We start from the raw sequence: 57,671 nt of genomic DNA on the forward strand, positions 1-57,671 counted from the left end.
AATTTACAACCTTAGTATATTTTTTGTTCGTACATTTGTCAACACGAATACGTAGTTATACCTACAAATATTCTTACGAATTGAATGTTTCTCTATTTTTCCTTTAGTATTACTGCATGTTGGGCAATGGATTATAATAAGTTCATAATTATGCTAAAATATGTACATACAAATATTATGGGTGGGTAAATTGGTATTAGTACAACCAGGAAAGAAGGAATAAAGTGAAACCAAAGTATCAGGTCATCCTTGAGGATATAAAAAGCAACATTCTATCAGGAGCATACAGCGTAGGAGAACAAATTCCAACGGAATCGGCTTTGCAGGATATGTATAAAGTTAGTCGCCAGACGGTACGAAAGGCTATTTTAGAACTATCCAACGAGGGTTTTTTAAGAAGTGAAAAAGGATCGGGCACTTACGTCAGCAACCAATTCCGATCAAAAACCGGCGGGAATTCCAGTAATAAAACCATCGGAGTCATCACGACCTATATTTCTGATTACATCTTCCCTTCTATTATTCGCGGGATTGAAGCTAGATTGAATGAAGATAATTATTCATTGCTATTAGCTAGTACAAATAATGATGTCGCACAGGAAAAGAAAGCTTTGGAGATGATGTTGTCCTTTGGTGTGGATGGCTTGATCATTGAGCCTACGAAGAGCAATCTATATAATCCCAATATCTCTTACTATTTGACGTTCAAGGAGCAGGATGTTCCGTTCATCATGATTAATGCTTATTATGAAGAGTTGGAAGTTCCCTTCTTTTGTCTCGATGACGTACAATCCAGCTATCTGGCAACAAAAGAATTGATTGCTAACGGACACACACACATTGGTATCATTGCCAAAATGGATGATTTACAAGGAAAGCATCGAATGAAGGGCTATATCAAAGCGCTTGGAGAAGCCAAATTACGGTTTCACCCAGAGCAAGTGCTCTCATTCTATACAGAGACGAAGCAGGACCTGTCCGCCAACTTAAAAAAATTCCTTACCGAACAAAGAGACGGGTTAACCGCAATTGTCTGCTATAACGACGAGGTAGGATTAGAAGTTGTACATGTATGCAGACAACTTGGGATATCTGTTCCCGAAGACATATCCATTATTGGTCAAGATAATTCCTATATTTCCAAAAATGCAAACATCAAGCTAACGACATTAACACACCCACAGGAACAAATGGGACGTGATGCCGCCGATTGGGTTATTAAGAAACTGCAAGGAAAGAAGGATCTACGCAACCACACCTATTATCAGCCCGTGTTAATTGAAGGGGAGACGGTAAAGAAGAAACTGAAGTAGATGGTGCTCACATTACCTCCAAATTATGAACCGCCAGTTTGCCATTAACATTAGGGTATGCTGGCTTGAATTTATGGCGGGAACGTAAGTTTTAATAAATTTCATACAATTGGAGGTAAACATGAATCTAAAAAGGATAAAATATTTTATAGATCTCGTTGAATGTAGAAACTTCACAGAAACAGCAAAGAAGAATTTTGTATCGCAAACTACGATTAGCCAACAAATTGCCTCACTTGAGAATGAGTTCAACATTCAGTTAATTGATAGAAAACAAATTCCGATTGAGCCCACCAAAGCGGGATGGCTGTTTTATGCAGAGGCCGTCGTGCTCTGGAAGCAATATAATCATATGAAAACAAGCATGGAAAATTTTCAAAAATATAATACCCAGCTATTGAGTATCGAATATGCTACAATCACAGATATCCAAAGCTTGTTAAAATTTATCCCTTCATTTAAAGAAAATCATCCAAAGATTAAACTTGAATTAAATAAAGTATTGCTAAAGGATATCGCTGAGTATCTGCAAAAAGGAATACATGACATAGCCATTGCCTTTGACTCAGAGTTTAAAGGGAAAGAGGAAATCCTAACCCATACATTATATAGCGGACGATACTGCGCGGCCGTAAGTAAACAACATCCCCTCTTCAGTTTTGAGTCCATCTCAAAGGAAGAATTATATAAGTATCCGCTTGTCATGCTGAATCCAATGGTTATTGGAGACTCCTATTATTTAATGATTCAACATGCCATGGAAGATGGTTACCAGCCCAACATCCTTAGAACCGCAGACGATGTCGAAACAAAGCTGTTTTATATCATCACAGAGAATTTAATTGGCTTTTTCCCAGATAACTATGATCTTGCTGACCTGAAAGAAGAGGTCCGACTCATTCCCATACAAGGTTCACACCATACTTTTAAAATCGAAATAGGCTACTTAAAAGATAATTCAAATCCGGTATTATACTCATTCCTACAACAAATACAAAATTCGTTTTAGCAATAGCCCATAAGTTTTTTGTATTATACTTTGTTATTTTTTTCACATAATATATAAGTATAGTTCATTTCAGCAAGGAGTGACGACAAACATGGGTAAGTTATTATTAACGGGTGTGGATGGCAATCTGGGCAGACAAGCGGCTGAATTTTTATTGAAATTAGTAGAAAAAGACCAAATTATTTTTTGTGCATATGATCCAGCATCTTTACAAGGGTATGCAGAACAAGGTATTGAAACGCATGTGACCAATTTCAATACAATAGACGGTCTTGCAGAAGCTTTTGCTAATGCAGATAAAATTGCTTTAATCTCCATGCCTTTTGTGGGGGTAAAACGCCAAAATGCACACAAAAACGTGGTCGATGCGGCGAAAGAAGCTGGAGTAAAACAAATCATCTATACTTCATTGGTTAACGCGGCGGATGAATCCAATCCAAGTGTTGAAAAACTGGACCATGTCTATACGGAAGATTATATCAAAAGTGTCGGGTTAGATTATATTTTCCTGCGTAATTCGCAATATGCGGAAGCTATGGTTACCAATTACTTCACCTATGTGAAGTCTGACGGCGTGTTGAAAAATAACCAGGGTGACGGCAAGATGGCCTATATCTCACGGAAGGATTGTGCAAAAGCTGTCGCTTATGCATTAGCAGCAAGCAATTATCATGAGGCGATATTAAATATAAATGGTCCTGAATTAATAACAATGTCCGACTTTATCGAGATTGGAAATAAAGTAACGGGTCATCATATTACCTACAAGCAGATCACGGATGAAGAAAACTACGCCATATTTGATGCCATGGGTGTTCCCAGAACAACGGATGGCAAATTTGCAGAGGACTCCGAAGCCCCCTTCTCTTCTGAAGGTATGGTTACCTTTGGACAAGCTATTCGCTTAGGAAAAATGGATATATTTACGGACGACTTTAAGAAGCTGACGGGCCAAGATCCCGTAACAGTGAAATATATGTTTGTACATGCGAATGAGTACCAAGTGGGTGAACGACACTCCAAAGATAATTAATCCAAGTCATAATCATGTTACGGAGAGATCGGAAGCTGATTTACATCCGATTTCTCCAATTGCGCTTTTGCCTACTTTAGTATTCTCCTTTAATTACAAAAAACGAACCCCGAATTGTTCCAGCTAGTTTTGACTTCTGCCTAGCAAACTTAAACTTCCCTTCTAGCTCCTTTGGTACCTTCATCCCCTCAGAAAGCTTAAACCCAACGGCCCGCTTCTTAGTGTCATCAACCGTATACATGACGTTGACCTCAAGACCATCCTCATAAAAGACATAAGCAAATTTAATATTTTCCACTTGAAAACGTGACGTTTCTAAAGGTTTGGCCGCAAACTCAATATCACGCTCTTTCAGAATTCGGTTCACATAATCAAGGGTCTCCTGACTTTCACTAGCTGACACAACCGTAAATTCATGCTTGTATTTGTTCATAAAGTAACGGGCTTCATTAGCACGCAAACCAGCAAGCGCTTCTACTACAGGTGAAGACTCTAAACCAACCGTAGACACATTATTAAAATCAACGATATAGGACATTTCCACATCTCCTTTTATCTCATTATTCCCCAAAAAACTTGCTGCTATTTATGTTACGGTTCTGGCGCTCACAACTTACTGTACACATAAATCGTCACCGATCCAAAGGAATATTCTTTCCAACTTCCTTCTGTCTGAGGGAACATGGGCGTTGGGAAGCATGTCAACTTGAACTCAGTTAGGGTATGATCGGCAGCAACAAATAAGAATCAAATTCATCCCCTGTATATAGAGTAATGTCTGCATCCCAAACCCTGTCATCCCCCGTCTGAGTCAGCAGTGCGCAGCCACTTTGATTCTGGCTTCCAATTTCCAGGAGCAATCGGTTTCCTTTAGCTACAACAATTGCGCTATCCCATATCTCAATATCCAAGCAATAGACTTCTCCTGGAACCAGCTTTTGAACCTCATCGAAGGTGTAATAAGGCTTACACTCCGTGGATAATTCATCATCAGTTTTACGTAAGGAAGCGCGCAACCACCCCTGGCTAATTGGAAATTTCTCTGTTAGTGCTCCTGAGTTAACGACCTCATTGCCTAGTGAGTCAATATTTCGCAAAGATACGAAAATGTCCATATCATCTGTAGTTGACGATGCCCACAAACGGAGTTTGATAGGCCCGAGAATTTCTGTTTCGTTATCAAACGGATCGGTTTCAAACAGAACACGCTTTGAATTGTTTTCCTCTCTCGAGAATTCTTTCACCATAAAAGGCTTCGCCCAGTGCTTTGACTCGCACTCCTTATCGCCTTCATAGCAAAGCTGGGCCTTGGCTTGCGGAGGCTCTTGCGAAAGCAAATTCGAGCTTGCATCAAGGTAAAAGCGGGTCCATTGGGTGCGCTTAAGCGGATACTCGTTCTCGTAGCGCCATGTGTAGTTATTGCCTCCGCGAGGAATGGCAAGCTTTACTTTCGGTTCTCTCATTATGCCAGTATCGATTCCTTTAAGCCAATAATCCAGAAATTTTTTCTGCAGTTCCCGACCCTGAGCGGTGTAAAATGCACCAACATGGCTCCCGATATGTACTTCAAGCCACTTGTGCTCTGATACCGCATTCTGAAAACCCAAGAAATTTCCACGGGTATGCATTCCGGCGCTAAACCAGTTGCTTGCGGATAATAAAGGCACCTCTACTTTACTCAAATCAGAAAATCGATTCGTCCACGATTGATCACGTAATGGATTGTTTTTTACCATCTCCGGGAAATCAGTGCGATTGGCTTGCAATTGTTCTTCCGAGAATTTTCCATCGGGATTGTATTGATGCGCCAAAACTCCGTTCTTCCACCAGAATGAAAGAAAACCGTTCGCCTGGATTCCGCCCGGATAACAGAATTCTGCATAATAATCTACTGTACCTTCCCAAGGTATGATACAAGCTAAATGAGGAGGTTGTTCGGATGCCACGGCCCATTGACTCATAGCCAAATAGGAGATGCCCAGCAGTCCTATCTTTCCATTGCTCCATGGTTGCGTTCCAGCCCATTCGATTGCATCATAATAATCCTTCTTCAAAGAATTTGATAATATATCCAGCCTTCCTGGAGAATTACCGATACCACGTTCATCTACTCGCAAGACAGTATAGCCTTGCGGCACCCAAAATTCAGGATTTGGTGTTTCCCAACTAATTAAGGGCCCTTTATCCTGCGAGTGTGTATATTCTATTGCGATTGTTGGATTAGCAGGAGCAAATTGAGAGAAATGAAGATCCTTTCCATACGGACACATCGTCATGATTACTGGAAAACTCCCATCCACATTAGGCTGATAAAGATTTGCGGCGAGATAATTCCCGTCTCTCATAGGAATCTGTACTTCTTTCCAAGTAAGTTCATAAAAGTGATTACTTCTTTCGTTAATGTCGATAGGTAATGGATTCATAGCTTGCCTCCATTTGATAGTTTTTCTTCAAACCAGTCAATCAATAAGCAGCGTGCTTCTGTATCCTGTTCAATCGCATTGTGAACTTTAGGTCTCTTTCTGATTTCTTGCAAGTGGGTTCACTCTCTTCAATAATTATTCAGAAAAGTTTTAGTACACGTGTACTAAAATCAGTATATTCCTGCAAATACAGCAACTCAACTCTGGTCTTTATTGGGAATGGCACTCTTGGCTGAGGATTTTCGCAAATTATCTCTCGAATTCTTCCGTATTCTTAATCAAGCTACTTATTTCGGCTTGAAGGAACAATTTATGATATAATGCTTTTGATTTCAAGTGCATAGCACAAACGCTCTAAAGGAGATAGAAATGGATATTAATTTAAGGGATAAGATCCTTGAGACTGCAATTGAATTATTTAATAAAAAAGGATATGCATATGTAACATTGAGGAATATTTCCGATGCGTTAAATATAAGTCCTGGTAATTTGACATACTATTTCAAAAAAAAACATGATCTTATGATTGGTGTTATGGCAATGCAGTATGAAGAATACCAAAACTTAAATTTCTCAGCGGAGGTTTCTATCGAAGGGCTGAATCAGCAGTTTTTAATTCTTAATGCATTCCGTAAAAAATATTTCTTTTATTTCTCCAGTTTTACAGAATTGCCTAAGTTATATCCGGAGATAGCTAAAATGCAAATTAAGGTTGTTAATGATTTCTATACACTTTTTACCAACATATTTAAGGGGTTTGTTAATAAAGGAATTATGAAAGAAGAATTATATGCCGGGCAATATGAAGATTTGGCTATTTCTTTACTATCGATAAATATGTATGGCACACAGGAAATAATTCTTCTCCAAAAGTTTCTTCCAAATCCCAAAAACATCTTGTCCATCCTATGGAGCCTTATACTGCCTCATCTAACCAAAGAAGGAATGGCCATGTATTGTCGGATAACGCAGGTTGATAAAACTATCCCCCCCAAGCTATGCTACAAGCCAGATCAATCGGATGGAGGCTTGGAAGGCTCAACATGAGGCCGCCAAGGCATCTTTTTGTAGCGGCAAGTTTTTGAATAAGGACCATCCCGATAAAAGGATGGCCTTTAGGACCGCTAATCTACTATTTTAATTGCCTCGATATAAAGTTCGATTCTCACTTCATTCCCGACAACAATCCCGCCTTTTTCCAGATGCGAGTTGAATGTCAAGCCAAATTCATTGCGTTCAATACTGGCTGTTGAATGAAATCCTACACGTTCCCGGCCACGAGGGTCTTTATTTAGTCCTTCAAAAACGGTATGAAAAGTGATTGGTTTTGTTACTCCATGCAAAGTTAGATTGCCCGTAAGTTCATATTGCCTTTCGCCAGCAAGGACGCAGCTGGTGCTTTGAAACGTAATGGTTGGATACTTGGCTGCATGAAGGAAGTCGTCGCTCTTCAGGTGCTCATCTCGTTGCGATTGGCGAGTTGTGATACTATTTGCGTCTATGGAAGCCTGAATACCCATGGTTGTTAAATCATTGGGGTCAAAACTCAAGATCGCTTGGAAATGCTCGAATACTCCTTTGATTCTATTAATCATTAAATGCGTCACCGAAAACTCGACGGAGCTGTGGTCCCGATCCACTTCCCAATTGATATTGCTCATAATAAATTCCACCTCTATGGTAAGATTTGAGAAAGGTCACCCTATCTCCAAAACACTGCGCTATTCGCATGCTCCTAATATACAAAAACGCTACTGACAACGGGATGTCAGTAGCGTTTTAGCATTTTTTCGGCCTCCTCATAAATCCGATTTCGGACTGTACAAGAAGCATGGGGCTGTCTCATAAGGGGCGGCCTTTTATTTCGTTGTATTTTAGAATCCCGACTATAACGAGAGCTGATTTCTGCCTAAAAGTTTATTTTCGAGAATCAAGAATAAACATAGATGCATCTTGTCCCATGAATATTTTACTTCCATTATAAAAAGTTTTGGATTGAATATCTCTATAACCTATTTTAGTCATAATGTCAGCCAACTCTTCTTGATTAAATCCGTTATGAACTATATCTGAAACTACTTTTTCATTTTTATTAAAATCTACAATTAGTAAATGTCCTCCTTCATTTAGAACATCCAATAATCTGGATAAAACGAATTCAACATCATGAATATGGAGCAGAACCTGAGCCATAAAAATATAGTCCGCATGAAGATCCGATAGACCTTCCTTTTCAAAATCAAAGCATATTGTATCTGCATTATGAATATGAAGATCAGTAATTTTTTGCTTTATTTGATTAATCATGTTTTGTGAAGTATCCAGAAAAAGCATAGAATTAAAATCGTTTAACAAGTTCATTCCGACAAGACCCGTTCCACACCCAAAATCAATAGCATTCTTACTATTAGCATCAACTACATACTCACGAATGGCATCAGATGATGCCTTTGCAATCTGAATTCTTTCAGAAGTGTCATATACATTAGCTATCATTTCAAACTTATCCGTATTTCCCATTTTACCTCTCCAATCTGCCTTAATAAAATCCTGAATACAACCATATAGAATGATATTCTATCAAGCATTAGCATTTAGTCCACTTTCTTATTCATGCTTATGGAAAAACAAAACCTCTGTATGAATGGAGGAGACAACCTTGGGGTAGTTCATGTACACCTTCTTCACGATTCGTCTTTGTCGAAATAATCATCTGGCAAATGCAGTTCTCGCAAACAACCGATAAATTTTTCTCTGAAATTCGGATTGCTTTTGTATTCCGGCCATACCGCCTTATAGGAAGGCAGCAACTTCTCATGTGGGATAATGCCCCAGTATAAAATTAAGTTATTCAGAACCTGCGGGCCGCCCCCCATCAACATCTGTTCAATAATCTGCCAGCTTCCCAGCTTGTTTTCGCAACTGCGCGCGGCATAGATGGCAGTGGTCTGCATTTTCGGGTCGGCGTGACACAAGAAAGGCGCAAAGTTCTGGAGAGTAATCGCACCGTAATCTTCCAAGATATACCCTGCATAACGCAACGTTTCCGGGTCGTGAATCCTGTCAAGCCTTTGCAAGATCACTGGAATAAATTCTGTTAAATTCACAGTTTTACCGGAAGCATGCAGAATCTGTAAAGCTTGCAGAAAATCCTCATGCCCATCCGATTGCAACAGCTCCAGAAGATATTTCCTACCCGTGTCAAAAGAAGTTTTGCAGATCAGCCAAATGGCTGTGGTCCGATTTTTTGGGCTTTGCTCCGCAATATTTTTCAAAAAAGCAAGGGTTGGCTGAGAGACTTTCTTAAACTTGAACATTCCATCAAGCGCTTTGGCTTGGATTTCTTCGTTTGGAGCGCTCTGATAAATCTGGATCAGCGCATTCTCATCACCAGGCATTCGACTACCAAACCACCCGATATCATAATCCAGAATAATTTCATCCAGCCAGCGCTCGTACCAGTCCAGAAAGCTGTCTTCATAGACAAAGAAAAAAGGATGATCGGGATGAAAATCGGAGGTGTACACAATTCTCCCCCTGTATTTCCCTTCAAGTACAAGATACATGTCGTATTCGCAACCTTGTGTGCCTATGCACAACATGCCGCCCAACACCTTATTACAGGTGTCGTCGTATTCCTCATCGGGAATGTCCTCATCCTTGGTCAGGGGCTCAATTAGATGGTTCCATTCCTCTTTGGTCATCCCGGGATGCAGAACGGATTTGGCAAGGAGTGCCTGGCGCTCGGTGTAGGAAGTTGCCTTTTCAATTGAATAAATTCCATAGTAGGGGCCAGCGCCACCGTTGCCGATTTTCGTTAAAAATTGCGCGTAAGGCTCAGGAAGTGTGACATGATTGTGGACTTGCCAGTCCGCCAGCTCTTTTGCTGTAAGCTTCTCTTTAACCCTATATTGATGTGAGGATGCTCCAAACACCGAGAAGTCCGCATCTTTGCGCATAGCTTGACTCAATTTGTTATTTATTCGATCCAATTGCGTTTCTTTCTTCCTAAACCACATATTTGAACCCTCCTGTTGACCATAGCCAGGTTTCCTTGTTTGCTTATCCAGCAATTTTATTGTTTTTTCTATGGGTCGTACCTCTTTAAAATGATATGTATCTAGAGCACCACAGGAAAAATCCATATGATTGGAACCTATATGTGGATTAGACTATAATCACCTTGTTATTCATGTAAGCCACTCCTCATTTCTCGGAAATTAACGACATATTATTTAATTAAACTCATTAAACGCAGTTCATTTTAAACAACATAGATTGAGGGAGAAAATAATGAAAAGCCAATTAAGAAATATTACGGTCGACGGTTATGCCTTCGTTTATTGGTACTCAGGCGGGTCTCGCTTCATCCTAAACCTATCTCCCAAAGAGAATAAAAACATCAAAATCACGCTCATCTTTCAGGCCATTCCTCCTGAAGAAGAGCCTCATACTTTTTGGTCCTTTTATGACATTTCAGCCCAAAATAATGAAATAGAAACTGTCATCCATCTAGGTAAACCCAAACATATTGCTGAAATCATCTCTTACTTGATGGCAAAACGACAAGAACTTTGGGTCCTGGGGAAGCCTCACGTTCTGGATAATGCCTGGGATTTACTAAAGGAAATGGGCTATTCCGAGTTCAAACCGATTTGGATTAGACAGTGGTAGTCGTAATGGTTTGTGGACTAGCCCCCTTTGACCACTCAAAGGAGGCCTAAAGTTCACAGATATACGATTATTCGTTATCTGGCGTGGCCGGACTGGCCGAAGGCATCAAGCCTTTAACGGCGCCGAGAAACGGGCGAATAGACTTGATCATACCGTAGCCCATCTTCACGACCGGAACAAATTTCTGGATCATGCCGAACAGCCGCAAGCCGCCGCCGAGCATACCGCCAAGCCCTCCTGCGCCCGCAGTGGAGCCGCCAAGGCCGCCTAACAGCGAGCCCATCATCGGCAGGAATGCCGACACCTTGGCGTCCGGCTTGCGAGAGCGCGAACGGCCAGACGGTTTACGTGCACCGCTTTTCCGGTTGCCGAGACGGACGCCCGGGGCATGCGAACTGGCTCTGCGTTTGAGAGATCGGGAATCTTGCTTCCCGGAAGAAGCGCGTGGAGGAGCTCCAGCACTGGCAAGTATCAACCCACCGCGATTAACGTCGGTGATGTAGCCGACGTAAGTCTCTCCGCTGTGCAGGGTGACACAGACCGGACGGCCCTGAAACTTCTTAGCCCGTGCACGCATCTCTTTCGATTGTGCCATGGAAGTTCACCTCGCTCACTGATTATAATTCAGTTTACGCCAGGGGCGGGCTGCCTGCTTGTGCTAATAGGACATATGCACGCCAAAAATCGCCTGATGATCTCGCCGCCATCGGGGGTTTAGCCTGCTCAAAAACGTTGGAAGCAACACTAGCCGTTACAGGTAGTTCGACTGCTTATTGTGTTCTTCTCCCCATTCATGCAACACTTCAAATATCGAACTCAGTGTCATTCTATATTCCGTATTTTATAACAGACTTTAGGCGGTATTTCTGAATATACCGTTCGTTCAACGAGACTGTCAGTAACAAATTCTTTCAACGCTTCTGACAGCACCTTATCCAGACGTGCAATACAATACACTCCTTATCTTCATGCTTTTTAAACACAAAATGCATATCATTATTTAAATCGTTAATTTGAGTTGTAAATGATTCTACAAAAATCTATTTATTTCATCAATTTTTAGTTGTTTATTAAACAGTGGAGTTAAATGACCAACAATTTCACGAATTTGGGTTATATTTAGATAACTCTTGTTATCTCTTAAAGATACAACTAAACATCTAAGGGCAGTATCTACAATAAAAAACGAGTATACACCATCTTTAATAGTAGGAATATGTGAGGCTATATCCAACAGTATCCCATCTAATGTTGTTCCAGTTGCAAATCTCAAATTCCCTCTTATATAGTAATATTCATCTATAGGTGTATGTTTCAAGCAAATAACAATTGATTGGTATAAAGATACTAACTCTTTTGCTGTCAACCAGCCGCTTTGAGATCCCCTAGTATGATAAAAATACTGCATATTGTTTACTAATTCTAATAAACCCTTAATGGATAAAACATCTGAAAGGTTAACTTTCTTTCTAACCTTATAGTCAATGAAATAATCTTTAATTTTAAAAGTTTGTTTAAAATCCTCAAAATCGTTTCTTTTAAATGCAGTAGACAATGGGTTTCTTTTTTTTAACTTATTGTAATATATGACATACGGAATTAATTCATTAGTAAACCAACTATATGATTTCTCAGCATTCCATAGATACCGATCATTAAAATTTGTTAGTGACTTTTCGTTCCCAAAATCATTTAGAGGCTTCCATACAATTGAAACCTCGTCATCTGAAAGCTTAAATGAAGAATAAGATTCATTTGGTACTTGTTTTGGATAAAGAATTACATGATGCCCTGCATCATATCTTTCATCTGATTTTTTGCTATATAATTTAATCATCGTGGAATTTGAATCAAAAATATGCCAACTTGTGTCGCCTTTTTCATAATCATGCTCTTGTACAAACTCCATTATTTTATTATATAGTCCACGCTTAATCTTTAAAATTGGAATTCCTTCTTCGATATCTAAAGACTTTTCAAAGGAAAAAGTACCAAAACAATCTTCTATGTTTCTTAAAGCATCTAAATATACTTCTGAAAAATCATCTATTATTTCACATAATTGTGAAACTTCCATTTCATTTAAGGGGAACCGATTATTTCCTAATTGCACATAATATATATGTTTTTCTTTGTTAATGGCTACAATAAACTGTCGTAATTCATAGACTGCCTCAGTGTATAACCCTTGAAATAAATCGCGCAATATGTCTTTATAATTAAAAGTGATCATTATATCCGGAAAACGGTTAAATGTTATTAGGCAACTCCCCATAGTGTCAGGATATGTGGGTAAAAAAGCCTGCAAACTTACTTTTTCTTTTGTAAAAAGGTATGTACCCTCCGTCTCCTTTTTTTCCGTCTTAAAATTCTTTTGTTCTATATTTACCTGAGTTGAAGTTAACTGTGTAATTATGTCCTCAAAGTTATTAGCAAAACGATGATATACCGTAACTAAAACCGAGTTCTCTAACTCCTGAATTTTGGGTTCAACAAAACCAGATTTCTTCAATTCTTTATATATAGTGTTAAACCCATCACCAATATCATGGTTGTACATTTCGGGTAATTGATCAAGTAATCTTTCAATTATGGGATTTCTCGATGAACGTCCAACTAATAGGTTACCTGTTGTCATATTCCCATGCAATCTTCCTGGGCTTTCAAACTCTAACCTATCATTAAAAATTCTAATATGTATATCATCATTAATACTGTAGTCCCTGTGGATTATCGCATTTACAATAATTTCATGGAGCGCTACCCATGGATAACTATAATTCACATATTTGTTTCCTATCTCAATCATACTCTTTTGAAGATATCCTGCTATAACCTCCTTTGAATCAATAATTTGAAGTTCTATTGGTCCTCGAATACTTCTAGGTTGTTCTTCTAAAAAATCTCTATCATATTCAACTTGTGAAGTCTTTAGTCTATATACTTTAATCCCACATTTAGTGTTAAGGCCAAATTGAGGATCATCACTAAAAAAAAGTAGGCAACTAACCGTTGGGGCAAATTTTTCCCCATCTCGTTGTATAAGCTTTAATTTTTCAAGAAAACTGAGCGGTTTTTGGGAACTTTTTATTCTATTTAAGTAATCATTTAAATAAACTCCGTTTATAATCTCATCTACAGTAACATGCTTTTTTATCACAGTCTCATATGAATATACCCCTTTTGAAAAAGCAAGTTCAGTTATTTTCGCTCCTTTTATTTCTTTAGTACTAGCGTTTCTTCTTATGTAGCATCTATAATCAGAAGAATAATGAACCCGTGGGCTTTTAGGAATTGTTACATGCAGTACATATCCCTTTTCACAAAAGTCAATAAATTCAACAGAATAATCAATTAGTGGAGGGTCTGTTTTTTCTGCAAATGTATTTATTATTTCATTAGCTTCCTCTTTTGTTCGAAAACCGACTAATCTTTCCCCAATACTTCTTTCATCCTCTATTCCAATATAAATTTCACCACCATCTGTATTAGCAAATGCTACAAAGTGTATATGTAATTTATTGGGCTTTATTCTACAGCTTTTTACATCACAAAAATGGCCTTCTTCAAGGTTTAAAAGTTTGGTTTCTTCGTTTTTAATTGGTTTACGAGTGCTTATCATATATCCAATACCTCCTATATACCTAAGTTTGATTTTACAACTTTTTATTTAACAATACTCCCAATATAGGTATTTCATCTAGCTTTAACTATCCGTTGCACACTATATTCAATCTGCTTTATATAAAGATCTCAGAATATTTTGAAACTAGTTCAGCGCCAGTAAAATAGTTATAACTCTTATATCTAGCAGGTTGAAATTAGAATTAGAGTTAGATATACGATTAATATCAAAGAACTTCAATGAAGCATATTATATCACGTCTGTTGAATAACATAGGAAAAAGACCGCCTTTTCTATAGAATCGGTTGTACCACAAAGCGATTCAGAAAGAGGGCGATCTCATGAAGAGCCCTAACATTTTTTACATCTATCCCTCAATCTACCTTGACTTACGAAGAAGTATAAATGATGACTGAAGAGGTAGAGTATGAAGACAAAACTCGCAAATTAACCATGACCCGCTACTTCGATATTGGTGTGTTTCCGTTTTGGAGAACGGAACAGTTATACGCCCCGGCCTAGATTTCGCAGTTTCTAATGGCTTGCCTGTCGTTCATTATTCACGGCTTTCTACCAAAGCAGCGGAAATCCCCTTTGCTATATTTAAAGAACCTTTTCATTGCGTCATTCATAAGTGTAGCCGAGAAACATGCCGAAAATGGATACCCCGTTTAAGTGATCAAAATATTGGGCTCTAAGCATGACAGTCCTACATGTGAAGCGCTGGCTCAACCGGACTACATTTTGGTGATGGAGCGTGCTTATGGGAAACTGGAGCGTCTGGACGACTTCAAAATCCAGAAGCAATCCTTTGTCATTCGGCTTCGCGACAACATCCCAAGGGTTCCCATGCTAAATCAAGAGAATTGCCAAAAACCTGCTACTGGATGTTGTATCTCAGTCGTCCCCATTTTGGCGAAAATATATAGTGACCCAAAACCAAAAGGATAGTTGTAATCCTCTTGAAGCAACGTTTCGGGATAACCATCTTCATCTACCTGAAATAAAAAAGAGAATGACTCATCCTTCAGCTTCATAAAATAATAGTCTTCATTTTGAATAAGTCTCGGGTTTCCGCCCACTTTGATCAAAAAAGGCTGATCCATCGATTTTTCGTCATGGCTTGGTTTCCCTTCTGAAATTGCATGCTTTACAAGCCCTGGGTTAGTAAACATATCTTTGGCGCTTTCAGTTGAAGTGGGATGCTCAATCACCTTGACCGAGCAATTAGGATAAATGTTGTTTTCTAAATACTCCTCATAGTCTTCAGGGATGAAAATCGAAATAATGCTCTCCGGTTTAAAGGGATGGACGAGGCTCAAGTAAAAAACATATTTTTGGTTACCTTCGTGGATGAGATCTGATTGATCATCAAAGAAGTCGGGTGCATTCCCGCCGATCCAGCCTGCACTATGTTCGTTCGATAGGGCCGATCCCGCATAATAAAGAATACAATCTGTTCTCTCAACTAAGATATTCGTTTGATTTTCATTAGGCATTTTACAACTCTCCCTCAAGAAACGCGAATGCCCTTACTCCGCTGCTTCCACCAGCCATGCTTGCATAGCCGGAGACTCCGCCCGATTCAAACGTAGGGCGATTTCGGTATTGATCTCATCCGGCGGCATGACCTCGACAAGGACGCATACAGACTCTCGCGGTTGATTCAAGGCAAACACGCCTTCATCATCGAGCATTTGCATCGCCAGCTCCATGGCCTTCAGCCTCGAATCAAATTCACGATTCCATTCGTCAGCTTCAAGCTCCGCAATAGAAGGACGCCTCATAAACAATTGTTTAACATCATCGAAGTCCTCATCCCTGAAACAACAATAGGGTGAATCGGCATAGGACCATTTGATGAGTTCCGCAATCGTTGACCCCGGCATGTCACTTTCTTCTCCTTGCCTGGCCGCTTCCCTCTCCAAGGCCTCCCATGACCAGGCGGAGATGCTTGGCGCATGTCCCTCTCCAGTAGTAAATAGCGTGCAGTAATAGTAACGTTCGCCATTTTCAAAAAGAGTGCGAAAGGACGTCCTAGCCACATCGGCAATCTCTGCCGCCAGCGCCTCTATTCCTTGCATGGGTTTCATGACATTCGCCCCTTAGCCCTATAAAATATACATCTTATTTCCATTATAAAAATTGTTTGTCCTAAATCTACCTACTTTCTACCTGAATCCTGGAAATATGGGCGATTAAGGTTCTAATTCAAGGTGCATCTTGGCTTCCGCCTCATCCCATGGCACCGAGTAACCCGCCCCCTTGGCGCAAAAGATGGAGGAGGATGTATACAGCGGGTCCGCCCCTTTGCGGTAGCCCATCCGCTCTATGACTTCCTCCGAATTATGGCAGCGGTCGTAGCCGCTGAACACGCAGCGGATACTGCCTCGTCCATGCGTAAAGGATGCAAATTCGGCACTGTAGTTCATGAAAGTCGACACAGGCACCCTGCCCGTGACCACCGCTTGCGTTCCGGTTGTCTGCGGTGGATTAAAAATACCTGAAGCACGCTGAATATCGGACAGCACCCTGCCCATTTCATCGATAGCGACCTTGATTTTGAAATCGTAATAGGGCTCCAGCAGCACGTTGTCCGCCTTCTCCAGTCCCTGCCGTAGTGCTCGAAAGGCAGCCTCACGAAAATCGCCGCCATGGGTATGTTCTTTATGCGCGCGGCCCCTCAGCAGCGTAATGTTCACATCGGTGACTGGCATGCCGGTCAGCAGTCCGTGATGCTCCCGTTCATAGAGATGATTCCGAATCAGATTCTGATAGCTGACATTCAGATCATCGGCATGACATCTGCTATCGAACAGGATGCCGTTGCCCCTTGCTCCCGGTTCAATCAGCAAATGCACTTCCGCATAATGCCTGAGCGGTTCGAAGTGGCCGTACCCTTTCACAGCCGATTGAATCGTTTCCTTATACAAGATTTCCGGTTGTCCAAAAGAGATAGTAAAGCCAAACCGCTCTCTAACAAGCTGCTCCAGCACTTCCAGTTGAATCAATCCCATGACGCGGATAGAAATCTCCTGCAATTTCTCATCCCAAACGACGTTCAGTGACGGCTCCTCCGCCTCCAGCATGCGAAAAGCACCGAGCACCTTCTGTACATGTATCGAATTGTCGAATACTACCTTCGATTGTAACGTCGGCTCCGAATCGTAAGCTAACTTGTCTGATATCGACCCCAGGCCTTGTCCGACCCCGACGGCGGACAAGCCGGCAACCGCAAACAAATCTCCAGCTTCCACTTGTTCCACCGGCTGCGATTTAAGGCCGTTAAACAAGAAGATCCGCGTAATTTTTTCGTCATATTGAACCCCGCCACTATCGTAACTAAGCTGTTCCCTCACCTTCAGCCGACCACCCAGCGCCTTAATGAACGTGAGTCTCGCTCCGCCTGCATCGTGCCGAATTTTATAAACCCGCCCCTGGAACGAAGCATTCTCGTCATAAGTGGTTGTTGTCAGCAGATGCAGCTGATCCAGAAATTCAATGACGCCTGTATCCTGAAGCGCAGAGCCGTAAGCACAGGGGAAGAGGAGACCCGCCGCTATCATCCTCTGCAAAGCCTCCAGCCAGAAGCCGCAATCCTCTCTCCCCTCTAGGAATGCTTCCAGCAAAGCTTCGTCCCGCTCCGCCATGGCCTCCCGCAGCGGCTCGCCGACTATGCCGTCAGCGAAGCTCTGTGTAATGCAGCATACTTCCCCCGTCAACTGCTGACGGATATCCGCCTCGGTTCTGCCTACATCCGCGCCGATCCGATCCGTCTTGTTGATAAAGAAGAACGTCGGAATCCGATGCTTGCGCAGCAGCTGCCAGACCGTCTCCGTATGACCCTGGACACCTTCAACTGCGCTTACAATCAGGATGGCATAATCAATGACTTGAATCGCCCGCTCCATCTCCGGGGAGAAATCGACGTGTCCGGGCGTGTCTATTAAATAATAGCTGTCTCCTTTATATTCTATTACCGCCTGATCTGCGAACACCGTAATACCCCTTGCCCGCTCGATGTCGTGGCTGTCCAGAAACGCATCCTGATGATCCACCCGCCCCCGCGACCGGATACTGTTCGTATGGTACAGCAGCTGTTCCGCAAAAGTTGTCTTACCTGCATCCACATGGGCGAACAGGCCAATCGTTAGTCGCTTCATAGAATCCCACTTTCAACGCTTCTTGTTAATACTGCTCATTTTATTAAAGCATAGAAATCGGGAGAGTGGGTAGGAGTTGGTTTTTGAGAGGGGGTCTTTTTTCATAAATAGAAGATAAAGAAAAAACTTTCCTTCGAATCTACACCATTTTAATCTGCAAGTTTCGCCCTGCTTATGATACAGTCACCGTGCTATCTACAAAGGCAAGTTTTGGCTATCCCTTGTGGTGATGGCTTTTTAGACAGAAGCCATATAAAATCTAACGGTTGTGATGATCGCATTGAATGGAGATACGCATCAACACTTCCGAATAATTCACCATTCCCCCCCTAGAGGTGAGACGGTACGCACGCATTTCATCAACGAGAGCAGAAAAGGAGCCATCCGTAGTCAGATAGCTCCTTTTCTTATTCTTAATACTAATTATTCTTGTACAATTCGAAACCTGCTGATCATTTCGCTCACTTGTTGGCTTGATTGTTTCAATTGTTCAGCTGCACTATGCAGATGGGAATACGCTTGACTCTGATCGTTAGAAGCCGAACTTATCTCTTCTGTGGCAGAAGCTGCGTCTCGAGCTACATCGGATATCTTAATAATGGATGAGATGACCTGTTCCCTACTAACATTCATCTGCCCTATATCCCCATCCATCTCTTGAATTGAGCTGATGATTTCCTTTAGCATATCCATAATCGATTCAAATACCGTTCCCGACTCCTGAACAATAAGAGATTGTTCGGAGATAACCACCTCTGTCTGATTCATGACCTGCAACGTTTGAGAAACTTCTGCCTTGAGGCGTGCAATAGTTGTGTTAATTCTCTCTGTTGATTCATAAGTCATGGTCGACAGCTTGCGAATCTCTGTAGCGACGACTGCAAATCCTTTTCCAGAATCGCCGGCACGCGCCGCTTCTATGCTCGCATTTAATGCGAGGAGCTTCGTTTGCTCGGATACTTCATTAATCGTTTGTACGATTGTGGAAATCGTAAGCATCTGTTCTGCCAGGCCTTCAATATGTTGTACGACCAGTTGGTTTGCTTCTGTCGTTTGGAGATTGTGATCCTGTAATTTCTTTACTTTATCCATGCCGCCTCTTAAAACGATTTCCGCCTCCGAAGACAAGCTGGTCATTTTTTTGTTCCTTACATTTACCTTTTCAATCGTGTCCGATAGCGCCATCGTTTCACGGCTCGTTGCCTCTGTCAAGGACGCTTGCTCGGAAGCACCAACTGCAATTTCATTAATGCCCGACGTCATTTCCTCGCCGGTTGCCGTTGTTTGTTCCGCAATAAAGGTAAGTTCATGAGCCGAAGTATTTACATGGCCAATCGATTGGCTTACTGTCGAAATGAGTTCTTTCATACGAGATACCATTATATTAAAATCAGCGGTTAATTCCCCAAGCTCATCCTGGGAGAAGGTACGTATATCGACGGCCAGATTGCCCTCCGCAATCTCTCGGACACGTCCGCGCAAATAACGAATCGGATGATGGATGGATCGGATGATCAAATAACCAAGCAACGATGAAGCGATCAAGCCTGCCAATGTTAAGAGGATACTGATCAATCGCAGGAAGCTGTATTGTTTTTGTGTGCTGTCCAACATGATTTGATTATCATCGTAGTACAGATCGCCTATGTGATCCAAAGCGTCTTCCATCTGGTCAAACTTTTCGTTGCCCTCCTGATAAGAAAGAAGATTCGCCCTTTCACGGACAGTTGAATCCTTTGACGATAATCCGTCAATCACTTTCTTGGAGACCAATTCATACGCTGCAACCGTTGCTTCGTAGTCTTGAATCAACTTTTCCTCATTATCAAAAATAGTTCCAATTGACTTATACTTATTAAGTTTCTTCTTTGCCGACTCCTTTTGTTTTCCGTAATCTTCTAGTTGTTTCAAAAATTGTTCCGACCCTGGTTCATAACTGTACAGCGATCGTTCTGCCAACAGCATCTGATATAGGTCGACATCTGCTGTACGAATGAGATCAATGACTTCCGCCCTAATACTAAGGCTCTCCTCAAGCGAGGATTGTACCCGCTTCAAATTGTAAATCCCAACGCCTCCGATCACAAGGCTGGTGATTACAGTAACGACGATCGTTAGAATTACCTTGTTCCTAATCGTCATCATGAACTTCTTACCTCTCATTATGCCTCACTCCCATCTAGTCCCTCTTGAGGTAACACGATGTACTTATTCGTCATCGTTTGCCACTTTCTAAACATCAAAGTTATGCGGAAATCGTATAATTGCTAGAAACCAAGTTAAGAGCATAAATATCTATTACGCCCTCCATTAAAATCTCACTTACATTATTTGAAACAGCGGACATTTGATGAATTGCAGATTCAATCGCCTGACTCCCTTTGGAGGCCAGTTCCGATGCTACATCCACAGATCCCTTGACATGAATGGAACGATCAGCAATTTTGCGTAGCCTCCCCATCCATCTTCTGAACAAGCGTAACGCTGGCTTCGATGCTGTTCACCTGCGTCTGCGCTCCTTCGGCTAATTTTTCTGTAATGGACGCAACATGCTCCATAGCTTGTCCCGTTTGTTCCGCGCTGGCTGCCAGCTCTTCCGATGATGCGGCAACCTGCTCCGCATTTGTGCCCACTTCCCGGATAATCCCGATACTTTACTATTCCTCATAAAAACCACTGCCCCCAGTTTGTCTAATGATGTCGAATATACAAGGAAACTTGTTGTAATTACTTTATCGGATTACTGCACTGCTTTATTAACACATAACGAATACTGCCTATGCTAAAAGTTACAATTATTAACTATAGTGTTATTATAAGGTTAATAACGAATTACTAGAGTTAGTAAGGAAAGAAACTCTACATGAATGGGAGATGAAATAAAATGCGACGACTTTCATTAGGAAAATCGGGACCGCAGGTAAGCGCTCTATGTCTTGGATGTTTAAACTTCGGTACGAATACCGAGAAAAATTTATCGTATCGGCCACTGGCGGAAGTAAAGTAGAGCCTGAGAATCCAATACCAAGTAGTAATGCACCAATATAAAGCATAGCAATACCAAATGAATCAGAAACTACAACCCCAAGCATACCACCACCAATACCAGTAAATAGAGCCGCTTTAACACCGAAACAGCCTCTCCCACGCTTTGGCACCGGTAAGCTGCATCCGGGCAATGACTGCCTCAGCTTCTTCACTGAGCAAATACCTTGACTGCTGCTGCAGCTGACGCAAATAAAAAGCATGCTGACCCACATACTCACCCGAGCCAATAGTAGTATCAAGCTCTTCCCCACTCATGCTTGCCAGCCATTTGCTGAAACTTGCTAGAGCTTCTTCGGAACCCGCGGCCATTTCTTCCAATACATCCATCTGATTTGCTGCTTCTATATTCCCGTTGTCAATGCTGAATACCAGTTCTGCATAGCTGAATAAGCACAGATACACGCTCCTGAATGCATTATATTGCCTAAGAAAATCTTCCGTTAGAATCGCAGCCTTCTCTTGAGTGTGTAAATGAAGCTTTGCCCTCGTACCAAGTTCATCTGCAAGCTCTGCTGCATGTTTATAATCCTTTTGATATTTCTCCGACTGGAATGAGGAATACAGACTCTCCAAGTCCCATGCTAAGTTCATCGCCGTTAATCTCCTTATCGTAAACACAAGCGATGCTATACGTATCCCGGCAACCGGCCATATCGAACGTATAGCAGGCTGCGTTATATTTTATTGGGATAATTCGAATATTGTATTCTGCGGCTAAGACTTACATGTTTCCACCTCTTCCGGTACTATGTTAAGCAAAGTTAATGTCAAGTATAACACGCCCACTTATTCCCTAATATATGATAAGGCGCTGACCAATCTTCTTCTTCACTCACACCAAAAAGCCCCGCATCCGCAGGACTCGTCTCATTTTATCTTATTCATACCCCTATGCGGTGATGGTCAGACCATCAGGTACTCCGCATTCTTTTCGCATTCTCGTCGCATTCAGCGCACTTGGTCGGAGGCCCCAATCCGAGAATTCGTAAGCGTACATCCTCTTTTCTGTTCAAGCTTACTGCAACAGCTTACGCAATAGGAGTACCATTAGGTATTTCAATATCCGGCTTTAATAGAATGACATCTCCTTTTTCCGGAACGCCTCCCAAAACTAATACCTCCGATTTGAATCCTGCAATACGCCGAGGAGGAAAATTAACGATCGCTATAATTTGCTTCCCTACCAATTCTTCAGCCTTATACCGCTTAGTTATTTGTGCGCTTGAGGATTTCATCCCGATCTCCGGTCCAAAATCAATCTTAAGCTTTATCGCAGGAATCTTTGCTTCTTCAAAAAACTCCGCTTCCTTAATCGTTCCGACACGAATATCTAGTGCTGCAAAATCATCGATCGTTGCCAACGTTTTGCCTCCTCCACTAAAGTCTTTAACCGCTCACGAAAATATCTCTCACGCTTTCCGGCAGAACTTAATGAGTTCCGCTCGGTGTTGCGTTTTACTGCGCTGGGCGGAACGGCTGCAGGAGTCGAATCCCTTCCTCAATGGATCCCTCCATCAGTTCTAAGAGCTGGGGCACCAGTTCCTGCATCCGGGGGGCGCTCAGGTGCCGATCGAGGGCATCCCGGTTTTCCCAGCGCTCGTAGATGATGAATGTGCCAGGCTGGCCTTCTACCTCGTGAGCCTCGTAGTCAATGTTGCCCAGGTCGTTGCGCGACGGGGTGACAGCAGCAGTCATGAATGCCTTCATCTCGGCTTCTCTCCCTGCCTTAGCTCTCGCCTCCCAGAGTACAGTAACGTAAGGGTTCTTTGTATCGTTCATACTAATTCCTCCTAATTTATAAATACTTCGTATTTTTTGCTTTACCGTTTTCTCAAATGGGGGAATTCCCCGTTTATGCTTGAAATTCCAGTGTATCAATGGCTTAGTTTAATGCTGTTATAATCGTCCATAAGAACGATTAAAGCCTTGGCCCCCAAGAACATCTTGACGAACCACATCTAAACGACGTGTTTGGTATTCACCCAAAGCTTTTGTTATCGAATTCGGATACTGTTTAATGGAGTCCATAATGGCAACCGTATCATCAAGTGAGTCATTAAAGCCTGCGCCAGTCATTGGTGACATGGTATGAGCTGCATCGCCGATGATGGCTATTCTTCCTTTTGACAATATATTAGGGATGTATTCATTAACAGGTGCCCCGATTAAACTGCGGTCCTTAATCGCGATTTGCAAAATTGCATCATCTTCTTTATTCCAATTTGCTTGGCTGGTTTGTGATAGTTCTCCCAGTAGCGAATCCGGAATATCTCCACCGTATAAGGAATGCTGGGCAACCCCATCCTTTAACACCCCTAACTCAGACAGCAATTGATTATGCGAATGATCAAACCAGCAAAAACCTATCCATCGCTGGCCAGGATTGGTCCCCCCCTCTATACCTGGCATCACCGCAGTTGTCAGTGTACCGGCAGCACTATTGTTGAAATAAGCGCTCGAAAGTTGCCGTTTTTTCCAGTCTTTCTTTGGCAGCAGCTCTTCGCCCACCTTCCCTACCCAAACCAGATAGCCAGCATAATCTGCAAATGGTTTATCAGGGTCTAAATAGCGGCGGACAATACTGCGATATCCATCTGCGCCAATTAAAAAATCACCTTTAAACGTCTTCTCCTCTTCACTGGTAGCCCAAGCAGATGATTCATTTTGCCCAACACTAACAATTCGTGTATTGTGCTGAAGGGTAATACCACGTTCTTTAGCAACCGCATTGCGCAAACGTTCTTGAATGGCTGACCAAGCTTCAACATTGTTGTTACCATTGGATGCCAAGTGTCTTAATTCTCGTTCAATTTCACTATTACTATAAGGCTTTGTGTGTAAACGAATAAAAGCACCATTTCTTAATGAAGAATCTGCACGTTCAAGAATGGTAACTGTATAACCAGAACGAGATAACGCAAGCCCCATCATTAGACCACCTAAAGATCCACCTACAATAATGGCATGTTCAAACTTGTTTTGTGGCATATTTCATTCCCCCATTTTAGCTTTCTGTGCAAGAGGATTCGTTAAAATGCCCGTTACTGCAGTTTCATCTGGCTGCGGAGCATCCGGTCGAGGAGTTTGTCTGGGAGAATACGGACCAGTCGGGTCAGCAGTGCCGAATCGCGACCGACCGTATAGCGGGTGCGTGGCTTTCTTTCGTGGATTGCGCGTGATATCACTGCTGCCACTTTCTCAGGGCGGATACCGTCCTTTGCCCACGTTTCAGCCTGAGCCTTCACGGCGTCAAAAAGACGATCATGGCGTCGGTGCTGGTCCGGCGTCATCAACTTGGCCAGCCGCTCCGCTGTTGTAATCCCTTGCTCCGACAGGCCAGTGCTGACACCACCCGGAGTGATCATGATAACCTTGAATCCAAACGAGGACATCTCCCTGCGAAGGCTGTCATTGATCGCTTCCATCGCATACTTCGCAGCCGAGTAAATTCCGAATCCGGGCATGGAGACCTTGCCGCCAACGGAGCCGATATTGACCACGCGTCCGCCGCTGTTCAATAACGCCGGGGTGAGTGCCTGAATAACCGCGACCTGTCCGATCACGCTGACTTCGATCTGGCGGCGCAATTCATCAAGCGGAACCATCTCGAGAGGCGCATTAACGGCGATGCCGGCATTGTTAACCACTGCCCGCAAAGGGCGACCAAGCGGATCTTTCTCCACCCGTTCGGCCAGCGTCTTTAGTGTGTCGATATTGGTAACATCGACGATCACCGGCTCGATATTTTTGCATTTGATTTTGTCGGCGTCTTCCTGACGACGAACCCCCGCCAAAACGTGAAATCCTTCAGCGGCGAGCTGCTCCGCGGTAGCCCTACCGATACCGCTGGACGTACCTGTGACGACGACCAGTTCTTGAGTTTTGAATGACATAGTAACCCTCCTAGGTTTGATAAGATATGGATCACGATATAGCACCGCTATACTGGTATTATAGCACCGCTATACAAAGTTGTATATAGCGGTGCTATATATTTTCTAAAGTGTTGCCCTGCGGTCTGAACATCGTTTTAGTGGGTGTTGCGTGATGCACTCGGCGTACCACATTTCACTTATCACACAACACAAATCCAAGAGAACTAATGCTCGCATCCTCCAAACATAAAAAGATCGCCATCCTCTGGAGGTCCAGGTTGGATAGGCGATCTTTCTTATGCGTCTTCTAAATTGGGGCTTTGCCTGGAGTCTCCAGGCTCTGTCATCGAATCCCTCATTTTGAATCGGCGTTCGGCCTTTGGATCAAAATGATCTGCATTACGCTTTCCCGAATGAGGTCAACGACGTCGGGTTGGGGTGGGGGTGCCTTACGAATCTGGGCCGTCACATAGAGCCAAGAGGCCGTATTGGCGGAAGCCCAGACCAGATCTGCCGCAGCCTTGGCTGACACAGCCAGTTTGCCTTCGGCGGCGACTCCCTGAATATTTTGCACTAGTGCTTGGTACGAATGATCTGCCGCCTCGATATGGGCGCCCTCGAGCAACCGCCCCATCATCGCCGCATAAATCCGAGGACGGGCTGCCGCGAAGCGGACATAGTCATCCCATCCTTGACGAAGAGCCATCTCTGGAATGGTGGACTCCACTGCGGCAATCTTGCTTTCAAATAACTGTTTGAATGCTTCCACTATAGCTGCACTTAGAAGTCCATCGGCATTTCCAAAATGGTGGTAGAGTGTAGGAGCCGTAACCTGCGCGATCGCAGTTACGGCTCGCGTCGAAAATTGGGCTCCACCCTCCTCTTCGAGTACCTTAAGAGCAGCTGCCAATATTTTGTCATATGTGTTCATACGTCCATTATAGCAGTGCTATATTCGTATGTCCATGACGAAGGTTGTACGTCTGTGACCATTATCCCTGTAGCCAAAAAAGGTACTGAGCATTTTTCTTTCAGATTAACTTCCTCATTGTACAGAAGAGATGGAGCTACTGTTGTGGATATTTTAGGTTTGGCAGAGCCAAACCTAGTAGTGAAATCGCAATAATATAGTTCGCCCTACTTGTGATAAGGTTCACCCCGATTAATCTTCACCGCCCGGTAAATCTGCTCTACCAGAACCAATCGCATCAGTTGATGCGGCAAGGTCATCCTTCCGAAGCTCAGCTTCTGCTGGGCGCGACGAAGGACTTCGTCAGAGAGACCATGACTGCCGCCAATGACGAAGACAACATGGCTTGTGCCGTAAGTGCCGAGCTTGTCCAATTCCTCTGCGAGTTCTTCCGAGCTCCACAGTTTGCCGTCGATGGCGAGTACAATGATGTGTGCTTCGCTTTTCACATGAGCAAGGATGCGCTCTCCCTCTCGCTCCTTGACCTGTCGAACCTCCGCCTCGCTCAGTGTATCGGGAGCCTTTTCATCGGCTACTTCGATCATTTGAAACTTAATGTACGGGCCCAGCCGTTTAACGTATTCCTGAATTCCCATGACCAAATACTTCTCTTTTAACTTGCCCACACCTATAAGCTGAATAAACAAATTCCATACCCCTATCTATGTCGAATGATAATGTAAAATCGTATTTACGATCCCTAACATGAAAAGATACCTTTAACATAGTTATTTTAGCACCTGAAACGTCTCTTACCTATCTATTTCCTCTCCGTTTCGTATTCATCAAGACATTGCATTAGCAGCTGTCGATATCCGCTGATTTGCTCCGCTGTCGCTGACTCCCGTAATGATTCAAACAATGCTGTACATCTCTTAAATTGACCATCATTACCCGACTGATCGGCTAGTTGCATCGCCCGCACAGTAAGTCCCACTGCATCCTGTAATCTATTGTACTTCCGATAGTACAAAGCCAAGTGATAGCAGTAGCTATAATAGTAAGATATGTTCTCTGCGTCTTCATAACTCTCAAATTCATCAATCTGCTCTGCAAACGTATGTAAAATATCTGTCACATCCAAATGATACATAAGCGCTGTCTGTAATATGGTATTCAGCCCCGGTAATATTTCCTCTAGATTATCCTGCAAAAAGGCTACGTATTCCTCGACAAGCTCTATATTTCCAGACAAAATATCTACTGCATATAAATTAGTTTTGGCTAAAAACCTGAATTCCTCGACAACCTGAATGTCTTCTTCCTCTAAATCCTCCATCCACCCCAGCTCAGCATACTTATAGATGCACTCCCTTGCCTGCTCATATGCACCCTGGTTCTGGTGAGCCATTCCACACATCAGGTGACTGAAACCAAAATAGTATACCAACGGACGTTCTAAATTGACATGCGGGATGGATAACTTCATTGCTTTATGATATTGCCGTTCTTCATAGATACGCTGTACACATTGGTACAAAATATCTGCCGTCTCCATCACCTTTTTCCAATTTTCAAAAACCACAGCCATCTCTAACATTTCAACAATGATGTCCGGTTTGAGTGATTTCAGGATAGAAGTTCTCAAGAGTAGCCCCTCCTTATATTTCCATTCATAACCAATTGTATAGAAAGTGAAAAAGGAGGTCAATATAAATAGTACTTAAAAGTACAGTTTTATATGTATTTATTTTGTATAAGATGGTCTGTAACGATATTCTCTCCTCTTCTAACCTTAAGTGGAGGTGATTACATGAGTTTACCAGAAAGTGTCGGAAACCGAATACGAGAACTAAGAAAAGCTAAAGGATGGACACAGGAACAATTGGCAGAAGCAGCAGGACTTCATTACAGTTATATGGGTGGAGTAGAACGTGGAGATCGAAATATTTCATTGGAGACGTTGGAAAAAATAATTCTAGCATTAAACGTTCCAGCCTTTGAACTTTTTCAATTCGATGAAAATACGGATCGAAAACAGATCATAAATGAACTTATGTTACTCATAAATTCAAGAGAAACAACAGAGCTCGAAATTCTTACTACTATAACAAAAAATATTGTTGCTTTAGTTGAGTTACAACAAAAAAGAATTGAATAATTCTTTTCTACCTGACTTTTACACTTCATCTTCCATAAGCTTGTTATGAGGTGGTTAATATGACAAAATTACGGAATTCGGTTGGAGAAAGAATTAGAACGATTCGGAAGGCTAAGGGACTAACACAGCAACAACTTGCGGAACTTTCAGGATTAGATGATGCATATATTGGATCGGTAGAGCGTGGCGAAAGAAACTTTTCTATTGATACCTTGGAGAAAGTGTTAACCGCCTTAAACGTGTCTATCAGTGAATTGATGTTTTCCAAAGAACATATGACTGAAGACGAAACTATTCGGCAAGAGGCAGTAGATGAGTTTGTTGCGTTGACCAGCAGATTGAATGAGGAGCAAATCGGCATTCTCAGACGCGTTAGTAAAGAAGTTTCACGTGCGTTCGACAAAGCCATTCCACCCTAAAAAGCCTTGAATAAAACAAAAAAAGAGCACCTCACAGGTGCCCTCCAAACCTTTTATAAAAGATACTCAAGCGTACAACATAAAAAAGCTCACTTCATGTCCCAGTTGCTTTAGATAATTATAAATCTGCGAACGGTGATGGAACACATGGGTCACGGTCTCAATCTGCCATTGAACCTGCAAATGTCCATGCTCCATATAAAAGGCCTTCGTCGAACGGTTCAGATAATCTTCTTCGCTAAGCGAAAGAATGTAAGCCTTATAAGCCTCAAAATTCTGCCTGAAAGTCGTAGCCAGGCGCTCGGGATCTTCCACCCCGGACAGGCTGTTTTCAATGCTTCCCACTTCACCCTCAGACTTCTCCTGCATTATCGCAAGGTCCGAAGCCGGAATAAGCACAAAGTGATGTACTAACTCCAGCAGCGAGCGAAAATTGTCCTGCGGGCGAAAGCCCCAATCCTCTGGACGTATTTTACGGATCAATGCTTCCCCCGTCCGTACCCCGGTCTCCAGCTCATTCAGCAAATGATCTCGAACTTGCAGCGTTCCACTCATATTCACATCTCTCCTTTGCCATTCTTATTCATATTTTGAGTATAGCCGAAGCCTCTGGACGTGTATTGTAAAAATCGGACAACTTCCGTAAATCCTTAACCGCAGTAAGTGGGGAATCTCCATAAAACCTGCGAAAGTCACGGATTAGATGCGCTTGATCGAAAAAGCTATGCTTCAATGCCAACTCCGTCCAATCCAGATCCCCGCCGCTTTGAATACTGTGTAGAACGCTCTGGAAGCGGACGACCTCACTGAACTTTTTGGGGCTGATTCCGATCCATTGCCCAAACTTGCGGTTAAGCTGTCTTTCACTGATCGCCTCACGCTCCGCAAGCTCCTTAACCCCCACACTCCCAGCGCTCACAAAGATGCGATGCAGCAAGTTTTTCATCAGGTCACAATCGTTCGTGCGTTGGCGCAGCAGAAGCTGGTTAAGATACTCATCCATTATGCGCACCCGTTCATTGAAATTCTGCGCTTCCATAATGCGCTCACCTATGACGGCGATGCTTTCGGGCCAGAGATCTTCCAAGCGATAATTACCACCTGTAAACAAATGAGTCGGCATACCGTGAAAATAATGTGCCCCACCGGGAAAAAATCGCACCGCAAAAATGCGTGTCTCGGACCCTGCTTGTCTGGCAGACACAAACGGTTGCGTAAATGTCCCACAGTACGAGAGTTCCTGACGCTTACTCACCGGGTCGTATTCAAATAGAATATCCGTACAGCCGTCAGGTAATACCCGCTCCATGGTTTCTTCATGCGGCAAGCTTAACAAAGCGGTGTCTTCGCACGAAGCTGCTAGATTCTCTTCTACCACCCTATTAGCCGGACCGGACTCCCAATAACAGGCCACGTAAGCTTTCAGCGCAGCAGACGGCTTTTGTTCGATATAATACGTGGAGAGATCACTTCCATTGACTTGAAGCGGACGAAATAGTGAATGCAGCAAAGGGTCCATCCATCGTTCACTCCTGTCTCAGTACGTGGTGGGAATAAATATAGCTCTATGTATGGGGTATTTTTGCAATAAATCCTGGTATACAAAAAGGACGTTTCTGCCCGAAACGCCCGTGCTTGTTTTTTAGACGACCAAAAACTCTGCTTTCTTCTCACATTCCTTGCACTTCACTGGAGGGTCCCAATCCGAAAATTTCGTTTCCTTAAGATCGACGACATCCGGTGCATCCTCGTATTCATCGACGAACATATCAATTGCTAGTTCCACATGCTCTTTACATACCACGTACATTCCAATTGCATCCCTTTCCGTTTGAAGCTCTTCCTGTTGTAAGTGTGCCAAAACTGCCTTCTTTTGTTCTACCACACTTGACGCGGAAAGGAAAGGGCTTGCTTTTTACCCCAAACGTCTGGTTGTAAAAATAAGAAAATTAGTGACATTAAGGTCCTCGTGAAAATGGGGATATTTCTCCAACATTTCGGCAGAAGGCTTGGGTTCGATCATCCCTTCCAACAGCAAACCCGCCTCAATAATGGTCTGTACATAGCTGCTCAGCGTACGGTGAAAGTACAAAATTTTTTCTTCCTGATCATAAGGGATCGCTTGCTCCAATGGGCCTTCGTTGAAATATTGGTCCACTTTCCAATACAGTTTTTTCCCTGTCTCATCCTTCACCCAACCACTCTGCGGTGTCTGAAAGCACGGATGCAGAATAGAAAAAATAAAGCGGCCCCCTGGAACTAATAATCGTTGCATTTCGGCAATCGCCTGCTCATAATGGGCCAAGTCCTGTATGACCATATTGGACACAATCAGATCAAAGCTCTGGTCTCCAAACATCTCAAGCCTCTCCAGATTGCCATGGTGATATGTAATTCCCATTGATGGTGGTGTTCGCTCTCTTGCAAGCTTCAGCATCTCTGTCGAGTAATCGACAGCCTCTACCAACGCACCCGCTCTGGCCATTTTACGGCTTAGATAGCCTTCGCCACAGCCGGCATCCAGCACTTTTTTGCCCCCGAGAGGTCCCATACAGGCTTGCAATGCCGGGTTTAGCAGTACTTCGCGAGATCGATCTCCTTCCTCCGTGTACTTGGCAGTAAAGTTTTCTGCATGCATATCCCAGCGTCGAATGGCCTCTTCCGTGTCCCACTTATTCATATTCATCTCCTTCTTTCTTTTGTATTTACAAATCCGATGCTATACTACAATCCACGTAGGGCCATAGATTCTACACTCATTTCTGTATTTTTTCAATAATAACGCTTACAAAATTAAAATATCTAATTAACACATGATTTTTACATGAATTATACAGGTATTCCATATTCAAATAGTGTGGTAGTGTTTTATTAGAAAGCGCTTTCAAAAATAACTTTGTAAAGGGGCCTGTTATGTTAAAACGAAGACCCGTTTCATTGCTGTCGTTGACGCTTGCCATTACCCTGTTGTTATCTACGTTCGCATCCGTTGCCGCTGCTGCCGAATCTGACGGACAAGCACCACAAGCTGCGGCTGTGAGCAGCATGCAATTGTATGTAGAAGCCATGCAGCCCGGATGGAATTTAGGAAATTCTCTGGATGCTGTCGGCGCGGATGAAACAGCCTGGGGCAATCCGCGCATTACCCAGGCGTTGATCCAGCAAATTGCCGCCCAAGGGTACAAAAGCATACGCATCCCCGTCACCTGGGATAAGCACATTGGAGCAGCACCGAACTATACCGTAGAGGCTGCCTACATGAACCGTGTGGAAGAGGTTGTTCGCTGGGCACTGGATGCCAATCTGTACGTCATGATTAATGTCCATCATGATTCATGGACGTGGGTAAGCAATATGGAGCCCAAACATGATGAGGTGCTGGCTCGCTATAACGCATTATGGACACAAATTGCCCCGCGCTTTAAAGACCAGCCTAACAAGCTGATGTTCGAAAGTATTAACGAACCCCGTTTCTCCGAAGGAGGGACTACGGATGAAGCGAAAATGAATCAGATGCTCCAAGAACTGAATGTATCCTTCCACAAAATTGTCCGCGCCTCTGGCGGTAAGAATGCCACTCGTCCCCTTGTTCTGCCTGGCTTGGACACCTCACCTGCTCAGGCCAAAATCAACGAGCTGTACAACACGATAACCAAGCTGAATGATCCCAATCTGATTGCCACCGTCCACTATTATGGTTATTGGCCTTTCAGTGTAAATATTGCGGGCCATACTACTTTTGATAAAGATACTAAAAACGATATCATCCAAACCTTTGATAACGTCTATAACACCTTTGTAGCCAAAGGTATTCCGGTTATTGTAGGTGAATTCGGTCTACTCGGCTTCGATAAAAATACAGGCGTTATTGAACAAGGCGAAAAGCTGAAATTCTTCGAGTATTTAACCTATTACATGAAAGAGAAGAAAATAACAGGCATACTCTGGGATAACGGCCAGCATTTTAACCGCACAACGTACAAATGGTCTGATCCTGAGCTCTTTAATGTTATTAAAGCCAGTCTAAAAGGGCGTTCCTCCAATGCAGCCAGTGACCTCATTCACTTGAAGAAGGGCACTCCTGCTCAGGATGCCAAGGTCACCTTAAACCTGAATGGCAATCAGCTGAAAACACTCAGTGTCAACAACAGGCAACTGACACAGGGCACCGACTATACGCTGAGCGGAGATACATTAACCTTAAAAGCCAGCTTGCTCACCAGCCTGACCACTTCCGGTAAATATGGGGAGAATGCCGTCATTACCGCTAAGTTTAACAAGGGGGCAGACTGGAACTTCAAAGTAGTCGTGTATGATACCCCAAAATTAAGCGCTGTCGAAGGGACTACACAAGCCTTTACCATTCCAACAGAATTCCACGGTAGCCAGCTCGCCACGATGGAAGCCGTTTATACCAATGGTGGCAATGCCGGTCCACAGGATTGGACGCCTTATAAAGAGTTTGGCAATACTTTTGCCCCTGCCTATGATGCCAATGGCATCAAGCTGCTACCTGAATTTTTTAATAGTGTAAAAGATGGTGAAGTCACGCTGAAGTTCCATTTTTGGAGCGGCGATGTGGTGACATACAAAATCACCAAGAGCGGAACCCGTGTAACGGGAACGACATCCTAATCTAAGGCTCAGCAGAAGATCGAAAAAGGCGTTCCCGGAAATGAGCCGGTGAACGCCTTTTTTTATAGTTAAGCCTATAAGTTACCTTAGCCTTCCGGCTTATCTGTTAATTTTAACATCACCGTTTCTTCCTTGCCTGCCCGGTAAAAAGTAACTTTCAGCTCATCGCCAATCTTCTTGTTATCGTACAAGTAGCGACGTAAATCAAGGGTAGAGTTAATCGGTTCGCTATCAAACGCTGTAATGACATCGTTCAACTTCAAGCCACCCTCCTTGGCAGGACCATGGGCCTCCAGAACGACTGCCCCATTTTTCACGCTGTCCGGCAACTTGAGCTCCTTGCGCTGAGTTTCATCCAGCGGTGCATATTCATTGTTGAGGTCCACCGTGTATACCCCCAGATAAGGGCGGGTGATCTTGCCGTCCTCAACCAGTTCATTCACCGTCTTCATTACCTCATTGGCGGGAATGGCGAAACCAAGTCCCTCAACACCAGTATCAGCGATTTTCATCGTATTGATGCCAATCACACGTCCGTCCAGATCGACCAGCGCTCCGCCGCTGTTTCCCTCATTAATCGCCGCATCGGTCTGGATCACATGCTGCTCCCAGTCATATACGCCATCCTGGTTAATGGAAATCGGAATGATGCGATTCGTATAACTCACAATACCGGAGGTAAGCGTGTCTCCCAGGCCAAGCGGATTGCCAATAGCAATGACCGTCTCACCCAGACGAAGTTTACTGGAGTCGCCGATATCCGCTACCGTGCTAATGCCTTTATCGTCAACTGCGAGTACAGCGATATCACTAATGCGATCCTTTCCGATCAGCTTTGCCTCTTTTCTGACGCCGTCTACCGTTACAATATCCAGATCATCTGATCCTTCGACCACATGGTTATTTGTCATAATGAAGGCTTTGCCTGAACTCACTCGGAAAATGACACCCGATCCAAGCGCGGATTGTTCCGTGCTTTTACCATCTTCCTCTTTCAGATTCACGATGCTGACGACGGCTGGGCGCACCTTGGCTGCCGCCTGCACAATCCGATCATACGGATCACCCGCTGCTTGCCGCAAGGGATAGTGACTGGCTCCCGTTACCGCCGTAGTAGAGGGCAGGCCTGTAATAAAGCTGAACAGAAGCACAGCAACCACTGCACTGACTGCACCGCTAATGACAGCAGCTTGCACCGGACTTACTCCACGCTTCCTGTGTGGCCAACGTCCACGTCCTCCACGGCGCGCCTTAAATGCCATTTTTTTAGCCGCACGTGTGGATACCTTTGTTGAATAAAAATCGTCCTCAAACAAGCCCATGCTAATCCTCTCCCCTTCGTTGTCATGCACCGACACTCACTAAAAAATTAGGGCTATTCGGGCTTGCGCCAACCTATGCTACAGAGAACCTGCTCCGTTGAACATCTCAAATGGATTGAATATCCCTTATCATCGGAATCCAGCAACCAATCGTTCCGGCCTACTTATTAATCACCACAAATGATGCCTTCCTAAGCAACCGAATCTCATAAATTAGCATACACGCCGAATCTGACCCCGAATAGAGGAAAAAAGAGGAATGATTTCCAAACCAATGGACTACAATAGTAACAAGTCTTCTATTCTATTACAAAATGATCGTCTCATAGAGACGTTCTGGCCTATTCCCGTCCGTTTAAAGCTGCCTATACTTTCGATGAGAGCCTTCCTTCAGAAAGCTTTCCGTTGTTAGCTTTATTGTATCACAGCACCCAACAAAACCACAGGCAGAACCAAGCTCATTGCACGCCATTTCTAAAATATTTTTACAGGAGGAATATATGATGAATTCACATCGTTCGGCTATGGATGAAGTTCGCATGGCTGCCAAGCTTGCGGATTTGAAAGACGAGCATTACCGCAATACACTGGCGGCGCTAAGTACATTGATTGAACTACTGGTGGACAAAGGCGTAGTGACCCGTGAAGAGGTAGAACGCAAAGCCGCCGAGCTGGACAGCTTTATGACTCACTTACCTTATCCCAAGGTGTAGGACGATCATAGTACGTATCGCACAATCGAAATTCACTGTCCTTGTAAAAACAGCCGCGGTCTTCCATCGCCCCACGTACAGTCAACTTCGCAAGTTCCATCATATTGTGGTCGCGGCTCAAATGTGCCAAATACGTTCGCTTCGTACGTCCTGTCAATAGCTCGCTAAGAATCGCGCCCGCCATCTCATTGGATAAATGACCGATATCACTGAGAATACGGCGCTTGATGTTCCACGGATAACGACCCATACGCAGCATTTCCACATCATGATTAGACTCCAGCACCAATACATCCGCGTCTGATATCGCCTGTTTCACTTTGTCGCTGACATAGCCAAGATCGGTCGCTACACTGAGCTTCTCTGCCCCATCATAAAAGCTATATCCTACAGGCTCAGCCGCATCATGGGATATGCCAAAAGACTCCACGCGTAATGACTCAAATTCCCGCGTTGCGCCTGTCTCCAATATTCTGCGGTTATCGTCTGCAATTTGCCCAACAGCATTGCTGATGGCAAACCATGTCTTCTCGTTAGCATATATAGGTAAATTATATTTACGCGCCATGGCGCCTAGTCCTTTAACATGATCGGAATGCTCATGCGTGACCAAAATACCATCCAACTCTTCTCCGCTCAGATCGCGTTCTTTCAGCAATTCGTCAATACGCTTCGCGCTGAGACCTGCGTCGATGAGCAATGTCGTGTCTTCGTTCCGCACAACGGTAGCGTTGCCGGTCGAACCGCTCGACAGCACGGTAAATGAAATCCCCATATCTGTTCAAGACCCTTCTGTATGTTCTGTCTTTGGACTAATGACATCTCCGTTCATCTGCACATAGTACACACCTTTCCCGTTGTCCATCATAAACCGCCACACGGGGGCAGCCACCTGGCTATCGGAGTTAAAGGTCTGTCCGTAATAACCGAGCCGGATATCCTTCACAATCGAGTCGCGCGGCAAATAACCGTCAATCAGCCTTGCCAGTGCTTTGGACGCAGGCAGCATTTTCTTTGCCTCATCCGAAGGCTGGAGATCGACCTTAATTTTGCGATACCCTGTAATCTTCTGATTGCTGTAAAACAGAGCCAGCTTCACATTAAATAGCGGCCATTTGCCCTGAACAAGCGGATGAAGTACAAAAGCATCTGCTTGTCCGGATGCCAACTCCTCCTGAACATCCAGCGGATCGTACTGAAAGTTATCGATATCCTTGATTTGTGGCTCCAATGCCTCAACTAGCGCGTCATGGGTGAATACCAGTTTGCTGTCCACCGGCTTCACCAGCTGCACACGATCATCCTTTTCTCCACTATGAACATATGTGTAAGAAAGTTTAGGCAGCTGTGGGGTATCCCCGGGAATCGGAGCCAACACCTGAATGCTTTTCTCTTCCATTAAACGCTGCGTATTTTCATCCAATGAAGTAAAATCCAGATTCGGCCCTGCCGTTTCCTGCGCATCATGCCACAATTGGTAACCTAATACCACATTGAGCAGCAAAAATGTACAGATCAATACGTTTTTGGCGCGGCTCCAATCCATTCCCGTTCCCCCTTCCTGTCACCTCTTTGTCTCCTGGTCTGGCTGCGTTTGTGTTGTATTCGATGCTGTCGTTACAGGGACAGCATGAATCTCAGCAACAGAACCGTCACTGAGCGTAACGCGCCACTCAGGAGAAAGCTTCAATCCATCATTAATCAGCTCCGGCTGATATACAGGAGTCAGTTCTCTAATCGTCTTCCCTTTGCCTACAGTCTCCAGTTGCTTTTTCAAGGGCTCGCCGCCCGGCAGCATAACCTTCTTTGAGGATTGTTCTCCTCCCTTGAGATACAGCAACGAACGATCATAGACAGAAGCCGTTTCCTGCTGGATTTGCAGCGAAATCGTACCAAAGCGGAACGATGGTGTGTCCAGCACTGGATAAGCACCATAATACTGCTGAAACATCACAGTTGTACGATTTTCATCACTGCTCTTCAATTTCAGCTGATACGAAGCATCCCAACCACCATGCTGATTCACAAAGTCAACCGCGGCCAGCACATCCCTAATCGGACTGCTTCCACCCGCCCCCGGCGCACTGGGATCGGTATAGCTCATCCATCGTTGCTCCTGCTTGATTTGCAGACTACGCTTGCTGTCCGTATAAATTTGGGAGCCGTCCTTTTCCTGAATATTGCGCGTAATCCCCGGATCGAAAAACAAATTCCGCTGCATTTGCTCCGTCGTAAACAACCCGGCATATACCACAGGCTGTGTAGTTTCCAGGTCATTCACGGGAATGTAGTACTGATTATCCACCAGCTCGTACAACGGGGCATTTTTACCGAAATTCACATGCTGTCGGATGTCCTCTACCGTCATATCGAACTGGTTCGCCTCATACACCACATCGCCTCTGGCACTGAAAAAGAGCGCGTGCGGCTTGGCATTCTTTTCATCTATATAGATCCAGATGCGGTTAATCGTCTCTCCCTGAAACACCGAATCCGGCGTCAGACGCATGACCCGCTCCAGTAATGAAACCGGGACTCCGCCTGAAAAAGATAATTCGATGCCTTCATTTTCGCTGCGAATCCGCGCCCAGTCTGCCGATTGAATACTTCGACGTTGAAAGTTGTTAAAGCTTCGGCTTTCCAGCCGTGTATAAATTAAATCGTAAAAAGTAACACCCGGATAAAAAACGGTATGCTTCTTCTCACCTTGGTGAATGAGCATTTTATCAGGAAACACGAGGTTCTCAATCTTTTTCTCCTGTCCCATGCTTTCGGTTTTGACATAGTTCGTTTCTGAAGTGAGTACAGAATCACTGCCCGGAAGGCGGTAAATCAAAAAATAAGTCTGTATCAGGCTGGAAGCAACCAGCAAAATAAGCGTCCAGGACTTCAAACGTTCCTTCACTGTGCTTCCCTCCCTTCACTCGACATGGGTAGCGTAAAGGTCGTACAGGTTCCCTGACCATATTCCGACTCCAGAAAAATCTGGCCCCCATGCGCCTTTACAATTTCCCGGGCAATCGAAAGTCCCAACCCCGTACCGCCCATATTGCGCGATCTCGCCTTGTCTACACGATAAAACCGTTCAAAAATCCGGTCCAGATCTTTTTTGGGAATACCAATCCCGGTGTCCTGTACCGAAATGGATAGCATCCCCTCACTATTGCGGCGAGCTTCGATCCGAATACTCCCGCCATCTGGCGTATATTTCAGCGCATTGGACATCAGGTTGTCCAACACCTGCTCAATTTGGTCCCGGTCGATCACGACTTTACCGATTCCCTGCTCTACGAACATCCCTGAGCGAATGTGCTTTTGCTTCATTTGAAAAGAAAACCGATCTGCGACCTCGTCCAGCATCTCCATCACATCTGCAGGCTGCATCCGCAAAGGTGCCTCATTGGAATCGAGCCGTGACAGATGCAGCAAATCCGTAACCAACCGGATCATACGCTCTGTCTCGTTGCGGATCACGCCCACGAAACGCTCCGCGAGCTGCGGTTCAGCCATCGCGCCGTCATCCAGCGCCTCAGCATAGCTGCGGATGGTCGTCAACGGAGTGCGCAGCTCATGTGATACATTCGCTACGAATTCCCGCCGTGTCGTCTCCATCTCCTCCTGCTCCGTCACGTCCTGGAGCACGGCAATCGTTCCCGTAATGCCAAATTCCCGCCGATGAATCGGCGTGAATGTCACACGGATGACGATGGGTTCATCCTGACCGGCTGGCTCCAGCTGCAAGAGCGTGGAGGCCGAAGAGCCGCTATACAGGGCCTCGGTTTCCTCCGGGTCGATCCCCAGCAGTACCGCGATATGCCTGCCGGTCATTTCGTTCTCGTTTACGCCCAGCATGGCGCTGGCCCGACGGTTGACCAGAATGACCCGGCCATTGTCATCAGTAGCGACCACACCGTCGCTCATATTGGTCAAGATGGAGGAGAGCTTCTCCTTCTCCTCTTCATTTTGGGACAGCGCCTCACGCAGACGGCCTGTCATATAGTTAAAGGCCACACTGAGCCTGCCGATCTCGTCATCACCAAATACAGGCATCTGCTGGTCGAATTTGCCCTCGGCAACCTCCGTTGCATGACGTGTCATCACCTTAATCGGGTGCGTAATCGTGTGGGCCAATACCACGCCCAGCACAGCCGTCAACGCGAGCGCAATGAGCATACCTGAGAGAAACACATTGTTAATGCGTTTCATCGTATCGTAGAGCTCGCTCATCGAAGCGGCGATGTACACCGCGCCGACAATCTTGCCTTGGCTGATAACAGGCTTGGCGACGACCTTCTTGCGGACATTATCCTCGTCCACCATGTATTCCTCGTTATCACGGATACCTTGGAGTGCGCGGCTGACCACTGTCTGCGTGTTTTTGCGTCCGACATAATCGGCGTGTGAACCCTGAGAAGTAATTAACACTTTACCGCTGGCATCCAGCACCTGAATTTCCGCGCCGCTGAAATCAAACAAATTATTCACGCGTGCACGCAGGCTTTCCACGCTGTCTTCTTCCATTTTGCCGTCACTGCCACTCAGATCCTGCTCCGCCAGCACGGACAGCATCTCCGCCCGTGCTTGCAAATCCTGCGTAAAATTACTCGTGAGAGAGTTTTTCATCGAGCTGACAAAGTAGACCCCAATCAGCTGCATAGCCACCAAGATAAGCAGCACATAGATAATAATCAGCTTTGCATGAATGGTACGAAAGAAAGACAGCCATCTCATGCCCGTAGGCCACCTTTGCCCCCGCTCACAATATATCCAAGGCCACGGCGTGTCAGGATGGTCTCCGGCTTGCTCGGGTTCTCCTCAATCTTCTCGCGCAACCTCCGAATGGTCACATCCACTGTCCGCACATCCCCGTAGTATTCGAAGCCCCACACCGCCTGGAGTAAATGCTCCCGCGTCATGACTTTTCCGGCATTCTTCGCCATGTAGTGCAATAGCTCATACTCACGGTGCGTCAGGTCAAGCGGTGTTCCGTTTTTGTAAGCTGTATACATATCCGTATCAAAAAAGAGGTCGCCCACGCGCAGCCCCTGCTTATCCTCCTGCGGTCGGCTTTCCGACGCGCCTGCCCCGCCGCGTTGCTGTCTGCGCATCTGTGCCTTCACCCGTGCCAGCAATTCCCGTGTGCTGAACGGCTTTGTCACATAATCGTCCGCGCCCAGCTCCAGCCCCAGCACTTTGTCGATTTCGCCGTCCTTGGCGGTCAACATAATAATCGGCGTCTGGAGCTGATGCCCACGTACCTCGCGGCATACATCCATGCCGTCCATGCCCGGCAGCATCAGATCCAGCAGAATCAGGTCAGGCTGCTGCTTGACCGCGATATCCACCGCGCTGATTCCATCGAAGGCGCAAATCACCTGGTAGCCCTCTTTTTCCAAATTAAATTTTAAAATATCAGCGATTGGCTGTTCATCATCCACTACCAGAATCGTTCCCTGCATATAGCGTTCACCTCTCTTCACGGATCATAATTTATAATTAACTTACGTTTGTCAGTACCTATAAGATGTTTATTCTATTCTATCATACCCGTGAGCCATTCCATTACTTCTCTAGACCCTTTTCTTTAAGCAGAAAAAAACCATGCCTGCACCTAATGTTAAGCATGCAGAAAAACATGGCCTTTCCCTTTGATTCTCATAAATCATGTAACTCTCGATATAAATATCCAACCTATCTTAAATACGTCATTGGATTGCGTGGCGTATTATCTTTACGAATTTCAAAATGCAGATGCGTTCCGGTTGAGCGTCCTGTGTTCCCCATGACCCCAATCGATTCGCCTTGCTGAACCACCTGTCCTACATGAACGCCAATGCTGCTCAAATGCCCGTACACGGTTTGGTAGCCGTTGCCATGATCAATCATAATGACATTGCCGTATCCATTCTGCTGACCTGCAAATGATACCACGCCTTCATCTGATGCGTGAATATCAGCACTACCGACCAAGTCCACACCCTCATGCATACGTCCCCAACGTGCGCCAAAGCTACTCGACATCGATGCGCCGGACACCGGCCAAGCGAACTGTCCTGAGCCTTCTCCCACGACCTTCGTCCCTCTAAGAACCACCTCAGTAACAGACGGCTGCAGCACCTTTTGACCGAGCCATTCCTCTTGCACGACCTCGCCGTTCTCCTTGGTCAAACGATAGTCCATCTCTTTAAGACCTGCTTGTCCCGGTCTGACTACTTTGGTAACTCCTGCCTTCAGTTCATCGCTCTGGCGAATCTCAACCTCAGGCTCGATGGCAATCTGTTCGACGACCTTCTCTACTGTTCGCACCGTAACCGGAGCCTTCGGAGCAGTAAGCTTCAATTCGTCCCCAATTTGCAAATACAGCTCACGCGAGCCAGGGTTGTTCTGCTTAATCTCCCAAGCGGTCATATTAAATTTAGTTGCAATCGACGACAAAGAATCGCCTTCTTGCACTGTATACGTGATAGGAGCCTCACGCCCCTCAGTCAACACTTTGACTGCTTCTGCCTCCGTCAGCACCTTGTTCGGGTCTGCTTTCACAGGCTCGTACGCGATTTTCTCACGGATACCGGCAGACTCCAGCCATGCTTTAGGGGTTTTAGTACTAGCACTCGCATGGCTGCTGCCCACGGATGTTTTGCGAACCAGCCCCTTGATGCCTGTAGATGTACCCTCACCCACAGGTGTGTACTTCTTCTGTACTTGTTTTAAAGCCGCTTGTGCAGTCGCTTTGTCCTTTACAATGCCAACCGTCTGACCGTTGACCTTCACTTCTACCCCTTTGGCATACGCTGTCAGCATACCGTCCAGCTTCTTCAGCGTGGCCGCGCTGTCGATATCCGCTTTATATGCCTTCTCAATGCCTGTCGTTACCGCGCTCGTATTGAGCACCATATCGACGCCGGGATACTTGTCCTTATATTGTTTGCTCTTCGTTGCGTACAGCTGTTTAAGTTGTTGCTCATTCAAGATATTCCCGACCTCGACGCCTTTTACATACACTTTATAATAAGGAACTGTGTTAGCCCCGACATACTGATTACTCGCAAAAATAAGACTGCCTGCAATCACCACACCGCCTGCCGTCCAGCTCAACCATTTTCTCCGACCGCTCCACCACTTTGCTATTTTCCCCGCTTCCACAGCAGGCTTGTCTGCAACGTTTGAGTCTGCATTCCTGCTGTCTGGTGAATCCTGCTCCCTCAAAACCTTCATGACTCTCTCCTTTTCAGCATATCTTATCTCTATATAAATGCGTTCGTTATTGGTCTTTCACATTATGAACCTAGCCTGTATTCACAAGCATCTATGATATTAGTCGCTATCTACCATTGCATAGTTGCGTAAAAGGTTTCAAAAATTTAACCTTTTCACAACACTGTTTACTTTAACATAGCCTTTACAAAGAATTCAACTACACTCCAATTCCTTCCTGACACGCAAAAAAATCCGCGCATGGCGCGGATTCTACAGTCCTATTTTGAGCATAAACATTTCCCATGAATTCATCGTTTATTATTCAAGATTTTGCAAAATACTCATTTAAGCAAATCCATCAGCTTGTTATATTCCTCTTTGGTCAAATACTTCGCAAGCACCTGCTGAATATCCTGAAGCTCCTGCTCGGTGAGACCGCCTTCCATCGCAGCTGATATTTTCTGCATCTCCTCCGGCGGTAGCTTATTCATCAGAATCGCAAAAATTTCCTGCTTCTGTGCTGCTGGTAAGTTGTTCTTCTTTTCCGTCAAATGGTCGGGCGTAATCACTAAATCATGGCCTTCAATACTCGTTTCGGGTGTAGCTGTACCTCCTGCCTGCTTCCGTGACTCGTTGCCAGTTGTTCCAGCCGACGTGGCTCCCTCCTGAGATACCTTGCCATTGTTGGCTGCGCCACCAGCCTCACTTCCGCTTTCTTCTACGCCCTGTCCCATGACAGGCAACGCATCATCAGGCGGTGTTACACTTCCCGAGCCACTTCCCGTCGTCTTGTTCTTCCCCGTGTTTGTGCTTTGGTCCGTACCCGCACTGCCTTTTAGCCAACCCAATCCCCATATGGGCTGATGATCGAGCTGAATGTTAAACTGCCGCAGCAGCGATTGAACATAAGCATTAACGACTACACCTGTCACTGCCAGCGTTAGTGCGCTAACCAACACCACCGTCATTCCTTTTTTGAGCAGCCATCCAAGCCACCTCATATCCCGTTACCTCCTTATACGCATCCTGCCATGTGTGTATCATCATGAAGTGCATATAGATCAGTATTGACGAGATATGACGATTTTTAACCCATGGAATATGTAAAACTAGCACAATTCAATAGAAGATGCCACATTCTGATTGAATCAGCGCGTACGACGCACCCAGAAACGGAAAATGTCACTGCGGACATAATCCAGAGAATACAGCACCTTCCTGTTCATTTCATCATAGTGAAGCTGCTTCAATAGTAATACCGTAGCCTGCGGATGCTTCAGCAGACGTGTCATATGTGCGTCGTCATAGTTGGGAACGGTAAGCTCGGAATACGCTCCGACGATTCGCACCCCCGCTTTGAACTCAAGACTCTGAAAAAGTGAGCCTGAAAAAGAGTCACCTTCCAGAATGGGACCGGCTAATTTCTCTGGCATCCAGTTTATAGAGTGAGCTACAGCCTCTCCGTTGGCAGTGCGTGTACGCTCTAGGGCAATCATGGGCTCATTTTCGGAAAATCTCATCTGTTCGGCAATATCAGGAGGACAAACCGAAATTCTCTGAATGGATTCCAGCTGCTCGTCTTCCCGTAACCCTGCCGAACGAATCATGTCCCCGATGCTGTACAGGCGGTCCAGCGAGCTTGGAATACTCGGCAGCGGACAAGTAGCAAACGTGCCACTCCCGTGTTTTACTAGTAGCTTACCTTCCGATTCCAGTTGGCGAATAGCTCCCCTTAGCGTCGTACGCGAGACACGAAACGATTGGGAAAGTGCAGTTTCCGACGGCAGCCGATCCCCCGGACCCATTTGATTAACCTTCATATATTCTTCTATAAGCTGCTTTATGTTCTCTTGTTTTGTTGACACCGTCCGAAGCCCAGCCTTTCTATTGTGTTAAGCCATATAAATCGGATTCGTAAAAGCAATCATCATCACGCAGTCTTCCATGCAGCCGTAAAGCTCGGCTCTTATCCAGCCCTTTCCTAGCGGATCTTGCAATGACAGCGTATATTCTCCTGTGTGAGCAGGGACCTGGATCTCGGAGCATATTCCATGACTACTTGTCAGCAGAAGACGAAGATTCTGAGGCTTGAGGTTATAATGGGATGCTCTTGCTTCCACATCCAATTGAACCGTCACCGATAGTGAATCCTCTACAGTCAGCTCTATACATTCGCCGATGTGATAACGATTTTCTTTGCCCTTAATCTGTGCCCACATCGTCAGTAACGGTCCCATCGTAACTGACACTGAACCGTGGCGAATCGCATCAACTGCCCGGCCTGCTAAACCTTCTCGCTCTTCTGCTTCATCATGAACACCCAAATACGTAACAGCCGGAAGCGCATCATCTGGTTTAGATACATGCCAGTCCCGACCGCTTACCGCAGTGATGCGATACCCCTGATTCAACAAATCGGTCCACATGGCAAACGCCCGCTGGCTATCCCGCTTAATAGATGGCATAAGCGTTGACCAGACCTCTATATAATCCACCTCATGCCAATCCTGAATAGTGTACTCCCAAAAGCACCCCGTACAGATCGGACTTCCAATCCTGAACGGATGGGCAATCCCTGCAATGCCTCCCTGCTCATGCACCTGCCGAATCCCCTCATGGATGTCATCTGGTCCCAGCACACGCCAGTCGATAAAGCGGTCAACCCCAAGCGTCAGCATGTGCCCGTAAAAGGTCGTCCACTCCATCCCTGAAATGATGGGGAGACCGAACTGCCGCTGAACCCGTTCCTGATCCGCAAGTGCCGATTGCGTGTTGTGATCCGTCATAGCGATACATTCAAGCCCGAGATTGGCTGCACTTTGGGCCAGCTCCTCCAGTGTTTGCTTGCCGTCGCTGTGAAGCGTATGGGTGTGAAGCTCAGCTGGAATCCATTTAAGCATATGCTGCTTCCTCCCCCAATACATGAATTTGGTAGGCAAGCGTCTCGGTCACAACGGCATGCAGACTGACCGTAATCCGCCACATGCCTGGCGGATGATCTCCTGCAAGGAATCCCGGGGAAGCCGCAGACGAACCGAGCCAATGCTCCTGCTGCATCTCGGGACGGTGCGCATTTCCGCGGTGACGGAGAGGATCATCGACAGACAGCGTTAATAAATTTTGCAGCGGTATATACTTCTTCCATAGATCGGATGAATGCCCCGGCTCGTCGTATCCGTATTTGCTCATGCTTTCCTCAATGATTTCTCGTGCTTGCTCTTGATCCTCCAATAACTTGGGCGTGTAAGAGAAGTGAATACGGATCGTTTCAGTCGGCTGTGGAATATGAAAAGAGTACGTAATATGGCTCTGGGTGCAGGTTCTGTCGACCGTTCCTTCCACATACAGTAGTCTGCTCATGACTCCCCATCCTGGCTAGACGGTTCATCCACAACATGTCTCACCATATCATTCACAGTATGTACTTCATCACCCGACATGTCTTTGTCTGCCGCCCACAAAACACCCACGGGTTGAAGCCGCGTCAGCTCAATCACCCGGTCTGTACGAATACCTGGAAACTGCGGGAGATTATCTTCGTTTAACGTAAAAGCACACAGTCCGACCACTTCCATGCTGTCCGCACCGCCTTCCAGCAATACGGCTCTGATTTCAGCTATATCCTCAAGCACAGCCTCTCCAGACAGCTTGACCGTGGTAGAAAAATGTGACTCTGCCCCCTCATAAGCGGCTCTAAATTCCCCGAGTCTCAGATCATGATGGCACGACGAATACCACTGCTCCGAGCCGTGAAGACGAAGCTGAACATCGACACAGGCATCCTCCTCACGCCGATTGAAGCCAGGCTTGAACCCTGGAGACAATTCTCTGCCTGAATCCCGCAAGGGGCGTTTGGAAGTCTGGATAAACACATAGCTACGCTGGTGTGCAAGTGTAATGGAAGACGCTTGTGATGGCATTTCCAGCTCCTGCTGACGTTCCATCTCCCACCCAGTGACCTGATAGGCAAAAGGAAAACGACTCATGACCGCCTCACGTGGCTCTTCCTCTGGTTTCCAATGGAAAGCAGGCGGCAGCATAAAACGATAGTCCGATGAAATGTCATCCTTAAAGTTTCCGTTGGTTGTTGCGGATTGGAGAACAGGATGCCCACCCAGATCATAATTCCCATTAAACGCAGTCGTAATATGATGTGCCCCCTGGAAAACAGCTTCCAGAACATTGTCCTCTGCATCTAGCTCTACGCGGTACATCCATTCGATATCGGTGGTTCTTCCCCATTTGCTCATAAGTAGCGGCGCGGGCGTTCCCTCATCTTCATGGCTGAACATCATCTGGTATTCAATGACTGTCTTCTCCTCATTCCCTTCCACGGAATAGAACAAAACAAGCGGTGTATCCGTAAAGCGATTCTCATAAGGATGTGACAGATTACGGCCATATAAAAGCGGGGTATGGCGATAAATCAGCGATCTTGGAGAGGAATCAGCCACGCAGCGCAGTTCAACCCCGTCGATCCATGCTCGAGATACAAGCGGAGCCGATTCCAGTTCGCGGAATTCGGCATAGACCTCATAATCGCCTTCTTTTAGATATCCCAACAAACGGGTGTACACTCCCTGACTGCTACCATAGTACAAAATGACATCTTGATTATAGGCTTCATTCAGGTAGAGACGTACGAAGGCAGATTCTCGATCTGTCGCAGCCCAGTCACTGTCTGATCTGGCGAACAGATCAAGCTCCGCGTATCCGTCTTCTGGCATGGAAAATGTAAACCGGAATCCGTTTCCCGGACTGAGCTCAACCTCCGCCTTGTGTAAGGCAATCCGATAACCGCAATCCAGCAGATCCTTTTCCCACGCTCGCCCACTAAACCCGGTAATTTGCACCTCTGCTTGGCTGTTCATCCCTGTAACCTCCTTAGTGTATAACGGCGGTCTAGCTGGCATCCGCATCCTTCACCATTGTCCGAATATAAAAGTAGCCCATAAAAGAACACAGTAGAAACATAAACACTGCCATTGCGCTGGCCGTATGCGTCTCCTGATAGCTGGAAAACACCTGCTGCATCGCAACACCCAGCACTTGTGGTGAGTTGGCACCGATCAGGAAGGGAGCCGTAAAGCTTCCCATGATTCCCATGAAAATGAAGGTCACCGCAACCCACATCGTTTTGTAGGAAAGGGGTAAAATAAAGCGCCCAAACAGCTGCATCGTGCTGGCTCCGGCATCTCTGGCACTTTCGACGACAGCGTTTGGAATGCTGGCAAGTGCCGAGCTGAGCAGCATGGTTGCGAACGGAATGTTGAACCACAAATTAGCCAGCACCAGCCCTTTGTAGTCATAAATAATCCTCGGAATCGTCTCAATGCCAAGCGGCAGCAAAAGACGTGCAGCCCAACCGTGATTACCATACATGGTAATGATCGCATACGTTGCAATTACACCGGGAACAAACATCGGAATAAAATACAACCGACCTATCCACTTCACGACAACCCCTTTACCGAATCTCAGATAAACCGCCAAAGCATAGCTGATGACCAGAGTAAGGGCCGTCGAGACTAACGTGACATTAATGGTATACATGATATTTCTACGCATGGCAGGTTCCGTGAACAGCCGAATATAGTTGGCCAGACCGTAGCCCGTTCCATATTGATCAATCAAGCTTTCCTTTACGGCATAGAGAATCGGAATAATAACGACGACCAGCAAAATGAGAAAAGACGGGATGACCAGGGCAAGCCCCAGCATCCCCCTTTTGGACAATGAACTCATGATCAACCGCCCGCTACTTCACTTTGCCAGCGTTTGTAGATTTCCTGCTGAAGCTCTCCGCTGTTAAAGCTGCGGTATCCAGAAGATACACTGTTAAATTTCTCTTGCAGCTCCGTTGGCATCAGATTCCACTTAATCCCCGGATAGCCGTACATTTTATTAATAACCACCGTTTGCGCTTCGGGCGTCAGTATATAATTCAAGAATTCCTGAGTTGCTTCTTTTTTGGAGGAAAGCGAAGGAACCATCAGATAAGAGGGTCCACCTGTAAAGGCAGGGTCGATCTGTGTCAGCTTCACCGTGTCTGGAAGCAGCCCTTTAGCCAGTTGCTCGAGCGCCATATCAGACCAGGCTGGAACCATGTCAACCTCTCCACTTGCTAAAATATCAAGCGTGCCTTGGTTCTTCTTAGGATAGACTCCTTTTTGGTACATTGAAGGGCCCAGTTCCTTGAGCAGTGAGAAGCCTTGATCCCATTTCTTCATATTTGCCGGATCATCACTGTTCATCGCCTCTGGTGGAAGGAAATTATAGATAACCGTGTTCACAAACGAGCTGCCTGACCCACCAGTGGACGGATCATTATAGGCAAACTTACCCGGATGCTGACGAATCCACGTGTACAGCTCGTCGGCTGTTTTCGGAGGTGTTGCTACTTTTGCACTGTTATAGGCAAGGACAACCGAAGAGGCACGGTATGGAATGGCCTGATTGTTGACTTGCTTGAGATACGTTTCATCAACATTCTTCAAATTTGGAACCTTGGCAGCATCCACCGTTTCCCACAGTTTCTCGCCTACCCCTTTGGTGATGTCATCCAGACTGCCTTCGTACAGGTCGATATCTGTATCGGTTTGTCCGCTTTTCTTGGCTGCGATCAGACGATCCAGTGTAGATGCGCCTCCGGTCCCTGCTGGCAAATACACCAGTTTGACCTTAACGTGATCATTTTTAGCTTCAAAGTCCTTGATTAACGTTTCCCACAGCTCTTTGACGTTCAGGGACCCTCCAGTGTACAAGGAAATTTCCGTCGTTCCCGTAGCCGCTCCCGCTTTTGTAGACTTGGCTTCCCCTGTAGCCGTGGCGGCATTACCGCCGTTTCCACAGCCAGCCAACAACGATAAACTAAGTACCCCTGCCAAAACCAGACCCATATTCTTTTTCCCAAACACGTTGTTGCCTCCTTTAGATAGTTGCACAAGTTCGCAGCATCACCAGATGATGCGTTCGTGATGGACATTGATGCGATATAGAGGTTGATCGTGAATCTTCACTGTGCTGATGGAAAAGTAACAATTTTACTGAAGCTGAAGCTGATGTGCTCTCCACTGCGCAGCTCGGCCGCTCGTTCACGCGGCACAAACATTTTCAGATGATGGGTACCGCTATCCAGCGAAACTTCCGCATAATGCCCGAGAATCATCACTTGTCTGATCGTTCCGGCTAGAGAACCATTTTCTTCCGTCGTCAGAACAATATCCTCTGGTCTTACACCAACCATGGATTCACCTGTGTATTCATGCTCTTGTGCAAACGGTATTCCGCTCACAGAGACACTGCGACCTGTGCTCACCCCCTTTAATAAATTAATACGGCCAATAAAACCCGCTACAAAAAGTGACTGTGGCTTGTCATAAATCTCCTGCGGTGAAGAGAGCTGCTCAATTCGGCCCGCATTCATAACGACGATTCGGTCGGAAATGTACAGCGCCTCCTCCTGATCATGGGTGACGAACACCATCGTCATCCCTGTCTGGGTCTGGATATCGCGCAGCTCCTCTCTCATCTCCATGCGCAATTTGGCATCAAGCGCGGAAAAAGGCTCGTCCAGCAGCAATACATCAGGCTTTAGCAGCAAAGCCCGAGCGAGTGCTACCCGCTGCTGCTGACCGCCCGAGAGCTGTCCCGGCGTTTTACGCTCTGCCCTCTCTAGCCGAACCAGCGCTAGCGCTTCCTTCACCTGACGGTCAATTTCTGTCTTCTTCACCTTTCGAATCTTCAACCCGAAAGCCAGGTTGTCATACACGGTCATATGCGGCCACAAATTATAACTTTGGAACACCATAGCCGTCGGACGCTTTTCGGGCGGCAGCTTGAGTACGCTTTTACCCTGAATCTGAATGTCGCCACTGTCCGGGTCCAAAAAGCCGCCAATGGAGCGAAGCACGGTTGTTTTACCACAGCCGGAAGGTCCCAGCAGTGTCACCAGCTCTCCCTTCATCACGTCAAGTGAAATGCCTTTGACTCCGTCTCCTGTCTTGAAGCGTTTGGTTAACTCTTGAATGGATAATTGAATGGGCATTAGCTTAGGCTCCTTTTTCAGGATTTTGCAAACTCCTCTTTTGACCAATTACGTTATTTCACCTGAAATCCGCCTGCCAGTACATCCGCACTTACAAAACGCTTGGCTGCCAATAGCAGAATGATCGTTGGCAGAGTAAGAATGACAGAGAAAACAGCGCCCGTTGTGCTCGGATAATCAGCAATGATGGAATACATGATGACTGGCATTGTTTTATAGTCCGGTGTTCCGACAAGGAGTGTCCCCTGTGCTTCATCTAGTGAAGCAAGAAAGGTAAAGATGGAGGCGACCACAATGCCGGGCAACGCCATAGGAAAGGTGATTTTCCAAAACACCCGAAATGGTCCGGCTCCGGCATCCCGCGCTGACTCCTCCTGTGCACGATGTACGCTGCGGAAGGCCGAGGAAGGAATCCAGGTCATATACATGAGCGTGTTTACCATATGGATAAGCACAATGCCTGCAAAGGTGTTCATCAACCCGAATTGGTAGAATAGTACGGCAATGGACACATACAAACCCATTTTCGGAAAAGCATGCGTAAGCAGGAATGAGAAAAGAAACCACTTACTGAGCGGGAAAGAAATTCGTGCAAAGGCATAAGCAGCAGGAATACATACGATAATGGAGCAGACCGTAACGGTAATCGCAATCAAGAAGGATAGGGAAATCGAGCTGAGTACATCATCCTGGGTAAGTACAAACTTCCACCATTCCAGTGACAAGCTCTGCGGGAGCGGTGCAGGATATTGCCATTTTCCCGAAACCGCCAAAAGGAGAAGGTTGGTCAGAGGTCCCAGGAAAAAAATGACGAAAATGACAAGCACGATGAATTCCACAATTTTGCGTGTGCCGAGTGAGCGAAGATACCAGTTCATAATTCATCCCTCTCAAGACGTCTAGACGTCCGAATCTCTTTTCTATTTGGATTATAGAGAGGGTTTGTTATCACAAATCGACAAGGAAGATAAGATTATGTAAAGGGGGAGGAACCATTTAACACTTCACAGAATAAAAAAAAGAGAGAGGCTGCTAACAGCCTCTCTCCTTGAACATGTATCAATAGCTATATCATTCTTGTCCTACAAATAAATCGGAAGCACCTGATTTGTTTGATCGCGATTACGCCCAACCGAGAAAATAGCAATTGGGATACCTGTCAGATCAGACACGCGTTGTACGTAATTGCGTGTAGTCTCAGGCAGTTCCTCCAGCGTTTTCACGCCAGTGATGTCTTCGCTCCAACCTGGCATTTCTTCATATACCGCTTCGCATTCCGCTAGCATTTTCAGGCTAGCCGGATAATGCGTAATCACCTCGCCGCGGTACTTGTAACCTGTGCAAATTTTCACCGTTTTCAGGCCAGTCAATACGTCCAGCGAGTTCAGGGAAAGACCCGTTAACCCACTGACACGACGGGCATGACGCACAACGACGCTGTCAAACCAGCCAACACGACGAGCACGACCTGTAACCGTACCGTACTCATGACCTGTTTCACGAATGTAATCGCCGACTTCATCGTTCAGCTCAGTTGGGAAGGGTCCATCACCTACACGAGTTGTGTACGATTTAGCTACACCGATGACTTGTTGAATCTTGGACGGTCCCACACCGGAACCAATACATACGCCGCCAGCCGACGGGTTGGAGGACGTAACGTACGGATACGTACCTTGGTCGATATCGAGCATAACGCCTTGCGCACCCTCGAACAGTACCTTTTGATTTGCGTCAATCGCATCATTCAACACGACAGACGTATCTCCTACATAAGGACGGATAAATTCAGCATACTCCAGATACTGTTTCAGTATTTCTTCTACGTCCAATGGCTCGCCGCCGTATACTTGTTCAATCACTTGATTTTTTTCTTTCGTTTGGTGGCGTAGCTTCTTTTCGAATTCCTCTGCATCCAGCAAATCAGCAATACGAATACCGTTACGTGCAGCTTTATCCATATAAGCAGGGCCGATCCCTTTACGGGTAGTACCAATTTTGTTAGGACCTTTGCGGTCTTCTTCCAGCACATCCAGCGTCATATGGTACGGCATAATCACATGTGCACGGTCACTAATGACCAGATTTTTTGTGGAAAAGCCATTATCATGAATGTAAGTAATTTCTTCAATAAGAGCGGCTGGATTTACTACCATGCCGTTGCCAATAACACACTTTTTATCTTCATAAAAAACGCCGGATGGAATCAGGCTCAGCTTGTACTTTTTACCGTCAATGAGAATCGTATGACCAGCATTGTTTCCGCCTTGGTAACGGGCTACCACTTCAGCGCTTTCCGCCAGATAGTCCGTGATTTTACCTTTGCCTTCGTCTCCCCATTGTGTTCCCACAACGACTACAGTTGACATGTTTCATTCCTCCGTGGAGTGCCCACAGACACTCTGATTTTGAGCTGACACACTACGCATATCCAACTTCAACCGCCTGAGCGAGCAGATATGGAGCGTTCTCGGACAGCAGGAAAAAACGTCCGTCGCAGACATTCCGTAGGTTCGGAAAGCCCCGGGCGTAATGTTCTCCCCACTGCGTTGAAGCAGCACTATAAGTGTAACAGCACCATTTTTTAAAGTCAAATAAAAAGCGAACATTATATTACATGAAAATAGTATTGTTCGTAATTGAGAGTTTCATTCCTTATATGAAAATACGTGAACCCTATAAAAAAGGACCCTTTCGAGATCGCGAAATCCGCGTCGAAAGAGCCTTTTCTAATGATACTAATATGTTATCCGGCGAACGCATCCGAATGGGCACGCTCGTAATTAGCGAATTTATTATAATTTTTGAGAAAGACCAATTCTACCGTACCGACCGGGCCGTTACGCTGCTTGGCAATGATAATCTCAATAATATTCTTCTTTTCTGTTTCCTGATTATAGTAATCATCCCGGTACAGAAACGCCACGATATCAGCATCCTGCTCGATAGAACCCGATTCCCGCAAGTCACTCATCATCGGCCGCTTGTCTTGACGCTGCTCCACACCCCGACTCAGCTGGGAGAGGGCAATTACAGGCACTTCAAGCTCACGGGCGATTTGCTTCAATGTCCGTGAAATTTCGGATACCTCCTGTTGCCGGTTCTCGCCTGCTTTGCCTCGTCCGTGAATAAGCTGCAAGTAGTCGATTACGATCATACCCAGTCCCTTTTCCGTCTTGAGACGGCGGCATTTGGCACGGATATCAGCCACAGTGATGCCGGGCGTATCATCGATATAGATTTCCGCCTCTGACAAGGCTGCAATGCCCATCGTCAGCTTCGCCCAATCGTCGTCGCCTTTAAATTCACCTGTCCGCATGACGTTCGCGTCCAGATTGGCCTCGGCGCAAATCATCCGCTGCACGAGCTGAGCGGCCGACATCTCCAGACTGAAGATGGCTACTGTCTCTTTTGCCCGAACTGCAACGTTTTGCGCAATATTCAGAGCGAACGCTGTTTTACCTACGGATGGACGGGCGGCCACAATGATCAAGTCATTGCGCTGGAAACCCGCCGTCATCTTGTCCAAATCAACAAACCCAGACGGAATCCCGGTCGTATTGCCCTTGTTCTGATGCAGCAATTCAACGCGGTCAAACACTTCCATCACGACATCGCGGATGGCAATAAAGCCACTACCTGAGCGCCCGTTGGATATCTCCATAATCTTGCGCTCAGCATCGCTCAGCATACCAGCGACATCCTCGCCACTGCTATAGCCTTCGCTCACAATCTGTGTAGCTGCACGAATCAAGCGACGAAGCATCGCTTTTTCTTCAATGATCTGGGCATAGTAATCCACGTTAGCCGCTGTTGGCACCCCGTGAGCCAGCTTCGCCAGATAACTGACACCGCCGATATCCTCTAGCTGTCCCTTGTCCTGAATTTTCGAGGTCAGCGTAACCAAGTCAATCGGCTGTCCGGATTCACCCAGCTCAATCATTGCTTCGTAAATCATCTGATGAGCCTTATCATAAAAGTCCTCGGTTTGCACCCGCTCCATTGCGGTAATCAGTGCTTCAGACTGGAGCAAAATAGACCCGATAACCGCCTGTTCAGCCTCCAGATTTTGCGGAGGAATCCGATCAAAAAATTCGCCGCCCATAATTATTCTTCAGTCACCTGTACTTTCAGCGTAGCTTTGACCTCAGGATGAAGCTTAACGGTCATTTGAGTCACGCCCAACGTACGAATCGGTTCTTCCAGCTCAATTTTGCGTTTGTCCAGCTTGATGCCAGTTTTAGCTACTGCCTCCGCGATTTGCTTGCTTGTAATCGCGCCGAACAGCCGTCCACCTTCACCAGCCTTCGCCTTGAGCTGAATCGTTGTCTCTTCCAGCTTTTTGCCGAGCGCTTGAGCCTCTTCCTTTTCCTCTTGCTTGCGCTTTTCCTCAGCAGCATTCTGATTTTCCAGCGTCTTCATATTTCCTTCTGTCGCTGGACGGGCAACACCACGCGGCAACAGGAAATTCGCTGCATAACCGTCCGACACTTCCTTAATTTGCCCCTTCTTGCCTTGGCCCTTCATATCTTTAATGAATATCACTTTCATTCAAATAACCCCTCTTCCCCATCAATTTCGGCCAGCACGTCGACCACTCTGCGCTTAGCTTCCTCCAGCGGGCAATCCAGCTGAACCGCCGCATTCGTCAGATGTCCTCCGCCGCCTAGCCGTTCCATGACGACCTGTACGTTCATGCGTCCGAGTGAACGGGCGCTGATCCCCACCAGGCCGTCAGGACGTTCACTGACCACAAAGGAGGCCAGTACATCCGTCATATTGAGTAATGAATCCGCCACCTGAGCAATCAGGAGCTGCGGTATTTTCTGTCCGGGCTCAGTTACCGCAATTGCGATATGCCCATATATCATTTTAGCATGCTTAATAATTTCCGCCTTAGCAATATATTCATCCAGGTCCTCTTTTAACATGCGCTGGATCATTACTGTATCTGCCCCACTACGCCGTAAAAAGCCGGCTGCCTCGAATGTACGCGAGCCTGTATGCAGGGAAAAATGCTTGGTATCCACCGTAATCCCCGCCAGCAGTGATGTTGCCTCCAGCGGTGTCAGTTGGACCTTCTCATGGATATATTGCAGCAGCTCGGTCACCAGCTCACAGGCCGATGACGCATAGGGCTCCAAGTAGATCAGAACCGAATCGTTAATAAATTCCTCGCCCCGACGATGATGGTCGACAACCACCACCCGGCTGGCCGTTTGCACCAGACGCGGCTCAATCGTCATTGAGGCCTTATGCGTGTCCACCACGACCAGCAGACTGTGCTCAGTCATCAGCTGGAGCGACTGCTCTGGCGTCATGAGCGCTTGCGATAACTTCTCATCCTTGTTTACCTGCTCCATCATTCGGTCGATAGACGGATTGGATTTATCCAGTACGATATGTGCCTCTACATTGTAAAGTGCCGCAGCCTTCCACACACCGATGGCCGCTCCCAATGCATCCATGTCCGGTATTTTGTGTCCCATGATCAGGACGCGGTCGCTCTCCTGCATCAGGTCACGCAGCGCATGTGCAATGACTCGGGCACGCACCCTGGTACGCTTCTCGACAGCATTGGACTTGCCTCCATAAAAGGACAGGCGCTGTCCCGCCTTCACTGCTGCCTGATCGCCCCCACGTCCAAGCGCCATATCTAGACTGGATTGGGCCAGCTCGCCTAGCTCCTTGATGCTCTCTGCACCGAAGGACAAGCCAATACTCAGTGTCATTGGTACTTTTAAATCCGCCGTCATTTCCCTTACGGTATCCAGAATGACGAATCGACTTTGCTCCAGCTCCTGAAGCGCTTTATGATTTAGCATAATGAGATAACGCTCAGAAGATAATCGACGCAAATAAATATTGTACTGATTAGCCCAAGATGTAATCTCGCTTGACACCTTTGCAATAAGCGCGGTGCGTTGCTGATCGTCCATTCCCTGAGCAGCCTCGTCCATATTATCGAGCATGACGATACCGAGCGCCAACCGCTCGTTTTCATACTGCTTGCGTAGCACCGCCAACTCCGTTACTTCATACAAATATATCAGACGCTCATCGGGCACGATCAGAAACTGATAATGACGCTCATCATGCTGTAGCTCCACCTTCAGCTCACGAGCAGGCTCCTTTGTTTCCTTCTTGGTGCTTAGAGCACCTGCGAGTTGAGGAAACAAATCTTGAAGAGACTCACCAATCAGCGATTGCTCCTCGAACATCTCCCCGGCAAACCGATTGTGCCATTCTACCGTTCGATTTTCACTGTATAAAATGATGCCGAACGGCAATGTACTAATCGCTTCCCCTTCCACCCGCTTGATCCGGAAGGAAAGACCGCTGATATATTGATTCAGTTCCCGACGAAAATCCAATTCCGTCTTCAGCATCAGTCCGCCGAGCAAGAATGACAGCAGCAGTCCTATCACACCCAGTTCCCAGTTGTACATGGAAATACATATGACAAGCACCAGCAGCAGTAAAAACGCCCAGACCGTCTGATAGCCGTGCCAGCGTTTTTGTAGAAATTTAGGCATGACTGTTCACCCTATTTCTTTGATCTTGTAATAGCTTCACGCAGCGGAAAGGCCAAATCAATAATACCTATAATGCGGAGCGGCTGGAACACCAGAACGACGAGCGACAGCAGCAACGCAATCACCGGGCTCATTTTACGGCTATGCGTCCAGAAGTATACAAAACCAATCGTCTGGATAATAAAACATGCATGAATCAGCGGTAGCATACTAATGGAAACCATTTGAATCCAGCTGCTATCGGAAGACCCTGCTATCCATTCAATTACAATTGCCAGCAGATAATACCAGATCAGCGCGCGCGGTAGCCTCCACTCGCGAGCAGGCTTCATTTTGCGTACCGGTACATCGAGACTGCTCAATGCCGGACGTGCCAAAGCATGCGTAATCACCGCCAATATGAACGAGGTCATGATCAGCACATACGGAATTTTTCCAATCAGCATTGTACCGAGTTTCTGCGTATCCTCCGCTGTCCAATTCATGTTCGAAAACATCGGATTAGCACTCAAAACCTGCTGTACTATACTTGCCGATATCGCGGCCTGATCACGAAGGTACTGCGAAA

General features: G+C 45.7%; 55 protein-coding genes (1 of these 55 running past the window's edge). 9 read left to right on the forward strand and 46 right to left on the reverse strand.

Features of this window, described 5'->3' with window-relative positions; translation table 11 throughout:
* Positions 1–224: 224 nt before the first annotated feature.
* The 3 genes from ACUUJN_RS26440 to ACUUJN_RS26450 all read left to right on the forward strand — a co-directional run bounded on the left by ACUUJN_RS26440 (position 225) and on the right by ACUUJN_RS26450 (position 3,355).
* Positions 225–1,313: a GntR family transcriptional regulator gene (locus ACUUJN_RS26440; protein WP_023991084.1), complete on the forward strand. Its 1,089-nt coding sequence runs from the start codon at positions 225–227 to the stop codon at positions 1,311–1,313.
* 121 nt (positions 1,314–1,434) lie between these two features.
* Positions 1,435–2,322 carry a LysR family transcriptional regulator gene (locus tag ACUUJN_RS26445; protein ID WP_340857333.1) on the forward strand — a complete coding sequence of 296 codons (888 nt, stop codon included), beginning with the start codon at positions 1,435–1,437 and terminating at the stop codon, positions 2,320–2,322.
* Between the two features lie 91 nt (positions 2,323–2,413).
* Positions 2,414–3,355, forward strand: a complete 942-nt coding sequence (locus ACUUJN_RS26450; RefSeq protein WP_340857332.1) for an NmrA family NAD(P)-binding protein — start codon at positions 2,414–2,416, stop codon at positions 3,353–3,355.
* A 76-nt stretch (positions 3,356–3,431) separates the two neighbouring features.
* Here the strand turns inward: ACUUJN_RS26450 and ACUUJN_RS26455 are convergent, their stop codons facing one another.
* Positions 3,432–3,893: a phage tail protein gene (locus tag ACUUJN_RS26455; protein WP_484669112.1), complete on the reverse strand. Its 462-nt coding sequence runs from the start codon at positions 3,891–3,893 to the stop codon at positions 3,432–3,434.
* Positions 3,894–4,071: 178 nt separating this feature from the next.
* Entirely contained in the window at positions 4,072–5,778 is a 1,707-nt protein-coding gene (locus ACUUJN_RS26460; protein ID WP_484669113.1) for a CocE/NonD family hydrolase, read from the reverse strand.
* A 369-nt stretch (positions 5,779–6,147) separates the two neighbouring features.
* Here ACUUJN_RS26460 and ACUUJN_RS26465 point away from each other — a divergent pair, with 369 nt between their 5' ends.
* Complete coding sequence (locus tag ACUUJN_RS26465) at positions 6,148–6,825, forward strand: TetR/AcrR family transcriptional regulator (protein ID WP_484669114.1); 678 nt, start codon at positions 6,148–6,150, stop codon at positions 6,823–6,825.
* 77 nt (positions 6,826–6,902) lie between these two features.
* Here ACUUJN_RS26465 and ACUUJN_RS26470 read toward each other — a convergent pair whose 3' ends face one another.
* From ACUUJN_RS26470 to ACUUJN_RS26480, 3 genes are all read right to left on the reverse strand, one after another.
* Positions 6,903–7,439 carry a YceI family protein gene (locus ACUUJN_RS26470; protein ID WP_160788367.1) on the reverse strand — a complete coding sequence of 179 codons (537 nt, stop codon included), beginning with the start codon at positions 7,437–7,439 and terminating at the stop codon, positions 6,903–6,905.
* Positions 7,440–7,695: 256 nt separating this feature from the next.
* Positions 7,696–8,298, reverse strand: coding sequence for a class I SAM-dependent methyltransferase (locus ACUUJN_RS26475; protein WP_250273659.1), 603 nt, complete (start codon positions 8,296–8,298; stop codon positions 7,696–7,698).
* Positions 8,299–8,462: 164 nt separating this feature from the next.
* Complete coding sequence (locus ACUUJN_RS26480) at positions 8,463–9,797, reverse strand: SMI1/KNR4 family protein (protein ID WP_484669115.1); 1,335 nt, start codon at positions 9,795–9,797, stop codon at positions 8,463–8,465.
* A 274-nt stretch (positions 9,798–10,071) separates the two neighbouring features.
* Here ACUUJN_RS26480 and ACUUJN_RS26485 point away from each other — a divergent pair, with 274 nt between their 5' ends.
* On the forward strand, positions 10,072–10,452 hold the full coding sequence (locus ACUUJN_RS26485) for a hypothetical protein (RefSeq protein WP_069079678.1): 381 nt from the start codon (positions 10,072–10,074) through the stop codon (positions 10,450–10,452).
* A gap of 67 nt (positions 10,453–10,519) precedes the next feature.
* Here ACUUJN_RS26485 and ACUUJN_RS26490 read toward each other — a convergent pair whose 3' ends face one another.
* From ACUUJN_RS26490 to ACUUJN_RS26565, 16 genes are all read right to left on the reverse strand, one after another.
* Entirely contained in the window at positions 10,520–11,047 is a 528-nt protein-coding gene (locus tag ACUUJN_RS26490; protein WP_484669116.1) for a hypothetical protein, read from the reverse strand.
* Positions 11,048–11,274: 227 nt separating this feature from the next.
* The gene (locus ACUUJN_RS26495) at positions 11,275–11,409 is read right to left on the reverse strand and encodes a winged helix-turn-helix transcriptional regulator (protein WP_432421726.1); all 135 of its coding nucleotides are present in this window, start codon (positions 11,407–11,409) and stop codon (positions 11,275–11,277) included.
* Between the two features lie 73 nt (positions 11,410–11,482).
* The gene (locus ACUUJN_RS26500; protein WP_341162663.1) at positions 11,483–14,074 is read right to left on the reverse strand and encodes an RNA-binding domain-containing protein; all 2,592 of its coding nucleotides are present in this window, start codon (positions 14,072–14,074) and stop codon (positions 11,483–11,485) included.
* An 860-nt stretch (positions 14,075–14,934) separates the two neighbouring features.
* Positions 14,935–15,576 (reverse strand): hypothetical protein, encoded by a 642-nt coding sequence (locus ACUUJN_RS26505; protein WP_484669117.1) that lies wholly within the window; start codon positions 15,574–15,576, stop codon positions 14,935–14,937.
* Between the two features lie 33 nt (positions 15,577–15,609).
* Positions 15,610–16,170 (reverse strand): DUF4303 domain-containing protein, encoded by a 561-nt coding sequence (locus ACUUJN_RS26510; RefSeq protein WP_484669118.1) that lies wholly within the window; start codon positions 16,168–16,170, stop codon positions 15,610–15,612.
* Positions 16,171–16,275: 105 nt separating this feature from the next.
* Positions 16,276–18,240 (reverse strand): GTP-binding protein, encoded by a 1,965-nt coding sequence (locus ACUUJN_RS26515; protein WP_484669119.1) that lies wholly within the window; start codon positions 18,238–18,240, stop codon positions 16,276–16,278.
* Between the two features lie 423 nt (positions 18,241–18,663).
* Positions 18,664–20,403, reverse strand: a complete 1,740-nt coding sequence (locus ACUUJN_RS26520; protein WP_230585078.1) for a methyl-accepting chemotaxis protein — start codon at positions 20,401–20,403, stop codon at positions 18,664–18,666.
* Between the two features lie 272 nt (positions 20,404–20,675).
* Positions 20,676–20,873, reverse strand: a complete 198-nt coding sequence (locus tag ACUUJN_RS26525; RefSeq protein ID WP_484669120.1) for a hypothetical protein — start codon at positions 20,871–20,873, stop codon at positions 20,676–20,678.
* A 490-nt stretch (positions 20,874–21,363) separates the two neighbouring features.
* Complete coding sequence (locus tag ACUUJN_RS26530) at positions 21,364–21,879, reverse strand: hypothetical protein (RefSeq protein WP_484669121.1); 516 nt, start codon at positions 21,877–21,879, stop codon at positions 21,364–21,366.
* A 437-nt stretch (positions 21,880–22,316) separates the two neighbouring features.
* Positions 22,317–22,649, reverse strand: a complete 333-nt coding sequence (gene csaA / locus ACUUJN_RS26535; RefSeq protein WP_025720754.1) for a chaperone CsaA — start codon at positions 22,647–22,649, stop codon at positions 22,317–22,319.
* A gap of 94 nt (positions 22,650–22,743) precedes the next feature.
* Complete coding sequence (locus ACUUJN_RS26540) at positions 22,744–23,067, reverse strand: putative quinol monooxygenase (protein ID WP_025720756.1); 324 nt, start codon at positions 23,065–23,067, stop codon at positions 22,744–22,746.
* Positions 23,068–23,184: 117 nt separating this feature from the next.
* On the reverse strand, positions 23,185–24,276 hold the full coding sequence (locus tag ACUUJN_RS26545; RefSeq protein WP_068939275.1) for an FAD-dependent monooxygenase: 1,092 nt from the start codon (positions 24,274–24,276) through the stop codon (positions 23,185–23,187).
* 53 nt (positions 24,277–24,329) lie between these two features.
* Positions 24,330–25,181 carry an SDR family oxidoreductase gene (locus ACUUJN_RS26550; protein ID WP_068939277.1) on the reverse strand — a complete coding sequence of 284 codons (852 nt, stop codon included), beginning with the start codon at positions 25,179–25,181 and terminating at the stop codon, positions 24,330–24,332.
* A 337-nt stretch (positions 25,182–25,518) separates the two neighbouring features.
* Entirely contained in the window at positions 25,519–26,094 is a 576-nt protein-coding gene (locus ACUUJN_RS26555) for a TetR/AcrR family transcriptional regulator (protein ID WP_068939278.1), read from the reverse strand.
* Positions 26,095–26,300: 206 nt separating this feature from the next.
* Positions 26,301–26,780, reverse strand: coding sequence for a 23S rRNA (pseudouridine(1915)-N(3))-methyltransferase RlmH (rlmH, locus tag ACUUJN_RS26560; protein ID WP_068939279.1), 480 nt, complete (start codon positions 26,778–26,780; stop codon positions 26,301–26,303).
* Between the two features lie 113 nt (positions 26,781–26,893).
* The gene (locus tag ACUUJN_RS26565) at positions 26,894–27,721 is read right to left on the reverse strand and encodes a DNA-binding protein (protein WP_068939281.1); all 828 of its coding nucleotides are present in this window, start codon (positions 27,719–27,721) and stop codon (positions 26,894–26,896) included.
* Between the two features lie 165 nt (positions 27,722–27,886).
* Here ACUUJN_RS26565 and ACUUJN_RS26570 point away from each other — a divergent pair, with 165 nt between their 5' ends.
* Together ACUUJN_RS26570 and ACUUJN_RS26575 are read left to right on the forward strand one after the other, a co-directional pair.
* Positions 27,887–28,234: a helix-turn-helix domain-containing protein gene (locus ACUUJN_RS26570; RefSeq protein WP_068939283.1), complete on the forward strand. Its 348-nt coding sequence runs from the start codon at positions 27,887–27,889 to the stop codon at positions 28,232–28,234.
* Between the two features lie 59 nt (positions 28,235–28,293).
* Complete coding sequence (locus ACUUJN_RS26575; protein WP_484669122.1) at positions 28,294–28,653, forward strand: helix-turn-helix domain-containing protein; 360 nt, start codon at positions 28,294–28,296, stop codon at positions 28,651–28,653.
* Between the two features lie 66 nt (positions 28,654–28,719).
* On the opposite strand, the gene ACUUJN_RS26580 is transcribed toward ACUUJN_RS26575, so the two are convergent.
* From ACUUJN_RS26580 to ACUUJN_RS26595, 4 genes are all read right to left on the reverse strand, one after another.
* Positions 28,720–29,208: a DinB family protein gene (locus ACUUJN_RS26580; RefSeq protein WP_484669123.1), complete on the reverse strand. Its 489-nt coding sequence runs from the start codon at positions 29,206–29,208 to the stop codon at positions 28,720–28,722.
* Between the two features lie 28 nt (positions 29,209–29,236).
* Positions 29,237–30,172 (reverse strand): AraC family transcriptional regulator, encoded by a 936-nt coding sequence (locus tag ACUUJN_RS26585; protein ID WP_484669124.1) that lies wholly within the window; start codon positions 30,170–30,172, stop codon positions 29,237–29,239.
* Positions 30,173–30,295: 123 nt separating this feature from the next.
* Positions 30,296–30,463, reverse strand: coding sequence for a CxxH/CxxC protein (locus ACUUJN_RS26590; RefSeq protein ID WP_013373879.1), 168 nt, complete (start codon positions 30,461–30,463; stop codon positions 30,296–30,298).
* A gap of 105 nt (positions 30,464–30,568) precedes the next feature.
* Positions 30,569–31,333: a class I SAM-dependent methyltransferase gene (locus ACUUJN_RS26595; protein WP_484669125.1), complete on the reverse strand. Its 765-nt coding sequence runs from the start codon at positions 31,331–31,333 to the stop codon at positions 30,569–30,571.
* 233 nt (positions 31,334–31,566) lie between these two features.
* Between ACUUJN_RS26595 and ACUUJN_RS26600 the strand changes: the two genes are divergently transcribed.
* Positions 31,567–33,288 (forward strand): cellulase family glycosylhydrolase, encoded by a 1,722-nt coding sequence (locus tag ACUUJN_RS26600; RefSeq protein ID WP_340958882.1) that lies wholly within the window; start codon positions 31,567–31,569, stop codon positions 33,286–33,288.
* Positions 33,289–33,374: 86 nt separating this feature from the next.
* On the opposite strand, the gene ACUUJN_RS26605 is transcribed toward ACUUJN_RS26600, so the two are convergent.
* On the reverse strand, positions 33,375–34,610 hold the full coding sequence (locus ACUUJN_RS26605; RefSeq protein WP_023991119.1) for a S1C family serine protease: 1,236 nt from the start codon (positions 34,608–34,610) through the stop codon (positions 33,375–33,377).
* A gap of 503 nt (positions 34,611–35,113) precedes the next feature.
* Between ACUUJN_RS26605 and ACUUJN_RS26610 the strand changes: the two genes are divergently transcribed.
* Positions 35,114–35,323: a hypothetical protein gene (locus ACUUJN_RS26610; RefSeq protein ID WP_484669778.1), complete on the forward strand. Its 210-nt coding sequence runs from the start codon at positions 35,114–35,116 to the stop codon at positions 35,321–35,323.
* Here the strand turns inward: ACUUJN_RS26610 and ACUUJN_RS26615 are convergent.
* The 20 genes from ACUUJN_RS26615 to ACUUJN_RS26710 all read right to left on the reverse strand — a co-directional run.
* Entirely contained in the window at positions 35,292–36,098 is an 807-nt protein-coding gene (locus ACUUJN_RS26615; protein ID WP_053326502.1) for an MBL fold metallo-hydrolase, read from the reverse strand. The two genes, ACUUJN_RS26610 and ACUUJN_RS26615, sit on opposite strands and share 32 nt — an antisense overlap.
* A gap of 6 nt (positions 36,099–36,104) precedes the next feature.
* Positions 36,105–36,869, reverse strand: a complete 765-nt coding sequence (gene yycI / locus ACUUJN_RS26620; RefSeq protein WP_069080188.1) for a two-component system regulatory protein YycI — start codon at positions 36,867–36,869, stop codon at positions 36,105–36,107.
* 18 nt (positions 36,870–36,887) lie between these two features.
* The gene (locus ACUUJN_RS26625) at positions 36,888–38,228 is read right to left on the reverse strand and encodes a YycH family regulatory protein (RefSeq protein ID WP_484669126.1); all 1,341 of its coding nucleotides are present in this window, start codon (positions 38,226–38,228) and stop codon (positions 36,888–36,890) included.
* Positions 38,225–40,054 (reverse strand): cell wall metabolism sensor histidine kinase WalK, encoded by a 1,830-nt coding sequence (gene walK, locus ACUUJN_RS26630; protein WP_053326504.1) that lies wholly within the window; start codon positions 40,052–40,054, stop codon positions 38,225–38,227. The genes ACUUJN_RS26625 and walK overlap by 4 nt, the downstream gene beginning before the upstream one ends.
* The gene (yycF, locus tag ACUUJN_RS26635; protein ID WP_025723159.1) at positions 40,051–40,782 is read right to left on the reverse strand and encodes a response regulator YycF; all 732 of its coding nucleotides are present in this window, start codon (positions 40,780–40,782) and stop codon (positions 40,051–40,053) included. Before yycF ends, walK begins: the two co-directional genes overlap by 4 nt.
* A gap of 232 nt (positions 40,783–41,014) precedes the next feature.
* The gene (locus ACUUJN_RS26640) at positions 41,015–42,538 is read right to left on the reverse strand and encodes a M23 family metallopeptidase (protein WP_023991125.1); all 1,524 of its coding nucleotides are present in this window, start codon (positions 42,536–42,538) and stop codon (positions 41,015–41,017) included.
* Positions 42,539–42,861: 323 nt separating this feature from the next.
* A complete protein-coding gene (locus ACUUJN_RS26645) occupies positions 42,862–43,521 on the reverse strand; it encodes a hypothetical protein (RefSeq protein ID WP_484669127.1) in 660 nt (219 codons plus the stop codon).
* Positions 43,522–43,668: 147 nt separating this feature from the next.
* Positions 43,669–44,385: a GntR family transcriptional regulator gene (locus ACUUJN_RS26650; RefSeq protein ID WP_484669128.1), complete on the reverse strand. Its 717-nt coding sequence runs from the start codon at positions 44,383–44,385 to the stop codon at positions 43,669–43,671.
* Positions 44,386–44,412: 27 nt separating this feature from the next.
* On the reverse strand, positions 44,413–45,420 hold the full coding sequence (locus ACUUJN_RS26655) for a CehA/McbA family metallohydrolase (RefSeq protein WP_076295145.1): 1,008 nt from the start codon (positions 45,418–45,420) through the stop codon (positions 44,413–44,415).
* Positions 45,413–45,880 (reverse strand): hypothetical protein, encoded by a 468-nt coding sequence (locus ACUUJN_RS26660; RefSeq protein ID WP_076295144.1) that lies wholly within the window; start codon positions 45,878–45,880, stop codon positions 45,413–45,415. Before ACUUJN_RS26660 ends, ACUUJN_RS26655 begins: the two co-directional genes overlap by 8 nt.
* Positions 45,877–47,391, reverse strand: coding sequence for a hypothetical protein (locus ACUUJN_RS26665; protein WP_484669129.1), 1,515 nt, complete (start codon positions 47,389–47,391; stop codon positions 45,877–45,879). Before ACUUJN_RS26665 ends, ACUUJN_RS26660 begins: the two co-directional genes overlap by 4 nt.
* 31 nt (positions 47,392–47,422) lie before the next feature.
* Entirely contained in the window at positions 47,423–48,265 is an 843-nt protein-coding gene (locus ACUUJN_RS26670) for an ABC transporter permease (RefSeq protein ID WP_023991131.1), read from the reverse strand.
* A gap of 2 nt (positions 48,266–48,267) precedes the next feature.
* Positions 48,268–49,437 carry an extracellular solute-binding protein gene (locus ACUUJN_RS26675; protein ID WP_025723151.1) on the reverse strand — a complete coding sequence of 390 codons (1,170 nt, stop codon included), beginning with the start codon at positions 49,435–49,437 and terminating at the stop codon, positions 48,268–48,270.
* A gap of 98 nt (positions 49,438–49,535) precedes the next feature.
* Complete coding sequence (locus ACUUJN_RS26680; RefSeq protein ID WP_484669130.1) at positions 49,536–50,567, reverse strand: ABC transporter ATP-binding protein; 1,032 nt, start codon at positions 50,565–50,567, stop codon at positions 49,536–49,538.
* A 53-nt stretch (positions 50,568–50,620) separates the two neighbouring features.
* Positions 50,621–51,445 (reverse strand): ABC transporter permease, encoded by an 825-nt coding sequence (locus tag ACUUJN_RS26685; protein WP_023991134.1) that lies wholly within the window; start codon positions 51,443–51,445, stop codon positions 50,621–50,623.
* Between the two features lie 204 nt (positions 51,446–51,649).
* Positions 51,650–52,936, reverse strand: coding sequence for an adenylosuccinate synthase (locus ACUUJN_RS26690; protein WP_025723148.1), 1,287 nt, complete (start codon positions 52,934–52,936; stop codon positions 51,650–51,652).
* Between the two features lie 377 nt (positions 52,937–53,313).
* Positions 53,314–54,672 carry a replicative DNA helicase gene (dnaB, locus tag ACUUJN_RS26695; RefSeq protein WP_023991136.1) on the reverse strand — a complete coding sequence of 453 codons (1,359 nt, stop codon included), beginning with the start codon at positions 54,670–54,672 and terminating at the stop codon, positions 53,314–53,316.
* Positions 54,673–54,674: 2 nt separating this feature from the next.
* Complete coding sequence (rplI, locus tag ACUUJN_RS26700; RefSeq protein ID WP_023991137.1) at positions 54,675–55,118, reverse strand: 50S ribosomal protein L9; 444 nt, start codon at positions 55,116–55,118, stop codon at positions 54,675–54,677.
* On the reverse strand, positions 55,115–57,103 hold the full coding sequence (locus ACUUJN_RS26705) for a DHH family phosphoesterase (protein WP_023991138.1): 1,989 nt from the start codon (positions 57,101–57,103) through the stop codon (positions 55,115–55,117). The genes rplI and ACUUJN_RS26705 overlap by 4 nt, the downstream gene beginning before the upstream one ends.
* A gap of 11 nt (positions 57,104–57,114) precedes the next feature.
* Positions 57,115–57,671: the 3' portion of a DUF2232 domain-containing protein gene (locus ACUUJN_RS26710; RefSeq protein ID WP_023991139.1), read on the reverse strand. It continues 361 nt past the right edge of the window; 557 of the gene's 918 nt are visible here — the last part of the coding sequence; the start codon falls outside the window, past its right edge; it ends in the stop codon at positions 57,115–57,117.

Source organism: Paenibacillus sp. LRG-1, from assembly GCF_057220305.1.

Excerpts from the sequence above, each read along its gene's own strand:
- ACUUJN_RS26445 (WP_340857333.1), top strand. The coding sequence starts at position 1,435 with ATGAATCTAAAAAGGATAAAATATTTTATAGATCTCGTTGAATGTAGA.
- ACUUJN_RS26450 (WP_340857332.1), top strand. The coding sequence starts at position 2,414 with ATGGGTAAGTTATTATTAACGGGTGTGGATGGCAATCTGGGCAGACAA.
- ACUUJN_RS26455 (WP_484669112.1), bottom strand. The coding sequence starts at position 3,893 with ATGTCCTATATCGTTGATTTTAATAATGTGTCTACGGTTGGTTTAGAG.
- ACUUJN_RS26460 (WP_484669113.1), bottom strand. The coding sequence starts at position 5,778 with ATGAATCCATTACCTATCGACATTAACGAAAGAAGTAATCACTTTTAT.
- ACUUJN_RS26465 (WP_484669114.1), top strand. The coding sequence starts at position 6,148 with ATGGATATTAATTTAAGGGATAAGATCCTTGAGACTGCAATTGAATTA.
- ACUUJN_RS26470 (WP_160788367.1), bottom strand. The coding sequence starts at position 7,439 with ATGAGCAATATCAATTGGGAAGTGGATCGGGACCACAGCTCCGTCGAG.
- ACUUJN_RS26475 (WP_250273659.1), bottom strand. The coding sequence starts at position 8,298 with ATGGGAAATACGGATAAGTTTGAAATGATAGCTAATGTATATGACACT.
- ACUUJN_RS26480 (WP_484669115.1), bottom strand. The coding sequence starts at position 9,797 with ATGTGGTTTAGGAAGAAAGAAACGCAATTGGATCGAATAAATAACAAA.
- ACUUJN_RS26485 (WP_069079678.1), top strand. The coding sequence starts at position 10,072 with ATGAAAAGCCAATTAAGAAATATTACGGTCGACGGTTATGCCTTCGTT.
- ACUUJN_RS26490 (WP_484669116.1), bottom strand. The coding sequence starts at position 11,047 with ATGGCACAATCGAAAGAGATGCGTGCACGGGCTAAGAAGTTTCAGGGC.
- ACUUJN_RS26500 (WP_341162663.1), bottom strand. The coding sequence starts at position 14,074 with ATGATAAGCACTCGTAAACCAATTAAAAACGAAGAAACCAAACTTTTA.
- ACUUJN_RS26505 (WP_484669117.1), bottom strand. The coding sequence starts at position 15,576 with ATGCCTAATGAAAATCAAACGAATATCTTAGTTGAGAGAACAGATTGT.
- ACUUJN_RS26510 (WP_484669118.1), bottom strand. The coding sequence starts at position 16,170 with ATGAAACCCATGCAAGGAATAGAGGCGCTGGCGGCAGAGATTGCCGAT.
- ACUUJN_RS26515 (WP_484669119.1), bottom strand. The coding sequence starts at position 18,240 with ATGAAGCGACTAACGATTGGCCTGTTCGCCCATGTGGATGCAGGTAAG.
- ACUUJN_RS26520 (WP_230585078.1), bottom strand. The coding sequence starts at position 20,403 with ATGAGAGGTAAGAAGTTCATGATGACGATTAGGAACAAGGTAATTCTA.
- ACUUJN_RS26530 (WP_484669121.1), bottom strand. The coding sequence starts at position 21,879 with ATGAACTTAGCATGGGACTTGGAGAGTCTGTATTCCTCATTCCAGTCG.
- ACUUJN_RS26540 (WP_025720756.1), bottom strand. The coding sequence starts at position 23,067 with ATGAACGATACAAAGAACCCTTACGTTACTGTACTCTGGGAGGCGAGA.
- ACUUJN_RS26545 (WP_068939275.1), bottom strand. The coding sequence starts at position 24,276 with ATGCCACAAAACAAGTTTGAACATGCCATTATTGTAGGTGGATCTTTA.
- ACUUJN_RS26550 (WP_068939277.1), bottom strand. The coding sequence starts at position 25,181 with ATGTCATTCAAAACTCAAGAACTGGTCGTCGTCACAGGTACGTCCAGC.
- ACUUJN_RS26555 (WP_068939278.1), bottom strand. The coding sequence starts at position 26,094 with ATGAACACATATGACAAAATATTGGCAGCTGCTCTTAAGGTACTCGAA.
- ACUUJN_RS26570 (WP_068939283.1), top strand. The coding sequence starts at position 27,887 with ATGAGTTTACCAGAAAGTGTCGGAAACCGAATACGAGAACTAAGAAAA.
- ACUUJN_RS26575 (WP_484669122.1), top strand. The coding sequence starts at position 28,294 with ATGACAAAATTACGGAATTCGGTTGGAGAAAGAATTAGAACGATTCGG.
- ACUUJN_RS26580 (WP_484669123.1), bottom strand. The coding sequence starts at position 29,208 with ATGAGTGGAACGCTGCAAGTTCGAGATCATTTGCTGAATGAGCTGGAG.
- ACUUJN_RS26585 (WP_484669124.1), bottom strand. The coding sequence starts at position 30,172 with ATGGACCCTTTGCTGCATTCACTATTTCGTCCGCTTCAAGTCAATGGA.
- ACUUJN_RS26590 (WP_013373879.1), bottom strand. The coding sequence starts at position 30,463 with ATGTACGTGGTATGTAAAGAGCATGTGGAACTAGCAATTGATATGTTC.
- ACUUJN_RS26595 (WP_484669125.1), bottom strand. The coding sequence starts at position 31,333 with ATGAATAAGTGGGACACGGAAGAGGCCATTCGACGCTGGGATATGCAT.
- ACUUJN_RS26600 (WP_340958882.1), top strand. The coding sequence starts at position 31,567 with ATGTTAAAACGAAGACCCGTTTCATTGCTGTCGTTGACGCTTGCCATT.
- ACUUJN_RS26605 (WP_023991119.1), bottom strand. The coding sequence starts at position 34,610 with ATGGGCTTGTTTGAGGACGATTTTTATTCAACAAAGGTATCCACACGT.
- ACUUJN_RS26610 (WP_484669778.1), top strand. The coding sequence starts at position 35,114 with ATGAATTCACATCGTTCGGCTATGGATGAAGTTCGCATGGCTGCCAAG.
- ACUUJN_RS26615 (WP_053326502.1), bottom strand. The coding sequence starts at position 36,098 with ATGGGGATTTCATTTACCGTGCTGTCGAGCGGTTCGACCGGCAACGCT.
- yycI (WP_069080188.1), bottom strand. The coding sequence starts at position 36,869 with ATGGATTGGAGCCGCGCCAAAAACGTATTGATCTGTACATTTTTGCTG.
- walK (WP_053326504.1), bottom strand. The coding sequence starts at position 40,054 with ATGAGATGGCTGTCTTTCTTTCGTACCATTCATGCAAAGCTGATTATT.
- yycF (WP_025723159.1), bottom strand. The coding sequence starts at position 40,782 with ATGCAGGGAACGATTCTGGTAGTGGATGATGAACAGCCAATCGCTGAT.
- ACUUJN_RS26640 (WP_023991125.1), bottom strand. The coding sequence starts at position 42,538 with ATGAAGGTTTTGAGGGAGCAGGATTCACCAGACAGCAGGAATGCAGAC.
- ACUUJN_RS26645 (WP_484669127.1), bottom strand. The coding sequence starts at position 43,521 with ATGAGGTGGCTTGGATGGCTGCTCAAAAAAGGAATGACGGTGGTGTTG.
- ACUUJN_RS26655 (WP_076295145.1), bottom strand. The coding sequence starts at position 45,420 with ATGCTTAAATGGATTCCAGCTGAGCTTCACACCCATACGCTTCACAGC.
- ACUUJN_RS26660 (WP_076295144.1), bottom strand. The coding sequence starts at position 45,880 with ATGAGCAGACTACTGTATGTGGAAGGAACGGTCGACAGAACCTGCACC.
- ACUUJN_RS26665 (WP_484669129.1), bottom strand. The coding sequence starts at position 47,391 with ATGAACAGCCAAGCAGAGGTGCAAATTACCGGGTTTAGTGGGCGAGCG.
- ACUUJN_RS26670 (WP_023991131.1), bottom strand. The coding sequence starts at position 48,265 with ATGAGTTCATTGTCCAAAAGGGGGATGCTGGGGCTTGCCCTGGTCATC.
- ACUUJN_RS26680 (WP_484669130.1), bottom strand. The coding sequence starts at position 50,567 with ATGCCCATTCAATTATCCATTCAAGAGTTAACCAAACGCTTCAAGACA.
- ACUUJN_RS26685 (WP_023991134.1), bottom strand. The coding sequence starts at position 51,445 with ATGAACTGGTATCTTCGCTCACTCGGCACACGCAAAATTGTGGAATTC.
- ACUUJN_RS26690 (WP_025723148.1), bottom strand. The coding sequence starts at position 52,936 with ATGTCAACTGTAGTCGTTGTGGGAACACAATGGGGAGACGAAGGCAAA.
- dnaB (WP_023991136.1), bottom strand. The coding sequence starts at position 54,672 with ATGGGCGGCGAATTTTTTGATCGGATTCCTCCGCAAAATCTGGAGGCT.
- rplI (WP_023991137.1), bottom strand. The coding sequence starts at position 55,118 with ATGAAAGTGATATTCATTAAAGATATGAAGGGCCAAGGCAAGAAGGGG.
- ACUUJN_RS26705 (WP_023991138.1), bottom strand. The coding sequence starts at position 57,103 with ATGCCTAAATTTCTACAAAAACGCTGGCACGGCTATCAGACGGTCTGG.